We start from the raw sequence: 56,694 nt of genomic DNA on the forward strand, positions 1-56,694 counted from the left end.
ATGCTTGCCCTTCGCGTCAACCGCGCAAACAGCGAGTGGGCCAGCTACTGGGCTACCACTTACCTTTATGCGGCTTGATGGGCACATCAGTTTGAATCGCACCCTAGCGGGACTATGGGGCAAGAAGACGGTAAAAAATGGGCCGCTGCGGCGCATTCGCAGCCGACGATTCCAAAGTCCGACAGGCTGCTAGTCTGCCGCGAGCCAGCGCTCCCCAGTCAAGCGCCGGTGCTCGCGCAGTGCGAAGCGGTCTGTCATGCCCGCGATGAAGTCGGCCACGGCGCGCGCCCGCGCGACCGCGTCGCCTTGCAGGGCGCGCTGCGCAAAACCGGGTTTCATCTCTGCGGTGCGCTCCAAATAGGCCGCAAAAAGCCCCTCCACCACGCGCTGCGCCCGCCCCGTGGTTTCGACGACTTGCGGGTGGCGGTACAGGTTCTGGAACAAAAAGCGCTTGAGCGCCGCGGACTGCGCGCGCATGGAGGCGCTGAAGCGCACCAGCGGCGCGGCCTGGGCGCGCACCTCCTGCACGCTCGCCACGCCCGCATTGTCCAAAGCGGCCCGCGTCGCGTCGATCACGTCGTACACCTGCGCGCTCAGCATGCGGCGTGTGGCCTCGTAGAGCAGGCGCCGCTGGCGTTCGGGCGCTTGCAGCTGCGGGTGCTCGGCCAGCGCCTGGGCCATGAACTTCGCGAACAGCGGCACCTCGGCCACCTGCGCGAGCGTGATCAGGCCCGAGCGCACACCGTCGTCGATGTCATGCGCGTTGTAGGCAATCTCGTCGGCAAGGTTGCACAGCTGCGCCTCGAGGCTGGGCTGCTCGCGGCGCAAAAAGCGCGCCCCCACGCCGCCGGGCTCCTGCGCTTCGAGCTGGCGTGCGTGTTCCAGCGAACAATGCTTGAGGATGCCCTCGCGCGTCTCGAACATGAGGTTGAGCCCGTCATAGTCGGGGTAGCGCTCTTCGAGATGATCGACCACGCGCAGGCTTTGCAGGTTGTGCTCGAAGCCGCCCCACGCCTGCATGCAACGGTGCAGCGCGTCCTGCCCTGCGTGCCCGAAAGGCGTGTGGCCCAGGTCGTGCGCGAGTGAGATCGCCTCCACCAGGTCTTCATGCAGCCGCAGCGAGCGTGCGATCGAACGCCCGAGCTGCGCCACCTCGAGCGAGTGCGTGAGCCGCGTACGAAACAGGTCGCCCTCGTGGTTCAAAAACACCTGCGTCTTGTAAACCAGGCGCCGAAACGCCGTCGAATGCACGATGCGGTCGCGGTCGCGTTGGTACGCGTTGCGCGTGGGTGCGGCGGGCTGCGGGTAGCGCCGCCCGCGCGAATGCGCCGGGTCGCAGGCGTAGGGGGCAAGCTCTGAATTTTGAATCAAATCGGCCTCTAGCCCTTGTGTAGCAAGCGCAAGCAGCTATCGATAGAGGAGTTATGGTGCCAGCGTCGCTCAGGCACAACCGGCATCGATCACGGCGCGCACCTGCGCATCGGGCACGGCGCGAAGCACCGCGCGCCCGGGGCCGTCGATCAGCACGAAGCGAATCGCCCCGCCTTCGGCCTTTTTGTCCACGCGCATGAGCTCGAGGTAGCGCCCGGCGTTGTCCTTGCTGTCGAGCACCGGCGCACGCACTGGCAGCCCAGCGCGCTCGATCAGGCGCACGAGGCGCTCCGTGAAAGCCGCATCCACCAGACCCAGCGCGCGCGACAGCTCGGCCGCGAGCACCATGCCCGCGCCCACGGCCTCGCCATGCAGCCATTGGCCATAGCCCAGGCCCGCCTCGATCGCGTGGCCGAAGGTGTGGCCGAAGTTGAGGATCGCGCGCAAGCCCGATTCACGCTCGTCCTGCCCCACCACCCAGGCTTTGATCTCGCAGCTGCGCCGCACCGCATGCGCGAGGGCGCCGCGCTCGCGTGCGCGCAGCGCGTCCATGCCCGTCTCGAGCCAATCCATGAAAGCCATGTCGGCGATGGGCCCGTATTTGATGACTTCGGCCAGCCCTGCGCTGAACTCGCGCGCGGGCAGCGTGTCCAGCGTATCGAGGTCGCACACCACGAGGCGCGGCTGGTAGAACGCGCCGATCATGTTCTTGCCCAGCGGATGGTTGATGCCGGTCTTGCCGCCCACCGACGAATCGACCTGCGCGAGCAAGGTCGTCGGCACCTGCACGAAAGGCACGCCGCGCATGTAGCACGCGGCCGCAAACCCCGTCATGTCGCCCACCACGCCGCCTCCGAGCGCAAAAAGCACCGTCTTGCGGTCGCAGCCGTGCTGCAGCAGCGCGTCGAAAATCAGGTTCAGCGTCTGCCAGTCCTTGTATGGCTCGCCGTCAGGCAGGGCGAGCAGGTACACCGTGGGATAGATGCCCTGCAAGGCGGCGCGCAGGCGCTCGGCGTACAGGGGCGCGACGGTGGTGTTGGTCACGATCAGCGCCGCTGAAGCCGCAGGCAAACCCGCATAGCGCGCTGCATCGCCGAGCAAACCGCTGCCAATGAAAATCGGATAGCTGCGCTCGCCCAAGGCTATGCGCACCTCTTGCGTGGGCGGGCGCACACCAGAGGTGGCCGCTGCGCGCAAAATGGGGGGAAATTCGGGAAGAGCGCCGGACGGCGCCAAGAGGTTCTCTGCTTGCATACCGGCAAGTGTAGAGCAGCTGCGCACACCGCCGCGTGGCCTGCGGCCCCCTTTCCGACGCAGGATCAGGATAGGGTTCCGTTGGGTGCAGCCCCAACCCCATCGCCAGCAGGCGCAACCGACGGCGGCGCCGCCAACTCCAGTTGCATGACGATCATGTTGACCAAGGTGGCCACCGAAGGCCGCCCCGTCTCGATCACGAAATGTGCCGTCTCACGGTACAGCGGATCGCGCTGCGCGTACAGCTCGCGCAAACGCGCAAGCGGGTCCGCCACCTGCAGCAGCGGCCGCGACTTGTCATGCCGCAGGCGCCGGAAAATTTCTTCAGGCGCCGAACGCAAATACACCACGGTGCAGCGCTCGCGCAGCACCGCCCGGTTCGCCGCGCGCAGCACCGCCCCGCCCCCCGTGGAAAGCACGCAAGGCTCGGAGGACGCTGGAGAGCGCGTCAATTCATCGAGCACCTGCTGCTCCAAGTCCCGAAAGCGCTCCTCACCCTCGCGCTCGAAAAACTCCCGGATCGAGCAACCCAGGCGCCACTCGAGCACCTGGTCGGAGTCGACGAACCCCACCTTCAAGCGCCGCGCGAGCTGCCTGCCCACGGTGGACTTGCCGGAACCGGGGAGGCCGATAAGGGTGATATGGTAGATAGAAGAAACTGGTGCAAAGAATTTCAAGGGACTATGAATTGTTGATTAGTAACGATATTGTTGGGCGTGGTCACCTGAACCGTAAGCGTATCCCCCGTCTTGCAAACATAAGAAACCGGGACAGTAGAGGGCGCTAAAGAATTTGGAATCGTGAACAAAGCATTGGCATTTACAGCACAGCCTAAACTACCGGCGCCAGTTGGTGTCCCTGTAACTGCTACGGAGCTACCCGTAGGCATACTGTTGCCATTGTCATCTCCAATCGTTAAATTTAGCGTTCCCCCACCTATAGAGCCGGAGATTTTCGCGTGACTTGTAGCAAAAACAATAGGCATTTGAGCGCGAACATCAGCCCCCCCAAAAACACCATCTCCCTTCATCGGAGTAGGTGTTGTAGCAGTTCCGCAGGTACTTGGAGACCCTGCACGTGGTACAGAAAACTCACCTGGATCATAAACTCCATTATGATTTGAATCCAGATAAGCCGTCCCCAGATCAGTGAAAGACTCACCACAATCATAGACGTTATTGAAGTTTGCATCGACGAAGTCTTCTTCACCTGCAGCGTACGCCAAAATATACACCCGACCATTTTGGGAGCGGGGATTTTGTGCACGAATTTTTACGGAACATTGGGAATCCCCAGAAATTGCACCTGTAATACAGGTCGGAGGAATCATCACTCCGCCGGAGGTCACGAAATTCACTGCTGTGCCATCAGGTACAGGATTCCCCTGGCGATCCGCTAGAGACATGGTCACGCTGGATTCTTCTCCATCAATATTTGCCCCTTCAATCGAAAACTTCTCGAGCGATAAACTTACGCGAGCCTGTGCCGGGCGTCCAGAGGCAATCGTCAATACAGCAGAATCTGATTGCACTGCGGAATTGCTGACCAACATCGCATTCACAAGTACATTCGTAGGCACAGTACCAGAAAACACCGGTATAGATACTATCCCACTCCCATCCGTGGTGCCAGGCGATGGATTTATATTTCCCGGTTTCCCTAATGTTGCTTTAGGAGTACCGCCATTCAATGTTTTAAGACTCAAAATGACATTTTGATTGGGCTGTGGATCACCTCTCGCATTGACAAGTTTGAATCGCACGATAGATTGGGTTTGGGAACCTGAATTCGCCAAGTAAATACGCGTGGGTGTCGCATCGAGAAAACTCATATTGGTGGCAGGCGCACTGGCTATATTTAGCGTGTTCGTTATTGCACCAGCACCCTGCGCGCTAGCCGAAATAGTTACTGTCTGACCACTACAGCCTAATGTGCTTTGCGTAGCTCCAGCGGGGTCTGTAGCCGAATAGCTGACGGTGGCGACACCGTTGCTATCAGTAGTGATAGCTGCCGGTAGCATCTGCCCGCAGGATGCGGTAAAGCTAACTTGAATCGGCGAACTGGAAGGGGTGCCATTCACATTCGCCTGCACCGAAACCGTTTGAGTACCGTAGGCAGGCAAGGGAGATCCGCCGACATTAAAATTGCTCAATGTCACATTAGCTGACACCAACTGGTAACCGGTATAAACCGTAATAACCTTATCTGAAGTCGGTGTTGCTGAGCCGTCCGGATATTTTTGAAGATTGCCAACTTTATAACTGTAAGTCACGGTCAGTGCACCAGCACCGCTCGCCGACAATGACGCTCGCGCAATTTTGATCTTGGCCAAGCCTGATGCATCGGTCAGACCAGAGGGGCCCTCTGGGAAGCTAACTTGAGTTGCATCTCCACTTACATCTATCACTTGTCCAGATATGGGATTTCCATGAGGATCAACCAGCATCACGTATAAAAATGTATAACCTGAAGCCGCGATACTAGTAGTATCTAAATTGGCAGAATCTTTCAATAAAGAGGTTTTAATTACAGGATAATTATTGCCCGCTTGCGAACTTCCGCTCCCAAAATTCGATGTGCCAGGGCTCCCCCCGCCCCCTCCGCAGGCCGTCAACGCCGCAACCATGGATAATATAATAACGCCATAATATCTCATCTTTTAAGCTCCTACGAAAAAATATACTTTCCCCAATTATCGACTGGGACCGCGATCGGTGATAACTTTTGGCGTGATAAAAACCAACATTTCCTGCTTGGTGGATTGCTTCGTTTTATTTTTGAACAAATTTCCCATCACAGGAATATCCCCCAAGAGCGGCACTTTGTTCACTTGATCGCTTTCATCCAGCGAGAAGATGCCGCCGATCACCACCGTCCCCCCATTTTCTACGAGCACCTGCGTTTTTACATGTTTGGTATCGATGGCCACGCCTTGTGTCGTCGTTTCGCCACGGCTGTCCTTATTGACGTCCAGATCGAGAATGATATTCCCCTCAGGTGTAATTTGCGGCGTAACTTCCAGTTTGAGAACCGCTTTCTTGAATGCAATCGACGTTGCCCCATTGGGGGCCGTTACAGAATACGGATACTCCGTGCCCTGTTCGATGAGTGCCTTCGTCTGATCTGCAGTGATGAGCCGCGGACTGGAAACGATGCGCCCTGTGCCATCCGACTCCATGGCAGAAAGTTCCAGTGTTAAAAAACGGTTGGCCGCGGAGTTAAAAATTGAAAGAGCAAAGCTGGCCGCCCCATTGACGTTGGGCAGGCTGGCCGGCAAGTTTACAAAACTTCCCGTCGTGTTAACGGTGCCCCCAGCACCCGCAGATGCCACAGCATTACCATAATTAGTGCCGAAGACGACCCGGTTGTCGCCACTGAGCTTGTAGCCGCCATCGCCGCCATTTTGTGCGCGTAGGTCTGCCCCGCCAAGTCGAACGCCCAGCGAACGACCGAATGAATCCCGCGCCTCCACAATGCGCGCCTCGATCAACACCTGGCGCACGGGCACGTCGAGCGACAACAGCAATTGCCGCACGTCCTCCAGCTTGCTCGGAGTGTCGGTGACAAAAATTTGGTTGGTACGCGGCTCTGCGATCACGTTCCCACGCTCGGTCAGAAAACGCGTGTTATTCCCTGTGCCACCGGTATTGGTGTTGGTCAGTTGATTGACGATGTCGTTGGCCTTGGCATAATTCAACTGAAAGGACTGCGTTCTAAGAGGCTCCAGTTTCTGAATGGCCTGCGCCGCTTCAAAATCCTTCTTGGTACGCGCATCAATCTCATCCTTTGGCGCAATCCAAAGCACCGTTCCGGACTTGCGCATCCCGAGGCCTTTGGCGTCCATGATGATTTGCAGCGCCTGATCCCATGGAACATCCTTGAGACGCAGGGTCAGCGAGCCCGTCACCGTGTCCGAGGTCACGATATTGAAGTTTGTAAAATCTGCAATCACCTGCAGGAGTGAACGCACCTCGATATTCTGGAAGTTCAGCGACAGCCTTTCGCCGCTATATCCTGGGCCGGGGGTGAGTTTTGACAGGTCTTTCTTTTGCTGCCTGATTTCCACGACAAACTGATTGTCCGCCTGGTAGGCACTGTGCTCCCAATCGCCCGCGACATCGATCGTCATGCGCACGCGATCACCCTGCTGCACGGTGGTTACCAACTGCACGGGGGTGCCGAAGTCCGTGACATCCAGGCGCCGGCGCAGCCCTTCAGGCAGCGATGTTTTCAGAAAATCTATGGCCAGCCCTTTTCCTTGCTTGCGCAAGTCAACGCCCACCTGGTTATTGGCAAGCCCGATGATGACGCGCCCGGCGCCATCCGCTGCGCGACGAAAGTCCACGTCTTTGAGGGGGAGCACATCGCTGTTCAGGTTTTCGGCAAATACCGGGGGCTGCTGCGGCGCTACGGTGCTGGTGGAAACAGGGGTCAGCGAAATGTAGAGAGACTTCCCTTTGATTTCCGTTTGATAGGGCGTAGCCTGCTTGAGATTCAAAACCACGCGCGTCCGGTCGCCGGCCTGCACCACATTGACCGATTTCAGGTTGCCCTGGTTCACGTCCACCGTGGAGCGGCCCAGCCCATTCGACACCCCGGGGAAATCAAGGGCTATGCGCGCTGGCGACTGGATGACGAAGCCACTGGGGACGCCAGAGAGCGGCTCGGACAGGTCTATACGCACGACCTCCGCGCCGCCCTGCACATTTCCGGTGACGGCGGTGATGGCATTTTGCGCCATGGCGAGCGCAGTCAACGTGGTAGCAAGCAGCGCCACGAATACATTGCGCCATTGCTTCATAAGCCAGAATCTTGTGACTTTCATTTTTTACCCTCTTGCAATTCGAGCGTAGCGATGCGTTCCGTCCATTCACCAGTTACATCTTGGACAATTTCGCGAATTTTTATGGCCGTTTCCGATATTCCTACAACTTTGCCATAATTCGGCCCGAGATAATTACCGAGATATACCTGGTAGAGCAGATTATCAACCTTTAACAACGCCACTGGCTTCCCGTTTTTATTCATGCTTCCCACCATTACCATGGCATCGAGTGGAAATGCTTCCAGCGGCTCTTTTCTGCGTGCCAATTCCGGCGCAATCAGCGCCGCATTGGAGGCATTCTGCGCCGAATCCTTTTTCAGCGCCATGGTCAATCTGCTGAGATTGAAAGGATCCAGTTCTGCTGCAGCAGAGTATTTTTGTGGCTGAAATTTTTTGGGCTCCTCTATGGGTGCCACATGGGGCTTGGTCGAAGCGCGCAATTCTGCCATCCATTGGCGCAGCTCGTCTTCGCTAGACGCCCCACACCCCGACAAAACAGCCAGGGATCCCATCACAATTGCATGGCGGGCAATTTTCATTTTTTTCCTCCCGCTTTCTTTTGCGCCTGCACTTCCTCTGGATCCAGATAGCGGAAAGTACGTGCCGTAGCATCCATAGCCAAAATGTTTGCGTCTTTCCCCACAGGGGCTACTGAAATGTCATTCAAAGTAACAATACGCGAGAGTTGCGCAATATCCGCAGCAAATTCCCCCATATCATGGTATTTCCCCGTAATTCGAATTGCGATGGGTAACTCTGCATAATAATCCCGCACCACGACCTGACCTGGGCGAAACAAATCAAACTGCAGACTCCTCCCCAAACCTGCCTGATTGATGTCGGACAACAATGCTGCCATTTCCGCCTTGCTGGGAAGCTGTTTTTCCAGCTGCACAACATATTGCTGAATCTGTTCACGCTGCTTCTTCAGCGCATCCAGATTGATCGCTTTCGCCAGTTTTTTCTGATAATCTTCGCGCAGTGCAACCTCTTTACTGCGCTCTGCCTCCAATTCTGACTGATAATCCGTCAGCATCAGATACCAGGCCACCACGACCACTGCGATTGCTATAAAGGCACACAGCAGCACCTTGGGCAGCATAGGCCATGCAGCGGGGTCTTTGGTATCGAGATTGCTGAATTGTCGCTGTAAATTTTGCTGCAGAGCGGCAAAATCGATCTGAGGGTATTGTTTTTTTGCCATGGCTCACTTTCCTACGGAAGCACCGGCTGGCGCACTCGCTGGATTCGTGGCGTTCTTCACGTCGCTCGCACGCAGCAATTGAAAGCGCAGATTGAAAGCGGCAACACGCCGTTGATCTCTTGGGCTCAAGGACACATTGTTGCTCACAATTTCTATCAACTCTGGCTTGGTAAACCATGGGGTATTGTTGCTCAAATTGCGCAACAATTCAGAGACTCTTTCGTTCGACTGCGCCACGCCCTGCATGGAAATCGTCTGCCCCGTTTGCTTGAGACTTGTCAAGTAAACACCCTCCGGCAATTGCTTCGTGAGTTCGTTAAGCAAGTGCACTGGCAGATTCCGATCTGCCTGCAAATCTTCCACTGCCTTCTGGCGCGCCCGCAGGGCTGCAATTTCATCTTCCAGCGTGGCAATTTCCTTGATTTGGCCTTCCAGCACCTTGATTTCGCTTTGCAGAAAGCCGTTTCTCCCTTGTTGATCTGCAATTCTGTTTTGCAGCCACATATAAATGATGCCGGCCACGACCAAGCCTGCCAGAAACGAGGCAAACATCGTCGCCTGGAAAAGCTCACGCCGGTGTTTGCGTGCCGCTTCTCGGTGCGGGAGCAAATTGATCAAAATCACAGAAGGAACCTCCTCATCGCCAATCCGCACGCCGTCAAATAGGAAGGCGCTTCACGTGCCATTTTTTTCAAGCGCACAGAATTACCAAGCTCCATGCCCTCGAAAGGATTGACAACGCTGCAGGAGAAGCCTGTTTGCCGACTCACTGCATCCGTCAAACCAGGCAAGGGTGCGGACCCTCCTGCCAGCAAGATGTGATCCACACGGTTATAGGGCGTGCTGGTAAAAAAGAATTGCAAGGCCCGGCCGAGTTCTTGCGCCATGCTGTCGACAAAGGGGCGCAACACCAAGGACGCGTAGTCCTCCGGCAGCTCGCCATTGCGTTTTTTGCCCTCCGCCTCTTCCAGTGAAAAACCATACTGGCGCACGATCAGTTGCGTCAGTTGCGCGCCGCCAAAGGCCTGGTCACGCTCGTATAGCACCTCCTCATTGCGCAGCACCTGCATGCTGGTGGTCTGCGCCCCGATCTCGAACAAGGCCACCAAGGCATCTGCGCCTTTCCCGGGCATAGCTTCCATCAAGCGCCCGGCCGCCCGCCGGGCCGCGAACGATTCGATGTCCATGACCACGGCCTTGAGGCCTGCGGCCTCGGCCAGGCCCTGGCGATCCTGCACTTTTTCCCGGCGCGAAGCTGCCAGCAGAACATCGACTTCGCCAGGCATGTTCTTGTTGGGGCCGATCATGCAAAAGTCGAGGCTCACCTCGTCGAGCGAAAAAGGGATGTATTGGTTGGCCTCGGACTCCACCTGGACCTCGAGCTCCTGCTCCGACATTCCACCGGGCAAGGTGATTCTTTTGGTGATGACCGCCGACGGCGGCAGCGCCAGGGCGGCGTTTTTGGCTCGGGTACCGCTTTTTTTGACCAGGCGCCGCAGAGCCTCGGCAACTTCGTCGAATTTTTCGATGTTGCCTTCGGTGACCCAGCCAGGCTCCAGGGGTTCTATGGCGCAAGCCTCCAGCACCAAGCGGCCCGTTTGGTCGCGATCGAGTTCCACGAGCTTGACGCTGGAGGAACTGATGTCGATACCAAGCAGCGGCGCCGGCTCTCGACTGAATAAAGATCCCAAAGAGATCAAGATGGTCCTCCCTGTAACAACGCGCCGCACTGACGCAACAAAACATCACATTGGCTACGGATGCTATCAGCAAGATAGTTTGCCAACAAAGTTTTTACAGCCCTTGACTGCTGCGTAGCGTTGCCAAAAGCAGACGCTTTTGCGGGGAAGATGGCAAGGGATGCCACCTCTATCCGGCGCAACGCGCGCCGTGGCAGGCGGCCTTTTCGTGTGACCGTCAAGCATTGTTACGGCCTCGGGCGCCCAATTTTTATAATCGCGCGTTTTGCTTCTGCATCCCCCCATGCCAGCACCCTCTTCGCCCAAGGCCCCTTCTGATCCGCCCTCGTCGACTCCGAGGAGGCGTCCAAGCTGGCTGCGTTGGCTTGCGCGCATCGTGCTATGGCTCGGCGGCTTGGCTGTAGCGGGCGCCCTGGCCTTGGGCTGCGTTATCGCCGTGGCACTGGCCATGGCCTACCCCAATCTTCCCGACGTTTCCGACCTGGCCGACTACCGCCCCAAGCTGCCGCTGCGCGTCTATTCGTCCGAAGGTGCGCTGCTGGGTGAGTTTGGCGAAGAGCGCCGCACCCTCACACCCATCGATGAAATCCCAAAGGTGATGAAGGACGCCGTGCTGGCGATCGAAGACACGCGGTTTTTCGAGCACGGCGGCGTCGATTACAAGGGCATGCTGCGCGCCGCGCTGGCGAACCTGGGGCACGTGAAAAGCCAGGGCGCTTCGACCATCACCATGCAAGTGGCGCGCAATGTGTACCTGTCTTCAGAAAAAACTTTCACACGGAAAATTTACGAAATATTACTCACGTTCAAGCTCGAGCATTCGCTGACCAAAAACCAGATCCTCGAGATTTACATGAACCAGATTTACCTCGGCAACCGCGCCTATGGTTTTGCTGCGGCATCCGAGGCGTACTTCGGCAAACCGCTCAAGTCCATCACGATTGCCGAGGCGGCCATGCTCGCGGGCCTGCCCAAGGCGCCCTCGGCCTACAACCCGATCAGCAACCCCAAGCGTGCCCGGGTGCGCCAGCTCTACATCATCGACCGCATGGAAGAGAACGGCTTCATTACGCCTCAGGAAGCGGCTGCGGCGCGGGCAGAGAAGCTCCAGCTACGCACGGCAACGGACAATGCGCGCGTGCATGCCGAATACGTGGCCGAAATGGTGCGCCAGCTGGTCTTCGCCCAGTATGGCAACGAAGCCTACACACGCGGGCTGAATGTCTATACGACCGTGAATGCCGGCGACCAGAATGCCGCCTACCAGGCCCTGCGCCGCGGCATCATGGACTATGAACGGCGCCAGCACTACCGCGGGCCGGAGCAGTTCGTGGACCTCCCCGGCGATGTCCAGGCGATCGAGGATGCCGTCGACGATGCGCTGGCCAATCACCCAGACAACGGCGACGTGCTGGCGGCTGTGGTGCTCGAAGCCAGCCCGCGCAAAATCGTGGCATTACGCGCCAATGGCGACCGCGTGGAGATCACCGGCGAAGGGCTCAAGCCCGCCGAATCCGGCCTCAGCGACAAGGCGCCGCCAAATATCAAAATCCGCCGCGGCGCCGTGATCCGTATCATCAAAACGCCCAAAAACACCTGGGACATCACGCAACTGCCCGAAGTCGAGGGCGCTTTCGTCGCCATAGAACCGCTCAATGGTGCCATCAAGGCACTGGTGGGCGGTTTCGATTTTCAAAAGAACAAGTTCAACCACGTCACGCAGGCCTGGCGCCAGCCGGGCTCGAGCTTCAAACCCTTTATTTATTCAGCCGCGCTCGAAAAGGGCTTCACGCCCGCCACGGTGGTGAACGATGCGCCACTGTTCTTCGACGCCGGCGCCACGGGCGCCCAGCCCTGGGAGCCCAAGAACTACGACGGCAAATACGAAGGCCCCATGCCCTTGCGCACGGCCCTGGCCAAGTCCAAGAACATGGTGTCCATCCGCGTGCTGCAGGCCGTGGGGCCCAAAACGGCGCAGGAATGGATCACCCATTTCGGCTTCGAAGCCGACAAGCACCCCGCCTACCTGACAATGGCGCTGGGCGCGGGCTCGGTCACGCCCATGCAGATGGCTTCAGCGTATTCAGTGTTCGCCAACGGCGGCTACCGCATCAACCCGTGGCTGATTGCGCGCGTGACCGACCACAAAGGCCGCGTGCTGTCCGAGACCACGCCGCCCGCGCTGGCCGAGGACGCGCGCGCCATCCCGGCGCGCAATGCCTTCATCATGGATTCCTTGCTGCAAGAGGTGACGCGCTCGGGCACGGCCGCGCGCGCGCAGGCCACGCTCAAGCGGCCCGACCTTTATGGCAAGACCGGCACCACCAACGACGCGGTAGATGCCTGGTTCGCCGGCTTCCAGCCGACTTTGACCGCGATCACCTGGATAGGGTACGACACGCCGCGCAACCTGGGCAGCCGCGAAACCGGCGGCGGCCTGAGTCTGCCCATCTGGATTCGCTTCATGGAGCACGCGCTGCGCGGCGTTCCCGTATCAGAGCCGCAGGTGCCGCCGGGCGTGGTGAACGTGGGCGGCGAATGGTTCTATGAAGAATACGCACGCAATGCCGGCGTCGCCAGCCTGGGGCTCGGCGATGCACCAGGGCCGGCCTCGGCGGCTGCGCCCGGAGCGGCCCCGGCACCTTCGAGCGAAGAACGCAGCCGCATCCTCGACCTGTTCCGCAACTGAATGCACCTACCCGCCATGCCCCAACCCGGGCGGGCGCGGCCGTTTGCAGGGATTCAGGCGCCAAACGTGAGCGGCGTGCCCGCCTGGCGCGAGGCCTCGCGACTCAGGCAGGCGAAGAATTCGCCCGCGCCCTTGGTATCCTGCCAGTTCGTGCCGTCGAAACGGTAGTGATAGCCGCCCGACTGCGACGCCATCCAGACCTCGTGCAGCGGCTTTTGCAGGTTGATCACGATCTGGCTGCGGTTGGGGAAGGCGATCGTCACCATGCCGCCGCTGCGCTGGCTGTCCAGGTCGGCATCGCTGGTTTCGTTGATGCGGTCGCAGCTGCGTTCGACGGCCAGCAGCAGGCGTTCGGCGTGGTCCATGAATTCGAGGTCGGTCATTACAATGCGTCCAATGCGGAATGTGCGAAAAATTCTACCCAGCCTTTGGGCATTGACAGCCTTGGCGACCTTGATGGGCTGCGGCCAGCGCGGGCCTTTGTACCTGCCCCAGGAGCCCGCCGCGCGCGAACGTGCGACGCTGCCGCAGGTGCTCACGCCCGAGAGCCTCGCGAACAAGCCGGCGGCGCCAGCAGCGGCACAGGCCCCCGCATCCATACCGGCCTCTGCGCCCGCCTCCCCCAGCAAGCCTGCCAACGTCCCGGCCAGCGCCCCGGACTCCGGCGCACGCTGATCCCGCACCGGCGCTGCGCGCAAAGCGCGTCACGCCGCTCCTTGGGCCGTTTTTTTCTGCAGCCGCGCAAGCACCGGCGGCGACACGAATTTTTCCACCTCGCCGCCCAGCGTCGCGATCTCGCGCACCAGCGTGCTGCTGATGAAAAGATACTGGTCGCCCGGCGTGAGGAACACCGTCTCCACGTCGGGCATGAGCGCGCGGTTCATGCCCGCGAGCTGGAATTCGTAGTCGAAGTCGGTCACGGCGCGCAGGCCGCGGATCATGGCCTTGCCGCCGCGCGCGACGACGAAGTCGCGCATCAGGCCCGTGAAACTCTCCACGCTCACCTGCGGATACGGCCGGAACACCTCGCGCACCATGTCCAGGCGCTCTTCGAGGCTGAACAAGGTCTTTTTGTGGTGCCCCGCAGCCACGGCGACGATGACGCGGTCGAACAACTGTATGGATCGGCGCACCAGGTCTTCGTGTCCCAGGGTGATGGGGTCGAAGGTTCCGGGATAGACGGCGAGCACGCTCGGGGATGCCATGGCGGGAGTCTCCTGTCGGTGGATGCGGCGAAAGCCGCGAAAAACGGCAAGCGCCGATTATGTCGCGTGCCTACCGCCTGCTGGGAATTTCAAACCAAAATTGCCGCTAACGCTGATGTATCAAGCACTAGAAGCTATTTATTAAGGAGCGTCTTGCACCAGCTCCACGGGCCGCAGCAGGTGCGCGTGCACGGCGCCGGCGCGCAGCGTGCGGTGCGCGGCAAAGCCCAGCGGCGCGAGCGCGGCGGCGTCCCACAGGTGCGGCGCTTCGAGATAAACGAAGCCCTGGGGCGCCACGGCGCGGCGCGCGGCCTGCAAGGCGGGGGTGAACAGGTCGCTCGCAAACGGCGGGTCGAGGAAGATCAGCTGCAGGCTTGCAGGCGCGCTCTGGCGCAGCGCCGCGATGCCGTCGCCACGCTGCACCGTCACTTGCTGCGTGGGCGGCACCTGCAGGCGCTGCAGCACGGCGCGCAGACGCGCGACGAGCACAGGGTCGCTTTCCACCAGTTCCACGTTCGCGCCGCGCGAGGCCGCTTCGAGCCCGAGCGCGCCCGTGCCCGCGAAGGCGTCGAGGCAGCGCCAGCCCGTCAAATTCGAACCCAGCCAGTTGAACAAGGTCTCGCGCACGCGGTCGGGCGTGGGGCGCAGGCCCGGCTGCTGCGCCACGGGCAGGCGTGTGCGCTTCCATTGCCCGCCGATGATGCGCACCTCGCCACGGCCCGTGGGCGTGCGCATGGGTGCGCCCGAGGCTCTGGCTGCAGGCGCAGGCGCTTGCGCGCCGCTGCGACGCTTCACGGCTGGCCGCCCACGATCACGGTGACCATGCGCTCGGGTTGCAGCTTGCGCTGCAGCGCGGCGCGCACGTCGGCCACCGTGAGGGCCTGGACTTTTTTCGTCCATTGCTCGAGATAGTCGAGCGGCAGATCGTTCCAGGCGATGTTGGCGACGTTCGCGAGCAGCTTGCTGTTGCTGTCTATGCGCAGCGCAAAGCCGCCGATGAGGTTGTCCTTGGCGGCGCGCAATTCGGCCTCGGTCGGGCCTTGGGCGACGTAACGACGCAGCACGTCCTGCGCCACCTGCACGGCCTGCGCGGCCTGGTCGGGGCGCGTCTGCAGGCCCACGACGAAGGCGCCCGCGTGCAGGCCGGGGTTGAACTGGCTATAGACGCTGTAGCTGAGCCCGCGCTTTTCGCGCACTTCTTCGGTCAGGCGCGAAACCAGGCCGCCGCCGCCGAGGATGTGGTTGCCCACGAGCAGCGCGAGAAAGTCCGGGTCGCGCCGCGCGATGCCCGGCTGCCCGATCAGCACATGCGCCTGCGCCGAGGCGAAGGGGATTTTGATTTCCTTCGCGGCGGCCAGCGGCGTGACCTCAGGCACGGGCGGCAGGGGCGCGCAGCCTTGCGGCGGCGTCGGTAAACGCGACAGCAGCGTCGCCACGAGCGCATCGGCCTGCGCGCGCGTCACGGCGCCGACCAGGCTCACACGCGCGCGGCAGGGCGCGAGGTAGCGCGCGTGGAACGCCACCATGTCGGCCACGCCGATGCGCGCGAGGCTCTCCTCGGTGGCATGGTAGCCGTAGGGGTGGCTGCCATAGACTGCGGTGGCGAAGGCTTCTTCGGCCAGGGTGCCGGGGCGCGTGTGCGCCTCCTTGATGCTCGCGCTCCAGCGTGCGCGCTCGCGCTGCCACACGTCCTCGGGCCAGCTCGGCGTGCCAATCTGCCGCGCAGCCAGACGCACGGCGCGCTCGAGCAGCGCAGGCTCGGTGAGCGAGCGCAAGCTGTAGTGCAGCGCGTCGTCCCCGGCCGCAGCGCCGAAGTTCGCACCCAGATCGGCCCAGGCCGCGCCGAGCGCGTTTTCGTCGAGCGGCGCCTCGTCCTGGCCGTTCACCTTGCCGGCTTGCACGCCCTTGGACGCCATCAGCGCCACGGCCTCGGCCAGCCCCGCCTGCGGCGCCGGGTCGCGGCGCTTGCCGGCGTCGAAGTCGACGCGCACATCCAGCATGGGCAGCGAGGGGCTTTGCACCAGCCAGACCTGCGCGCCGCTGGGCTGCGTCCAGTGCTCTATGGGCAGCAACGCCCACGCGGGATTGATGCCAAAAACGGCCATAGCGCCCGTGAATAAAGCGCGAGCAGCTACTCTTTTAATACTTTGCATGGAGGACTCCGTTGTGTCGGGTAGGCCAGCGAACTCAGCGGATCGGCCCGCCCATCGCGGGCGCCTGCGCCTTGCGCCGTGCGTTCGGGTCGATGGGCTGCGGCACCAGCGTTCCCACGGTGAGCTGGTCGTCGCCAAAGTAGCGCGCCGCCACCTGCTGCAATTGCTGCGGCGTGACGCTGCGCAGCAGCGCGAGCAGCCGGTCTTCGGTGTCCAGCGGCAGGCCCAGCACCCAGTTGCTGCCCAGGTCCATCGCACGCGCCATGAGCGAATCGCGCTCGTAAATCGTCGAAGCCGTCCACTGCGTGAGCACGCGCGCGAGCTCCTGCGCGCTCACGCCCTCGCGCGCGATGCGTGCCACTTCGGCGCGCAGGGCCTGCTCGACCTCCTGCGCGCTGCGCCCTTGCGCGGGCACGCCCATGAGCAAAAACAGGCTGGGCCCGCGCCCCGACACCATGGCCGCGCTGTCGGCGCTGTCGGCCACGCGCTGCGCGCCCTGCGTGAGCGCACGCTCCAGGCGCGCGCCGTCGTAGCCGCTGAGCACCGCCGACAAAGCCATGAGCGCGAGCGCGTCGCGGTCTTCCTCGGTGAGCGCATCCACGTGCCGCAGCGTGGGCACGTGGAACGCGAGCGCGACGAAAGCCTGCTCGGCCGGCGCCTTCACGTCTGTGCGCCGCAGCCCGGCCTGCACGGGTTCGGCGCGCGGCTTGCGCGGCGGCACGGCGCGCGCAGGGATGCGGCCGTAGTATTTTTCAGCGAGCGCGCGCACCTGCGCCACATCGACATCCCCCACCACGACCACGGCCGCATTCGCGGGCACGTACCACTGGCGGTGGAACGCGCGCACGTCGCCCGGCGTCATCGCGTCGAGGTCGGTCATCCAGCCGACCACCGGGCGGCGGTAGGGCGAAACCATGAAGCTCGTGGCAAACAATTGCTCGGACAGCACGGCGCGCGGCTGGTCTTCGGTGCGCATGCGGCGCTCTTCCTTGACGACTTCGATCTCCTTGCGGAATTCGGCGTCAGGCCAGGCGTTGTGGGCAAAGCGGTCGGCCTCCAGGCGCATCACCTCGGCCAGGCGATTGGCCGGAATCTGCTGGTAGTAGCCCGTGAAGTCGCGGTCGGTGAAAGCGTTTTCCTGCCCGCCCAGCGCCGCGACGCGGCGCGAGAACTCGCCGGGCGGCACGTTTTTGGAGCCCTTGAACATCATGTGTTCGAGCACATGCGCCACGCCCGAGGTGCCATCGACCTCGTCCATCGCGCCCGCGCGCACCCAGACCATGTGCACCGCCGTGGGCGCACGTCGGTCGGGCAGTACGATGAGCTGCATGCCGTTGGCAAGCGTGAACTGCTGCGCCTGCGCCGCGCCCGCCACGGCGGGAACGGGCGGCAGCATGGCGGCGGGCGCGATGGGCGGCGGCGCGGCGCCAGAATCGTCTGCCCAGGCCGCGCCCGGCCCTAGCAAAACCAAGGCCCCGGCGCAGAAAACACCGCGCAGCAGTGCGGTCACAGAGAAATAGAGTGTCAGAATGCGTTTCATGGTTTGGCTCAGCGGGGTATGCCCCAGAGCGAAAGATTCTACGTAGCGCCCAATGTTCAGTTTTTTCAAGAAAAAATCCCCCCCCTCGCCCGCGGACGCTGCCGCACCCAGTGCCGCACCCAGTGCCGCACCTAATGCTGCGCCCGCGCCCGCCCCGGCGGCGCAAGCCCCGGCCCGGCCTGCGGAGTCCGCCCCTGCTGCGAGCGCGGCGCCCGCATCGGCCTCTGGCGCCGGCGCTTTCGGCTGGCTGCGCAATCCCTTTGCGGGCAAGAGCGCCGCGCCGCCCGCGCCCGCATCGGCCCCGACCTCCGTGCCAGAGCCGGCTCCAGCGCCCGCGGACACGCAAGCGCCCGCACCAGTCTCTGCACCAGTCTCTGCACCAGTCTCTGCACCAGTCTCTGCACCAGTCTCTGCACCAGTCTCTGCACCAGTCTCTGCACCAGTCTCTGCACCAGTCTCTGCACCAGTCTCTGCACCCGCGCCAGCCAGCGCAGCGGCCCCGGCAGCGTCCGCACCGATTGCTGCCGAGCCTGCCGCCCCCACGCAAGCCGCCGCCGCGCCCGCCGAACGCAAAGGCTGGCTCGACCGCCTCAAGGCCGGGCTGCGCAAGACCGGGTCGAGCATCGCGAGCGTGTTCACGGGCACGCAGATCGACGACGCGCTCTACGACGAACTCGAAGAAGCCCTGCTGCTCGCCGACACCGGCGTGCAGGCCACGCAGCGCCTGCTCACCGAGCTGCGCCGGCGCGTCAAGGAAAGCAAAGCCACCGAGCCCGCCGCCGTCAAGGCGCTGCTCGCCGACGCGCTGACCGAGCTGCTGCGCCCGCTGCAAAAGCCGCTGGTGATCGGCGAACATCAGCCCACGGTGATCATGGTCGTGGGCGTGAACGGCGCGGGCAAGACGACCTCCATCGGCAAGCTCACCTGGCACCTCGCGCACGAAGGCGCGCATGTGCTGCTGGCGGCGGCCGACACCTTTCGCGCCGCCGCGCGCGAGCAGCTCGGCGTCTGGGCCGACCGCAACACGGTCGAGATCGTGAGCCAGGAAGGCGGCGACCCGGCCGCCGTGAGCTTCGACGCCGTGCAGGCCGGCAAGGCGCGCGGCAAGGACGTGGTGCTCGTGGACACCGCAGGCCGCCTGCCCACGCAGCTGCACCTGATGGAAGAACTCAAAAAAATCCGCCGCGTCATCACCAAGGCCGAGCCCAGCGCGCCGCACGAGGTGCTGCTCGTGATCGACGGCAACACCGGCCAGAACGCGCTCGCCCAGGTGCGCGCCTTCGACGACGCGCTGCAGCTCACGGGCCTGATCGTCACCAAGCTCGACGGCACGGCCAAGGGCGGCGTACTCGCCGCGATCGCGCAGGAACGCCCCGTGCCCGTGTATTTCATCGGCGTGGGCGAAAAGCTCGAAGACCTCGAAACCTTCGACGCACGCGAGTTTGCGCAGGCTTTGCTGGGGTGAGTAGGCCGTTTCGCAAGGTCTTTCTGGCCGCCCAAGGCACCTAGCAGCCTGTCGGGCTTTGGAATCGTCGGCTGCGAATGCGCCGCAACGGCCCATTTTTCACCGTCTTCTTGCCCCATAGCACCACTATGGGGCTGCGAATCCGGCAAAAACTGGCCTCGCTGGGGCGCATTCTCGCTATCGACGCCCAAAGTCCGACAGGCTGCTAGTGTAGTGTTCGACGCTATCTGCGACATAAAACCGCGTCTTTTCGGCCCGGGCCGCGTTGCAAATCCTCGCGATACCACCCGGTATCGCTGCGGTTTGCGCCTTGCCCAGACCAAAAATCCATCGGTTTTATTTGTCGCATCAAGCATCAAACACTACACTAGGGCGTATTGCCGTTGGGTCTATCGATCAGCCCCCACGAGCCGCACCGTGTGCTCGTCGGCTTCACCACCATAGAAAGCGTCCAAAGCGCTGCGAAACACATCGATTTGCGGCGCCGCCAGCAAGAACAGCGTCATGCATGACCGAAACTTGAGGTCGTCGGGCGCGCCGAAGATCTCGTGCGCCGTCTTCTTGCCCGCATGCGCGAGCACGGGATGCGCGAGATACGCCTGGGCCTCGGCCAAGTTTTGGAGCCCGTAAAACTTTGCCGTGGCGCTGCGCCCAAGCGCTGCGAGCTGTGGAAAGATGAACCACATCCAATGGCTTTGCTTGTGGCCGGCCTGCAGTTCGGCCATCACAGGGGCCATGACGGGCGCCTGCGCCGTCAGGAATCGTTCCAGGTTCAGGGCGGGTTCGTTCATACCTTCTCCTTCTCAGACCCCCGGCGGGAGCTTGGCGGCCATCATCTTGCGTCGGTCCATCCGGCGCCCATCCACGATGAAGGTGCCGTCACCCACCGCGTGCAGCATGCGCTGCTCCTTGCGTTCAGTGTCGAAATACGCCGCGAGCCCCTGCAGCACGACGATGTCGTGCTTTTCGATGATGTCCATGACCTTGCACTCGATGTTGGCCAGGCACTCCTGGATCAAAGGCGCCGCGACATGCCGGGCCGGCGCCCGCGTCAGCGCAAAGCGGGAAAACTTGTCGGTGTCCGCGCCCGAGCAGGTGCCTATGCCGACCACCTTGTCAAGCATGTCCAGGGTGGGAATGGCGAGCACGCATTCCCGGTTTTTTTGCAGCGCATGAAAAGAATGGTTCCATGCACCCGTGGTGATGGCAAAGACCGGGCTGAAGTCCATCACCATGGTCCAGGAAATGGTCATGACGTTGTCCTTGCCCGCGTCGTGCGTGCTTACGAGCACCACGGGCCCTGGCTCTATCAGGGTAAAGGCCTTGCTCAAACTGAATGGCTGCATGGGAACACCTCCGCGTCGCATCCTGGCAGTGCAGCAATTTTCACCCCCGCGCTACGGCGGCGGAAAACTTGAGTTCAGACAAAGCCCAAACCCCCATCGCCTGCTGTATCGCAGCAAAATGGGCGATGCGCAGCAGCCGCGCGGGCATCGAAAGGCAAGAACACGGGAACTTCGGCCTTAGCACTCTATCCAAGCGAGTGCTAACATCCTTTGTCAGCACACGAAAGAGAGGATTCCTGATATGACCACTGCATCTGCAAGCACTACGGCACTGGCCCCCGCCAATCCCTGGGCGCTGGTGCCGCCGTTGGGGAATCTGGACGCTTACATCACCGCGGTCAACCGTCTGCCCATGCTCACCTACGATGAAGAGCAGCGCTACGCCCGCGAGTTCAAGGAACACGGCGACATCGAGGCCGCGGGGCGGCTCGTGCTCTCGCACCTGCGCCTGGTGGTGTCGATCGCGCGCCAGTACCTCGGCTATGGCCTGCCGCACGGCGACCTGATCCAGGAAGGCAACGTGGGCCTGATGAAGGCCGTGAAGCGCTTCGACCCCGACCAGGGCGTGCGCCTCGTGAGCTACGCCATGCACTGGATCAAGGCCGAAATCCACGAATACATCCTGCGCAACTGGCGCATGGTCAAGATGGCGACGACCAAGGCGCAACGCAAGCTGTTCTTCAATCTGCGCTCGCTCAAACAAGGCTTCAAGGCCGACGCAGCCGATGCCGACACCTACCGCGAAACGCTGTCCGAGCACGAAATCGACACCGTGGCCCAGCACCTCAAGGTCAAGCGCGAAGAAGTGATCGAAATGGAAGCGCGCATGGCCGGCGGCGACGTGCTGCTCGACCCGGCCCCGAGCGAGGACGGCGAGCAGGCGTTCGGCCCCATTGCCTACCTGGCCGACGCAGCGCACGAGCCCACGGCGATGCTCGAATCGCGCCAGCGCGAAATGCTGGCCACCGACGGCATCGCCACCGCGCTGCAAACGCTGGACCCACGCAGCCGCCACATCGTCGAAGAGCGCTGGCTCAAGGTCAACGACGACGGCTCGGGCGGCAAGACCCTGCATGATCTGGCCGCCATTTACGGCGTGAGCGCCGAGCGCATCCGCCAGATCGAGGCCGCCGCGATGAAGAAAATGAAAAAGGCGCTGGCGCAGTACGCTTGATGGTGCAGCTTCCATTGCGGGCTGCAAACTGATGCAAAAAGCGCCGCTACTCGCGGCGCTTTTTGTTGTAGCGACGCAAGCTTGAGACTTGCCGTATGGTGGAATACAGGTCTTGCCAAATTTTGGCAAAAAACCCACACTTGCGCCATGAGCACGATGAACATTTCTCTCCCTGACACCCTGAAGTCCTTCGTGGATGAGCAGGTCAGCCAGCGCGGCTACGGCACGAGCAGTGAGTACGTGCGCGAGTTGATCCGCAAGGACCAGGATCGCCTGCAACTGCGTCGACTGCTATTGGCCGGCGCGGCCTCAAAACCGGCGGCACCCGCCGATGCCAGCTACTTCGATGGCCTGCGGGATCGGGTACGCAAGACCGCCAAAACCAACTCCAAGGCGTGAAGCGCAAACCTGTCGTCCCGCGTGAGCAGGCCAACCGGGATGTTGATGAGGCCGTTGCCTACTATCTGACCGAAGCCAATGAGGCCGTGGCGCTTGGCTTCATCGATGCGCTGGAGAAGGCCTACGGCCACATTGCCCGGCATCCGGCAACGGGCTCTCCCCGCTACGCACACGAACTCAACTTACCCGGCCTGCGCGCCTGGCCGCTGACGCGCTACCCGTACCTCGTGTTCTACGTCGAGCATCCGGACCGCATCGACGTCTGGCGCGTGCTGCATGGCCAGCGTGACATCTCGGCGTGGATGCAGGAGCCCGACACGGTGTGATGGTCGGGGCGCCTGGGTATATCTGGGAACCTCTAAAAACCCGAGGGAAAAGCCAGCAGCCCATTTGAGAATGGGCCTTTCCGGATTTAGTTACCTGCCTGGGCTGTGATGAGCATGGTATCGACGGTGAAGCTGCCATCAGCCTCTATGGCAAAGTGCTCAGTCACCTCAGCCCCGGCACGTTGTTGCAAGGACCGAATGGCCGCAACGTGGGCAGCGGCTGTCTTCATCCGCTCGATCCACGAGGAGAACTCCAACCTCAGTCGGAACGTCGTCGCTGTGCAAACAACAAAGCCTGCCGACCCCAGCATGTTTTGCCATTCCACCTGCGAAAAATTTCTCACGTGCGAGGGGTCACGCAACAGTTCCAATGTCTGCAACCAAGTATCGAGCAACGGGACACCCGGTGAGATGACGTCCATGAAGACTGCCAATCCGCCTGGTTTCGATACTCTGTGCATTTGGGTAAGGCCGGCTGGCACATTGCTCCAGTGATGTGCGCTGTAGCGGCTGGCGACCACATCGAAGGATTCCGAAGAACAAGACATGAAATAGCCTCTAGTGTAGTGTTCGACGCTATATGCGACATAAAACCGCGTCTTTTCGGCCCGGGCCGCGTTGCAAATCCTCGCGATACCACCCGGTATCGCTGCGGTTTGCGCCTTGCCCAGACCAAAAATCCATCGGCTTTATTTATCGCATCAAACATCAAACACTACACTAGCCATTGATAATCAACCGCTAGAAGCTATCATTTACGAAGCGATCGGCAATCCCGCAGCAGGCCTCAAAAAGCGTCATTGGGCAGCGCCATCACGCTCTCTCCGCCTTCAACGATGGCGTCGCGCAGACCCGGCACGCGCACGAGGATGTGCTCGGCGTAAAAGCGTGCCGTGGCGATCTTGGCCTGCATGAAGGGCACGTCCTGACCCTGAGCGAGCAGTTCCTGCGCAATCAACAAACTGCGCGCGAGCTGCCAGCCGGCGACGAGGTTGCCGCTCGCGAGCAGGTAGGGCACGCTGCCCGCATGAACGGCGTTGGGCGAAGCCTTGCTGCCGCCGACGACGAAATCCACCACGTCCAGATACGCCTCGCGCGCGGCCTGCAGGCGCCGCGCCATTGCGAGCGCAGCCGGTGTGGCGCTGGCTTGCAGCGCGGCCTCGGTCTGCGCGATCTGCGCGGCAATGGCGCGCGCGGTCTGGCCGCCGTCGCGTGCGGTCTTGCGGCCCACAAGGTCGTTGGCCTGGATCGCCGTCGTGCCTTCGTAGATGGTAAGGATTTTGGAGTCGCGGTAATACTGCGCCGCGCCCGTTTCCTCGATGAAGCCCATACCGCCATGCACCTGCACCCCCAGCGAGCTGACCTCCTGGCTCATCTCGGTGCTGTAGCCCTTGACCAGCGGCACGAGGAATTCGTAGAAGGCTGCGTTTTGCTTGCGCACCTCGGCGTCGGGGTGGTGGTGTGCGGCGTCGTAGGCCGCGGCGGCTACGGTCGCCATCGCGCGGCAGCCTTCGGTGAGCGCGCGCATGGTCATGAGCATGCGGCGCACGTCGGGGTGGTGCACGATAGTGGCGCTCGCAGGCACGCTGCCATCGACGGGGCGGCTTTGCACGCGCTCTTGCGCGTAGCGCGCCGCCTTCTGGTAGGCACGCTCGGCAATCGCCACGCCTTGTACGCCCACGGCGTAGCGGGCCGCGTTCATCATGATGAACATATATTCGAGACCACGGTTTTCCTGCCCCACGAGGTAGCCGATGGCGCCGGGGCCGCCTTGCTCGGCCACGCTGCCGGCGAGGCCGTCGCCATACTGCAGCACCGCCGTGGGGCTGGCCTTGATGCCGAGCTTGTGCTCGATCGACACGCACTGCACGTCGTTGCGCGCGCCCAGGCTGCCGTCTTTGTTCACGAGGAACTTCGGCACCACGAACAGGCTGATGCCCTTGACGCCCTCGGGCGCGCCCTGCACGCGCGCGAGCACCAGGTGCACGATGTTCTCGGCCATGTCGTGCTCACCGTAGGTGATGAAAATCTTGGTGCCAAAAATCTTGTAGCTGCCATCGGGCTGCGGCTCGGCACGCGTGCGCACCAGCGCGAGGTCGGAGCCCGCCTGCGGCTCGGTGAGGTTCATGGTGCCCGTCCACTCGCCGCTCACGAGCTTGTGCAGGTACGTGGCCTTGAGCCCGTCGTCCGCCGCAGTGAGCAGCGCCTCGATCGCGCCGTCAGTGAGCAGAGGGCACAGCGCAAAGCTCATGTTCGCGCTGTTGATCATCTCCACGCAGGCTGCGCCTATGGTCTTGGGCAAGCCCTGGCCGCCGTGGGCCGGCGGATGCTGCAGCCCTTGCCAGCCGCCTTCGGCGTACTGTTGGTACGCCTCCTTGAATCCCGGCGTGGTGATGACGCGCCCGGCCTCCCAGCGCGAAGGGTTGCGGTCGCCCTCGACGTTGAGCGGTGCGAGCACGTCCCCGCTGAAGCGCGCGCACTCCTCGAGCACGGCGCGCGCAGTATCCAAGCCGGCTTCTTCGAGGCCGGGGATTTGCGCGATCTGCTCGATGTTCGCCAAGTGCTCGATGGCGAACAGTATGTCTTTGACGGGGGCGTTGTAGCTCATGGGGGCTCCGGGAATGAGAGAGAAAACGACAAGAGGGCACCGCGAACGATGCCCTCCTTTTTTGTGTGTCAGGCATACCGACGCGAGGCCGGCAGAGGCGCGAAGCTTACAGCGTTAAAGCGCCTTGACCAGTTCCGGCACGGCCTGGAACAGATCGGCCTCGAGGCCGTAGTCGGCCACGCTGAAGATCGGCGCTTCGGGGTCCTTGTTGATGGCCACGATGACCTTGGAGTCCTTCATGCCGGCCAAGTGCTGGATGGCGCCCGAAATACCACAGGCGACATAGAGCTGCGGCGCGACGATCTTGCCGGTCTGGCCCACCTGCAGGTCGTTGGCGGCATAGCCGGCATCGACGGCGGCGCGGCTCGCGCCGATGGCGGCGCCGAGCTTGTCGGCCAGCGGCGGGATCACTTCGTCGAATTTTTCTTTACTGCCCAGGGCCCGGCCGCCCGAGACCACGATCTTGGCCGCGGTGAGTTCGGGGCGTTCGCTCTTGACGATTTCGCTGCCCTGGAAGCTGCTCTTGCCCGAGTCGGCCACCGCAGCCACGGTTTCGACCGCGGCGCTGCCGCCCGTGGCGGGCGCAGCATCGAAGCCTGTGGTGCGCACGGTGATAACCTTCACGGCGTCGGCGCTTTGCACCGTGGCGATGGCGTTGCCGGCATAAATGGGGCGTTCGAAGGTGTCGGGTGACACGACCTTGATGATGTCGCTGATCTGCGCCGCGTCGAGCTTGGCCGCGACGCGCGGGGCGACGTTCTTGCCGCCGGCCGTGGCCGGAAACAGGATGTGTGTGTAGTTGCCCGCAATGGCGACCACCTGGGCCGCCACGTTTTCGGCCAGGCCATGCGCGAGGCTTGCGCCGTCGGCGTGGATCACCTTGGCCACGCCGGCGATCTGCGCGGCGGCGGCAGCAGCGCCAGCGGCGTTGTGGCCGGCGACGAGCACGTGCACGTCAGCGCCGCAGGCCTTGCCTGCGGTGACGGTGTTCAGGGTGGACGCCTTGATGCTGGCGTTGTCGTGGTCGGCGACGATGAGAACGGTCATTTGCTTGAACTCCTTAGATCACTTTGGCTTCGTTCTTGAGCTTGTCCACCAGCGTGGCGACGTCGGGCACCTTGATGCCGGCGCCGCGCTTGGGCGGCTCGCTGACCTTGAGGGTCTTGAGGCGCGGCGTGACATCGACGCCCAGGTCTGCGGGCTTGAAGGTGTCGAGCTGCTTTTTCTTGGCCTTCATGATGTTGGGCAGGGTGACGTAGCGCGGCTCGTTGAGGCGCAGGTCGGTGGTGATGACCGCGGGCAGCGCGAGTTCGAGCACTTCGAGGCCGCCGTCGATTTCGCGCGTCACGCGCAGCTTGTCGCCCGTCACTTCGACCTTGCTCGCAAAGGTGGCCTGCGGCAGGTCGGCCAGCGCGGCGAGCATCTGGCCCGTCTGGTTGGCGTCATCGTCGATGGCCTGCTTGCCGACGATGATGAGGCCCGGTTGCTCTTTGTCCGCGATGGCCTTGAGCAGCTTGGCGACGGCCAGAGGTTGCAGTTCGGCATCGGTTTCGACCAGGATGCCGCGATCGGCGCCTATGGCCATGGCCGTGCGCAGGGTTTCCTGGCAGGCCGCGACGCCGCAAGAGACGGCGATGACCTCGGTCACCACGCCCTTTTCCTTCAGGCGTACGGCTTCTTCTACGGCGATTTCGTCAAACGGGTTCATGCTCATCTTGACGTTGGCAATGTCCACACCGGTACCGTCCGACTTGACCCGGACTTTGACGTTGTAGTCCACCACGCGTTTGACAGGAACTAAGACCTTCATTACTGCGACTCCTTGATGGGGTTGGATGAATTCGAATGCTTGTTAGGTTGAGCCGTCGATTCTAATGGCGCGCGCAAAACATGCCCCAAAACCCTGGAGCCTGAGTGCGTCAAGCACGCCCGCCGCCATGCGCTGAAAAAATAGAACGGTCGTGCGTTTTTGTGCGGGCGATTATAGGCGAGCGCCCTCGCTGCGGGACTGCGCCAGATCACACGGTGGGCTCTGCGGCAGCGCCAGCGGGCCGCTGGGCAGCAAGATCACCCGCGCCAGGCGCCTCTGCATCGGCCGCCTGCCAATGCACCACGCGCTGCGGGTAGGGAATGTCTATGCCGTGCGCGCGCAGAGCGCGCAAAACGGCCAGATTGATTTCGGAGCGCAGGTTGAGCACGCCGTTTTCGGGGTCCACGATCCAAAAGCCTATGGTGAATTCGAGCCCGTCGGCGCCAAAGGCCGATAAGGCCACGCTGGGCGCAGGGTCGCGCAGCACGCGCGGGCTCACGAGCGCGGCTTCGGCAAGCAGGCGCATGACCAGGTCCACATCGCTGTCGTAGCCCACGCTGACCACCGTGGAATGCCACACGCGCGGGTCGGCGAGCGAGAGGTTTTCCACGCGCTGGGTGATGAGCATTTCATTGGGCACGATGGATTCGCGCCCCACGGCCGAGCGGATCAGTGTGTAGCGGCCCGCGATGTCGGTGATGCGCCCTTCGAAACTGTCGATGCGCACGTTGTCGCCTATGCGCACGCTGCGCTCGGCCAGGATGACGAAGCCGCTCACGTAGTTGGCGGCGAGCTTTTGCAAGCCGAAACCTATGCCCACGCCGAGCGCGCCGCCGAACACCGACAAGGCCGTGAGGTCTATGCCCACGGCCGAGAGCGCCAGCACCAGGCCCAGAAACAGCAGCAGCGCGCGCAAGGCATTGCTCAGCGCCTTGCGCACCGAGAGCACGCTGCCGGTGGCCGAGCGCAGCAGGCGCGCCTCGATGGCCGAAGATATCCACAGCGTGACGAGCAGCACGGCGCCCGTCGTGAGCACGCCTTCGAGCAAGGTGCGCACCGACATGCGCGCACCGCCCACCTTCCAGCTGATGTCGTCGAGCTCCTGCAGCACGCGCGGCAGCAGGCCCGTGACCCACAGCACCATGACTAACCACGCAAGCCACGAAATGGTGCGCTCCATGGGTCGCACCCAGGGCGAGCTGGGGAACGCCACCTGCAGCACCTTGACGCCCACGCGGATCACCACGAGTGCGATCAGCACGGGGATCACGAGCTTGAAAGCCGCGAGCGAAATCCACTCGAGCAGCAGCGCGCGCGCCACGTAGCCCAGGCCCAGCAGCACGAGGGGAAACAGGGCGCCATCGACCACTTTGCGCCCAAGCAGAATCGAAGGTCGGCCATCGTTCGTATAGCCAAAGGCCCGACGCAGCGCCGCCACGGCCAGCCACGCGAGGCCCACGCACAAGGCCAGCGCGGCGAGTTCGATGAGCACCGTGGGGTGAAAAAAAGAGCGCAGCAGATGCTCGATCTGCGCGAGCGCGGGGGGCGGTGGTGTCTTGACCATTCAGCCTCGTACTATCAATCCTGGGTCAGCCAGGGCTCAGGGTTTCCAACTTGGCTTGCGCTTTTCGGCAAAGGCGCGCGCGCCCTCCTGGGCGGCCTCGTCCATCATGTTCGCGGCCATGGTCTGGCCCGCGAGCTGGTAGGCCGCCGCGAGTCCGAGTTCACGCTGCTGATACACCAGCGCCTTGCCCATGGCCACGGCCACGCGCGGTTTTTCGAGGATGGCGCGCACGAGCGTTTCGACGGCGTCGTCGAGCGCCTCGGCCGGCACCACGCGGTTCACCAGCCCTTGCGCCTGCGCCGTGTGCGCGTCGATGAACTCGCCCGTGAGCAGCATTTCCATGGCCTGCTTGAGCGGCACGTTGCGCACCAGCGGCACGCTGGGCGTGGCGCAAAACAGGCCGTAGTGGATGCCGCTCGTGGCAAAGCGCGCGTCTGCGGCCGCCACGGCCAGGTCGGCCTGCGCCACGAGCTGGCAGCCCGCCGCCGTGGCCATGCCGTGCACGCGCGCGATCACGGGCACGGGCAACTGCTGCAGGCTCAGCATCACACGGCTGCACTGCGCAAACAAGCGCTGGTACCAGGCCAGATCAGGATGCACAGCCATGTCCTTGAGGTTGTGCCCCGCGCAAAACGCCTTGCCCGCACCGGCCAATACGAGCACGCGCACGCTTTCGTCGCCCTGCAGGGCGTCCAGCGTCTGCTGCAGCGCCGCGAGCATCTCGTCGCCGAGCGCGTTGAAGCGCGCCGGGTCGTTGAGCGTCAGCGTGACCACGCCGCGCGCATCGCGTTGCACGGCGAGCGGGCTGGCGGCGGAGGTCGAAAGCGGGTCATTCATGGGCGGCGCTCCCTCAAACATCCGCGAGCACGCGCAGGTGGGCTTCAACGCTGCGCGCGAGCGCGCTCAAAGCGTAGCCGCCCTCGAGGCACGAGACGATGCGCCCGTTGCTGAAGCGCCGCGCCACGTCCTTGATGCGCATGGTGATCCAGGCGTAGTCCTGCTCGGTCATGCCGAGCTGCCCCATGTCATCCTCGCGGTGCGCGTCGAATCCGGCGCTCACAAAGATCAGCTCGGGCTTGAACTCCTCGAGCCGCGGCATCCAGGTGATGTCGACGATCTCGCGGATTTCCATGCCGCGCGTGTAAGCCGGCACGGGCACGTTGAGCATGTTCGGGCCCGCCGGATGCTCGCCGCTGTAGGGGTAGAACGGGTGCTGGAAAATGCCCACCATGAGCGCGCGCGGATCGCCCGCGAGGATGTCCTCGGTACCGTTGCCATGGTGCACGTCGAAGTCCACCACGGCCACGCGCTGCAGGTTGTAGCGCTGCAGCGCGTACTTGGCGGCGATGGCCACGTTGTTGAAAAAGCAAAACCCCATGGCCTTGTCGCGCGTGGCGTGGTGGCCGGGCGGGCGCACGGCGCAAAAGGCGTTTTCGATCTCGCCGGCCATGACCGCGTCGGTGGCCGCGATGGCCGCGCCTGCCGAGCGCAGCGCCGCGGGCCAGGTGTAGGCGTTGATGGATGTGTCGGGGTCTATCTGCGAGTAGGGCGGGCCGCCGGCCTCGAGGTCTTCGCGCAGCCAGTCGTGCAGGCCGCGCAGCGCCGCAATGTGCAGCCGCGGGTGCGCCAGCTCGATGTCGGCCAGCGCCGCGGGCGGGGCCTCGTAGCGCTCGAGCGCCACGTCCAGCCCGGTGACGAGCAGCCGGTCTTCGATCGCGTCGAGCCGCTCAGGACATTCGGGGTGGCCGGGCCCCATTTCGTGTTTTTTACAGTCGGGATGGGTGAAGTAACCTGTCTTGCTCACAATGCGGCCCTGTCTCTCGATTTTTCCGAACTTTTCATGGATGCACAACGCACAATCCACTCGCTGCTGGATCAGCTTAACACGGTCATCGTCGGCAAGCCGGCGCAGGTGCAGGACTGTGTGGCCTGCCTGCTCGCTGGCGGCCACCTGCTGATCGAGGACGTGCCGGGCGTGGGCAAGACCACGCTGGCGCAGGCGCTCGCGCGCAGCTTCGGCCTGCAGTTCGCGCGCGTGCAGTTCACGGCCGACCTGCTGCCCAGCGATTTGCTGGGCGTGTCCGTGTATGAACGCGCGCAAGAAGACTTCGTCTTCCACCGCGGGCCGGTGTTTGCACAGGTGCTGCTGGCCGACGAAATCAACCGCGCGAGCCCGCGCACGCAAAGCGCCCTGCTCGAAGCCATGGAAGAAAAGCAGGTTTCCATCGACGGCGAAACGCACGCCCTGCCGCAGCCGTTTTTCGTGATCGCCACGCAAAACCCCAACGACCAGTTGGGCACTTACGCGCTGCCCGAGTCACAGCTCGACCGCTTTCTGATGCGCATCTCGCTCGGCTACCCCGACCGCGCCGCCGAGCGCGCACTGCTCGCGGGCGGCGACCGGCGCGCGCTGCTCGAGGGCCTGCTGCCGCTGCTGTCGGGCGAAGACCTGCGCGCGCTGCAAGACGCCGTGCTCGCGGTGCACACCGCGCAGGCGCTGCTGGACTACGTGCTGGACCTGATCGCCGCAACGCGCTCGGGGCGCTGGTTCGTGCAGGGGCTGTCGCCGCGCGCGGGCATCGCGCTCGTGCGCGCGGCCAAGGCGCAGGCGTTGATCCAGGGGCGCGACTACGTCGCCCCCGACGACGTGCAGGCCGTGTTGCCGCAGACCATCGCGCACCGCCTCGTTCCCGTGCTGCCCGCGGGCAGCACGAGCGAAGCGGGGCGCGGCGCCGTCGAACAGGTGCACGCCATGCTCGAGGCCGTGCCATTGCGCTGAGCTTGCACGCATCACACGTCCGCCCTGCGCGCCCCATGCCCGCATCCTCCGCATCCTCCGCACCTGCCGACACCAGTGCCGCACCTGCCGGCCCCGGCCCGCTGCTGCGCCCGCGCGCCTGGCTGCGCGCGCGCTTTGCGCACTGGTGGCAGGCGCGGCTGCCGCTTGCCGACCAGCTCACGCTCACGCAGCGCAACGTGTACATCCTGCCCACGGGGGCGGGCTGGATGCTCGCGCTCACGCTGCTCGTGCTGCTCGTGGCGGCGATCAACTTCCAGCTCAACCTCGGCTATTTGCTGACGTTTTTGATAGCGGGCAGCGCCGTCGCGGGCATGCACGTGTGCCATGCCACGCTGCGCGGCCTGCAGCTACACCTGCTGCCGCCCGCGCCGCAATTCCTGGGCGCGAGCGTGCCCTTGCACGTGCAGCTCACGAACCCGCGCCGCAGCCCGCGCTACGCCATCGCGCTGGCGCTGCGCAACGACGCCGCGCCCGCCTGGGTCTGGTGCGACGTGCCCGCGCAAGGCAGCACACAGGTGCAACTGGCCTGGCGCCCCACGCAACGCGGCTACCAGCGCGTGCCACCCATCGTGCTGCAAACGCGCTTTCCGCTCGGCACCTTCCGCGCCTGGAGCTACTGGCGGCCCGCGGCGCAGGTGCTGGTCTATCCGCAGCCAGAATCCCCTGCCCCGCCGCTGCCGCTGGGCGCGTCAGCCGCAGACCCGCACGGCGCCCGCACCGTAGCCAAAGGCAGCGGGCAGGACGAATGGGACGGCGTGCGCGCCTACCGGCGCGGCGACACGCGCAAGCAGATCGTCTGGAAAAAAGCTGCGCAGGCGCTGGCCGCGGGCTCGGACGCGCTCATCAGCCGCGACGCCGTCGCCACGCCGCGCCAGACGCTCTGGCTGACGCCCGCGCAAGCCGGCCTGCCCACACTGGAGGCGCGCCTGTCCCGCCTCACGGCCTGGGTGCTCGCAGCCGAGCGCCTGGGCCTGCGCTACGGCCTGCGCCTGCCGGGCGTGGAGATCGCCCCCGACCTGGGGCCGGCCCACCAGCGGCGCTGCCTGGAGGCGCTGGCGCTCGCGTGAACATCATTGGAACCGACCCCTATTTCCTTTGCCCCCAATCCATTTTTGATAGCTGCTTGCGCTTGATACTCCTTGTCAAAATGCCTTTTTGGCTTAGAAAACCCCCAATAATTGGAATCTGACCCCAATTACCTCCAATCCTTTTTTGATAGCTGCTCGCGCTTGATGCACCTTGTCAAAATGCCTTTTTGACTTAGAAACCCCCAATAATTGGAATCTGACCCCAATTACCTCTGCGCCATGACCTCGGTGTTCTCCGCCCTCTCCCGCCTGCCCCGTGAAGCGCGCGATACGCTGTTTCTGCTCGGCGTGGTGGGCTGGATCATCGTGCCGCTGATCCCCCACGTTCCGCCGTGGGCCAGCGCTTTTGCGGCGGCGCTGCTGCTGTGGCGCGCGGGGCTCGCGTGGCGGGGACGGCCGCTGCCGGGGCGCTGGGTGCTGGGCGGGCTGCTCGCGCTGGCCGTGGCGGGCACGGGGCTTACGTTCAAAACGCTCGCGGGGCGCGATGCGGGGGTGACGCTGATCGTGCTGCTGCTCGCGCTCAAGACGCTGGAGCTGCGCGCGCGGCGCGATGCCATGGTGGTGTTCTTCCTCGGCTTTTTCACGCTGCTGAGCAATTTTTTGTTCTCCCAGTCGCTCCCCACCGCGGCGGCCATGCTGCTCGCGCTGCTGGGGCTGCTCACGGCGCTGGTGCAGGCGCACATGCCCGTGGGCCGGCCGCCGCTCATGCTTGCCATGCGCACGGCGCTGCGTCTGATGCTGCTGGGCGCGCCGGTGATGGCGGCGCTGTTTTTGCTGTTTCCGCGCATCGCGCCGCTGTGGGGCCTGCCCAAGGACACGCTCGGGCGCAGCGGCCTTGCGGGTGACATGCAGGTGGGGCGCATCGCCGCGCTCGCGCTCGACGACGGCATCGCGCTGCGCGTGCGCTTCGACCTGGCAGGGGGCAAGCACCCGCCGCAAAGCGCGCTGTATTTTCGCGGGCCGGTGCTGTCGAGCTTCGACGGGCGTACCTGGCGGCCGCTCGACGACATGGCGCAGGGCGGGCCGTGGCGGCGCCTGGCCAGCCCTGCGGCGCTGCAGGTCAGCGGCGCGCCGCTGCGCTACGAAGTCACGCTCGAACCCAACCAGCAAAACTGGCTGCTGCTGATCGACGCCGCGCCCGCGCCACCCGCCTTGCCCGAAGGCTTTCAGGCCGCCCTGTCGCCCGAGCTGCTGTGGCGCACGAACCGCCCCGTGATGAGCGTGTTGCGCTATCGCGCCGAGAGCTATCTGCAGTTCCGCCATGGCCCGCTGCAGCGCAACGCCACGCTGCACGCCTACACCGAGCTGCCGGCGGGCTTCAACCCGCGCACGCTCGCGCTCGCGGCGCAGCTGCGCACGCAGACGCCGGTGGCGCCCGGCGCCGACCCGGCCCCTGCGCTGGTGCAGGCGGCGCTCGCGCGCCTGCGCACGGGCGGCTACCGCTACACGCTGGAGCCGGGGGTGTTTGGCACACACAGCGCCGACGAGTTCTGGTTCGACCGCAAGCAGGGCTTTTGCGAGCACATCGCCTCGGCCTTCGTGGTGCTGCTGCGCGCCATGGGCCTGCCCGCGCGCATCGTCACCGGCTACCAGGGCGGCGAGGTGAACCCCGTCGATGGCTACTGGACGGTGCGCCACAGCGACGCGCACGCCTGGACGGAGGTCTGGCTCGCGGGCCAGGGCTGGGTGCGCGTCGATCCCACGGCCGCCGTCGCGCCGGGGCGCGTGGGCAGCTTTGCGCGCCTGCAGGCCCCGGCCGGCGCCTTCGCCACGGCCGTGAACACCGTCATCAGCCCCGGCATGGTGCAGCAGTTGCGCGCCGTCTGGGAGGCGATGAACAACGGCTGGAACCAATGGGTGCTCAACTACACGCAGGGCCGCCAGCTCGACTTGCTGCGCGCGCTGGGCTTCGACGCGCCCGCGTGGCCCGACCTGATTCGCCTGCTCGGCGCGCTCTTGGCCGCAGCCGCGCTGGGCGGCGCCGCCTGGACGCTGTGGGAGCGGCGCCAGCACGACCCCTGGCTGCGCCTGCTCGCACGCACGCGCCGGCGCCTCGCACGCGCGGGCCTGCCGCTGCCCGCGCACCTGCCGCCGCGCGCCATGGCCCGCGCGGTGCAAGCACACTTCGGCCCCGCTGCCGCGCCGCTCGCGCAGTGGCTGCAGCAGCTGGAGCAGCTGCGCTACGCTGCGCCGGCGCCAGGCGCGGCGCAACAGCCAGCACAAACCCTGCGCACGCTCGCCCGCACATGGCGCCGACTGCCCTGGCCGCACCCGCAGCCGCGCCACGAGCGCCGCCAGCGCCACGAGCGCCGCGACAATGGCGGCTGAACGATTCCCGCCACCATGCCAAAGATCCCCTGGATTGCACTTCTTTCGATAGCTGCTTGCGCTGTATCCATCAGCGCAAACGCCCAAAAACACCTGAACATTGCCGCCGACGATCTGCGCGCGGTGCAAGCTACGCCGCAGCCTGCTCCGGCGGCAGCACCCACTTCTGCACCCGCTTCTTCCCCCGCCTCTGCGCCCGCTGCCTCCCCCGCTTCCACACCAGCAGTTTCCACCGCTCCCGCCCCCTTCGCCCCGGCTTCAGCCCCCGGCAACTACGCCGCCCGCCCCGACGCCCTCGCCTTTGCCGACGACCTGACCGCGCGCCGCGGACTCGACGCCGCCTGGGTGCGCGCGGCGCTCGCGCAGGCGCGTTACCTGCCGCAACTGCCCAAACTCGTGCTGCCGCCCCCGCCGGGCAGCGCGGTGAAGAACTGGCAGGTTTACCGCAGCCGCTTCGTCGAGCCCGTGCGCATCCGCGCCGGCGTGCGCTTTTGGCGCCGCAACGCCGCCACGCTCGCGCGCGCCGAACGCGAATACGGCGTGCCTGCGCAGGTCATCGTCGGCATCCTCGGCGTCGAAACCCTCTACGGGCAGCAAATGGGCACACTGCGCGTGCTCGACACGCTGAGCACGCTGGCCTTCGACTTCCCCGCCGAGCACCCGCGCGCGGCCCAGCGCCAGGCGTACTTTCGTGGCGAGCTCGAACAGTTCCTGAGCCTGTGCAGCCACACGGGCCTAGGAGCCTGTCGGGCTTTGGGCGTCGATAGCGAGAAGGTGCCCCAGCGAGGCCAGTTTTTGCCGGATTCGCCGCCCCATAGCAGGACTATGGGGCAAGAAGACGGTAAAAAATGGGCCGCTGCGGCGCATTCGCAGCCGACGATTCCAAAGTCCGACAGGCTCCCAGACCCCACCGAGCCGCGCGGCAGCTACGCGGGTGCCATGGGCATGCCGCAGTTCATGCCCTCGAGCTGGGTGCGCTGGGCCATTGATTACGACGGCGACGGCCGCGTGGACCTGAGCCACAGCGCCGCCGACGCCATAGGCTCGGTGGCCAACTACCTGGCGGGCCACGGCTGGACCCCCGGCATGCCCGCGTACTACGCGCTGCAGTTCGACCCGGCACACCTGCAGCTCGACGCCCTGCTCGCGCCCGACATCCTGCCCAGCTTCAGCGCCGCGCAGATGCAGACGCAGGGCGTGCTGCTCGACGCCGCAGGCCAGGCGCACGAGGGCATGCTGGCGCTGATCGAGCTCAAAAACGGCGCTGCCGCGCCGAGCTATGTCGCCGGCACGGGCAACTTCTACACCCTTACGCGCTACAACTGGTCCAGCTACTACGCCATGGCCGTGCTCGCGCTCGGGCAGTCCGTGGCGCAGGCCTATGACCGCTGACGCTCTCATAAAAGAAGCTATCAGCGCTTGATGGGTAAGCGCTAGAGCCATTTTTTGTTCTAAACCCGGAACCCCAGCCGAGCGTCGCGCGCACGCTGAGGGCGGCAAGCAGCTGCGCATCCCTAGGGACTAACCCGCATACGCTCGCACCCCAGCGGTGGCACTATTTGTCCGAACAAGCAGACAAGGTGACCGGGCGCAGGCTGCTGTCACACGCATCCCCCACACCTTGCCCGGGCTTGCCTTGCGCCGCGCGCCGGCGCATGGGCCACGTCCACGGGCTGCGCCACACCCCACGGACAACCACAGAAAAACGCCCCCCCATGCTCGAAAACGTACTCTCCGGCTACCGCGTCATAGACCTCACCCAAAACGTCGCGGGCCCTTTTTGCACGCAAATCCTCGGCGACCTGGGCGCCGAAGTCATCAAGATCGAACGCCCCGGCGCGGGCGACGACACGCGCGCCTGGCCGCCGCTCTTTCCCTCGGGCGACTCGGCCACCTATGCGGCGCTCAACCGCAACAAGAAAAGCGTCTGCATAGACCTCGACCAGCAAGCCGGTCAGGCGCTCGTGCGCCAGCTCCTGGGCACGGCCGACGTGTTCGTGCACTCGCTCAAGCCCGGCAGCGCCGAGGCGCGCGGCCTGGGCGAGCAGACGCTGCGCGCGGCCCAGCCCGGGCTGATCTACTGCGCCATCAGCGCCTTCGGCCAGGTGGGCCCGCTGCGCTCGCTGCCTGGCTACGACCCGGTGATGCAGGCCTTCACCGGCATCATGAGCGTGACCGGCAACGAAGGCGACGACCCGGTGCGCGTGGGCCCCTCGGTGATCGACCTGGGCACCGGCATGTGGGCCGCCATGGGCACGCTCGCGGCCTTCTTGCAGCGCAGCCGCACCGGCCAGGGCGCCTGCGTCACCGCGAGCCTGCTCGAAACGGCCATGTCCTGGATGTCGCTGCTCTCCGCGATGTTCCTCGCCTCGGGCGCTTTGCCCAAAAAGATGGGCTCGGCCATGACTTCGATGGCGCCGTACGAGCTGTTCAAGTCCGCCGACGGCATGGTGTTCATCGCCGCGGGCAACGACCGCCTGTTCGCCAACGCCTGCGCCGCGCTCGAATGCCCCGAGCTCGCCACCGACCCGCGCTTTGCCACCAACGCCCAGCGCACCACGAACCGCAAGGCTTTGCACGATGCGCTCGAGCAGCGCACGCAGCTGCTGCCCACCCAAGAAATCGTCGCGCGCCTGCGCCGGCACGGCGCACCCTGCAGCGAGATGCACAACATCGCCCAGATGATCCAGCACGAACAGGTGCAGGCCACGCAAATGCTCAAAGACCTGCCCTTGCCCAAGGTGCCCGAGCACCGCGCCATGGCCTTGCCGCTGGCACTCGACCACCAGCGCAGCCAGCAATGGGCGCCCCCGCCAGCGCTGGGCGCGCACACGCTCGAGGTGCTGCAGGGCCTGGGCTGCAGCGACGCGCAGATCGCGGCGCTGCGCGCGCAGGGGGTGATTGCGTGACATTGCCTGCCGCGGCACACCAGCAGCCGCGCCGCGCGCCCTCTTCTCTCTCTTGGCCCCACGCTTTTTGATCCATTTCCTGAGAGCCATTTCATGAATTTCGACTACACCGACACCCAAAACGAAATGCGCGCCGCCGTGCGCGCGCTATGTCAGGAGTTTGGCGACGAATACTGGCGCCGGCTCGACGAGCAGCACGCTTATCCCGAGGAATTCGTACAGGCCATGACCAAGGCGGGCTGGCTCGCGGCGCTGATCCCTGAGGAATACGGCGGCTCCAACCTCGGCATCCTCGACGCGAGCCTGATCCTGCAGGAGGTCAACCGCTGCGGCGGCAACGGTGCCGTGTGCCACGCGCAGATGTATACGATGGGTTCGGTGCTGCGCCACGGCAGCCCCGAGCAAAAGCGCAAATACCTGCCGCGCATCGCCGACGGCAGCCTGCGCCTGCAGGCTTTCGGTGTGACCGAGCCCGACGCAGGCTCGAACACCATGCGCATCAAGACCTTTGCGCGCAAGGTGCCGGGCGGCTATGTGATCAACGGGCAAAAAATCTGGACTTCGCGCTTCATGCAGTCCGACCTGTACCTGCTCATCACGCGCACCACGCCGTATGAAGAAGCCAAGCGCAAGACCGACGGCCTCACGCTGTTCCTCGTGGACATCCAAAAGGCCGGCCCCGCGCTGCAGGCCAAGCCGATCCGCACCATGCTCAACCACCACACCAACCAGGTGTTCATCGACAACCTCGAAGTGTCGGATGACGACCGCATCGGCGAGGAAGGCAAGGGCTTTTACTACCTGCTCGACTCGCTCAACGCCGAGCGCATCATCGCCACGGGCGAAATCCTCGGCAACGGCCAGTGGCTGGTCGAACGCGCTTCGCGCTATGCAGGAGAGCGCGTGGTGTTCGACCGCCCCATAGGCATGAACCAGGGCGTGCAATTCCCGATCGCGCGCGCGCACATGAACCTCGAAGCCGCCGAACTCATGCGCAACAAGGCCGCGGCCCTGTTCGACCAGAATCGCCCCTGCGGCCCCGAGAGCAACATGGCCAAGTACCTCGCGAGCGAAGCCGCCTGGGAGGCTGCCGAGGCCGCGATGACCACCTACGGCGGCTTCGGCGTGGCCTGCGAATACGACATCGAGCGCAAGTGGAAAGAGACACGGCTGTTTCGCACCGCGCCAATCTCCAACAACCTCGTGCTCGCGCAAGTGGCGCAGCACCAGCTGGGCATGCCGCGCTCGTACTGATCGAGGCCAGCCCTAGGAGCCTGTCGGACTTTGGAATCGTCGGCTGCGAATGCGCCGCAGCGGCCCATTTTTTACCGTCTTCTTGCCCCATAGCACCACTATGGGGCGGCGAATCCGGCAAAAACTGGCCTCGCCGGGGCGCATTCTCGCTATCGACGCCCAAAGTCCGACAGGCTCCTAGGAGCAATAGTTCGGCATCGAAACCGATCCGGCATCCGCCGCCACCCTGAGGAGCCATCCATGACTCACACGCTGCCGCGCCGTCTCGACGCTTCGCTCGACGACAAATACACCCTCACCGAGGGCTGGGCCTACATGACCGGCACGCAGGCGCTGGTGCGCCTCGCGCTCGACCAGCGCCGACGCGACGTGGCCGCCGGCCACCACACCGCGGGCTTCATCTCGGGCTACCAGGGTTCGCCGCTTGCGGCGATCGACGGCGCGCTGCGCAAGACGAGCAAGCTGCTGCAAGAGAACCACATCGTCTTTCGCCCCGGCGTGAACGAGGAACTCGGCGCCACCTCGGTGTGGGGCTCGCAGTATGTGAACATGTTCCCCGGCGCGAAATACGACGGCGTGTTCGGCCTCTGGTACGGCAAGGGGCCGGGGCTGGATCGCGCGATGGACGCACTGCGCCACGCCAACTGGGCCGGCACGAGCCGCCTGGGCGGCTCGCTCGCGCTGGTCGGCGACGACCACGGCGCCAAGTCCTCCACCGTGGCCTGCTATTCCGACATCGCGCTCGAATCGCTGGGCATGCCCGTGCTCTACCCGAGCAACGTGCAGGAGATCCTCGACTATGGCCTGCACGGCATCGCCATGAGCCGCTACAGCGGCGCCTGGGCCAGCCTCAAGCTCGTCACCGACGTGGTCGAGAGCGCGAGCGTGCTGCAGCTCTCGCCAGAGCATCCGCACATCACCCTGCCAGACGCGGACGCGACGTTTGATACCGAGCGCTGGATCCAGCCCGCGAGCCTGGCGACCATCCTGCCGGCCGAAGAAACGCTCTACCACCGGCGCCTCTACGCTGCCCTCGCCTACGCGCGCGCCAATGGCATCAACCGCATCACGCACGATGCGCGCGAGGCGTGGCTGGGCATCGTCTGCGCGGGCAAAACCTACCACGAGGTGCGCAAGGCCCTCGCCAACCTGGGCCTGGACGCAGAACGCGCGCTGGCAGCGGGCGTGCGCGTGCTCAAGCTCGGCATGGTCTGGCCCGTCGATCCGGAAATCGTGCGCCAGTTCGCGCGCGGGCTGCGCACCGTGCTCGTGGTCGAAGAAAAGCGCCCGCTCGTCGAAGACCAGGTGCGCTCCATCCTCTACGGCGCACCCGACGCGCCGCGCGTGCTCGGCAAGGTGCGCACGGGGCATTTGTTCGACGCCAGCCCGGCCTGGCTTTTCCCCAACGCAGGCGAAATCAACGCCCTCATGGTCACGCGCGTGCTCAGCCAGGTGCTCGCCGAACGCGACCCGAGCTTCGCGAACTGGCAGGCGCCGCCCAACACGGTTGCGCTGCAAAGCACGCCCGCGGTGCGCCGCACGCCGAGCTTTTGCTCGGGTTGCCCGCACAACCGCTCGACCAAGCTACCGCCCGGCAGCCGCACGCTCGGCGGCATAGGCTGCCATGGCATGCAGCTGATCCTCGATCCGGCCAATTGCAAGACCATCTCGCAAATGGGCGGCGAGGGCGCGCAGTGGGTGGGCCAGCAGCCCTTCACGCAAGAGCGCCACGTGTTCGCCAACCTCGGCGACGGCACCTACGCGCATTCGGGCTCGCTCGCCATCCGCCACGCGGTGGCCGCGGGTGTGCCCATCACCTACAAACTGCTCGCCAACGGCTTCGTCTCCATGACCGGCGGGCAGCCCATCAGCGGTGGCCAAACCGTGCCGCAAATGGTCGAAGCCCTGCGCGCCGACGGCGTGCAGCGCATCGCGGTAGTCACGGACGACCTGCAAAAGTATGCGGGCGTGCAGTTCCCCGCCGGTGTGCCGCTGCTGCCGCGCAACGAAATGGAGCGCGTGCAGGCCGAGATGCGCGAGTTTCCGGGCGTCTCGGCCATCATCTACGAGCAACCCTGCGCCACCGAGCGCCGGCGCCTGCGCAAGCAAGGCCAATGGGAAGATCCGCCCAAGCGCAGCTTCATCCACAGCGCCGTGTGCGAAGGCTGCGGCGACTGCGGCAAGGTTTCCACGTGCCTCTCCATCGAGCCGCTGGACACCGAATTCGGGCGCAAGCGGCGCATCAACCAATCGACCTGCAACAAAGACTTCAGCTGCGTCGAAGGCTTTTGCCCGAGCTTCGTCACCGTACACGGCGGGCGCCTGCGCAAACCCGAGAAAAGCGCCACAGCGCCGCAGCGCTTCGACGTGCCCGAGCCCGAGCACGCGCCACTCACGGCACCGGTGCACGTGCTCGTGGGCGGCATTGGCGGCACCGGCGTCGTGACCATAGGCCAGGTGTTGGCGATGGCGGCTTATGTCGATGGCACGCCCTGCCTCTCGCTCGACGTGATGGGCCTCGCGCAAAAATACGGCGCGGTCTATTCGCACCTGCACTTCGCGCCGAGCGCCGAGCAGCTCACGGCGCCGCGCATAGGCCCCGGCGAGGCCGACACGCTGATCGGCTGCGACCTGATCGTCGCCTCGGGCGACGAGCCCGTGTCCATGCTCGCGCCCGGGCGCAGCCACGCCGTGCTCTGCAGCGAAGTCACCGCCACGGCCGAATTTGCGCGCAACCCCGACTGGGACGCCAGCCCCGAGCAGCTCATAGAGCGCGTGCGCCGCGTCACCGGCGACGCGACCACGCTGGTCGAAGGCCAGCGCCTGGCCGTAGCGCTGCTCGGCGACGCGATCGCCTGCAACATGCTGATGGTGGGCGTTGCCTGGCAGCGTGGGCTGCTGCCGCTGTCGCTCGCCGCCATCGAGCGCGCGATCGAGCTCAACGGGGTGTCGGTCGCCATGAATCGCGAGGCCTTCCACTGGGGCCGCTGCATCGCGCACGACCCGGCCCGCGTCGAGCGCATGGTCTCGGGCGCGCAGGTGATCCAGTTCCGGCCGCGCCACGCGCAACCGAATCTCGAAGAAACCATCGCGCGCCACGTGGCCTATTTGACCGAATACCAAAACGCCGCCTACGCCAAGCGCTATCAAAACTTCATCGCTGAAGTGCAGCGCGCCGACACACAAGCTGCGCATAAACAAGCGCTGAGCCTGGCCGTGGCGCAAAGCTACTTCAAGCTGCTCGCCACCAAGGACGAATGGGAGGTGGCACGCCTCTACACGCTGCCGAGCTTTCGCGCAGAAATCGAGCAGACCTTCGAGGGCGACTACGAACTGCACTTTCACATCGGCGGCGGCCCCTTCGCCAAGACCGACCCCCAAACGGGTAAAGCCGTCAAGCGCGAAGTGGGCCCGTGGCTCCTGCGCGCGTTCACCGTGATGGCGCGCCTGCGCGGCCTGCGCGGCACACTGTTCGACCCCTTCCGCCACGGCGCCGAGCGCAAGCTCGAACAAGCGCTGCTCGCCCAGTATGAGCAAGACCTGCGCACGCTGCTGCCCAGGCTGAATGCAGACAACTACACGCAGGTGGTGGCTTTCGCCGCGCTGCCGCAAAAAATTCGCGGCTTTGGCCATGTCAAACTGGCGAACGCCCAGGCTACTGCAAGCGAGCGCGAACGGCTGCTGCAGGCGCTGGCCATTCAGGCCACTCCCGCCGCGGTGACGCAAAGTCTGACGCGGGCTGCATAACTCTCCGCCTCTCACTCCGCCGCGGGCAGGGGCATGGCCTGCTCGATCAGGCTGGCGTGCAGGGCGGCGCCCAGGGGCAGGATTTCGTCGTTGAAGTCGTAGCGACTGCTGTGCAAGGTGCCGCCACTGGCGGCACCTCCTTGCCCCAGGCGCAGATAGGCCCCGGGCTTGAGCTGCAGCATGAAGGCAAAGTCCTCCGCCCCCATGCTGGGCTCGAGATCACGCACCACGTGGTCGCCCCCCACGAGCGATTCGGCCACCTGGGCGGCGAAAAGGGCTTCGCTTTCGGTGTTGATGGTGGCTGGATAGATGCGCTCGTACTGCACCGTGGCAGTGGCGCCCAAGCCCAGCGCCACGGCGCTGCACATTTCCTTGAGGCGCTTTTCCACCATTTCCTGCACCTCGGGCTTGAAGGTGCGCACCGTGCCCACGAGGCGCGCCTTGTCAGGCAGCACGCTGAAGGCCCCCAGATCGCCCGCCTGCATGGCGCACAGACTGAGCACCGCGCTGTCCATGGCCCGCACGTTGCGCGCGACGATGCTTTGCGCCGCGGTGATGATGTGCGCCGCCGCCAGCACCACGTCCACCGCCTGGTAGGGGTGCGCGCCATGCCCGCCGCGCCCGGTGATGTCTATGGTGATGCGGTCTGCCGCGGCCATCATGGGGCCAGGGCTCAGGCCCACCGTACCTGCCGGCAAAGCCGGCCAGTTGTGCATGGCAAAGATCGACTGCACCGGAAAGCGCTCGAACAAGCCATCCTCTATCATCGCGCGCGCACCGGCGTAGCCCTCTTCGCCAGGCTGAAACACCAGCACCGCAGTACCGTCGAAATTGCGCGTCTGCGCGAGGTAGCGTGCTGCGCCTATCAGCATCGCCGTGTGGCCATCGTGGCCGCAGCCGTGCATCAGGCCCGACTTGCACGACTTCCAGCCAAACTCGTTGTGCTCGACCATGGGCAGAGCGTCCATGTCGGCGCGCAGCCCCACCATGCTGCCGCTGGAGTGGCCACGCCCGCGCACCACCGCCACCACACCGGTGCGGCCTATGCCGTCGTGGATTTCATCGACGCCGCACAGCTTGAGCGCCTCTTTGACGCGCGCGCTGGTATAGACCTCCTGAAACCCCAGTTCAGGGTGCGCATGCAGGTCGCGGCGCAGCGCCGTCAGTTCGGGGTGGTACTGCGCAATCTGCGCAAATGCACGTCCGCCGATGCGCAAACGAGGGGCTGACATTTCGATCTCCTGATTCGTTACCGCCGAGTAGGCAAGCAAAGTGCAGTCCACCAAAACAAAAGCAAAACGCCAGCCCAGAGGCCGGCGTTTTGCTGGGGATCAAGCGAAGAAGCCGCGCAAGGCAGCCTCTGCTGGATTAGAACGAGTGGCTGATACCAAACTCGTAGGCGTTGACGGACTCGCCGGCATTGATCGTGACGCCAGACAGGCCGCTGATGCCGGTGCCGCGCTTGGCAATACCGTCGTTCGAGACGTGCGAGTAGGTGCCGTACAGCGCGGTGCGCTTGGACAGGTTATAGACATAACCCAGCGAGTACTGCTTGGAGTCATTGTCGGCGACGAGGTTGTCGCTCTTGTCACGCAGGTCGTTGTACGAGAAGCGCACCACGCCAGGGCCCACGGGAGCAGTCAAACCAACCAGCCACATTTGGTACTTCTTCTCAGTCAGAACGCCTGCCGACTTGGCCTTTTCCTGGTTCCACATCACGAAGGGCTTGATCACGCCGAAGTCGTAGCTGGCGCCGATGCCATAAGCCTCTGCGTCCTGCAGGAGAGCGGAGCTTGCCAGGGCAGGATCCTTGTCGGACAAAGCATTCTTCTTGATCTTCATGTAGTCGGCGCCGATGTTCAGCGGGCCGTTGGCATAACCGCCACGCACACCATAGCCATCGCCGTTGTTGGTCATGTTGGTGTTATACAGAGAAGCGCTGCCGGCCTTCTCACCGAAGATGTATTGCACTTGGCCGTAGAAGCCGCCGAGGTTCGAGGGCAGGAAGTAGCTGATCGTGTTGCTCTTGCGATCGTCGATGCCGGTGATCTGGTTCTTCATCAGGCTGCCGGCGCCAGTGGCGTCGAACGGATCGAACGCCAGCAGGTTGTTGTAGTGCGAAGTATTGTCGCGGCCAAGGCGCACTTCACCCCAGTTGTCGCCCATCAGGCTGATGGTCGAGCGGCGCTTGAATTGCAGACCACCGCCGTAGGCACCGTTCTTGTTGCCGTCGCCGGTGTCAGCGTTGATGCCGGCTTCAAGCCAGAAGCCAGCCTTGAGGCCACCGCCGAGGTCTTCCACACCACGAACGCCCAGACGGCTGGTCTTGAGGCCACCGTTGGTCAGGCCGGTCACCGAGTTGGTGCCAGAGCTGTGACCCACACCTACGTCCATCACGCCAAACAGGGTGACGGACGACGATTGCGCCATGGCAGCGCCGGAAGCTGCCAGGACAGCCAAAGCAATCAGAGACTTTTTCATTGCGAATACTCCTTTGGGTTAAACATGTGGCGCCGGCTTGGATGCCAAAATGGTGCATCGACTACACCCCTATCCAACCGGGCAACGACCTCCTTGATCGGGAAGCTGTTGTGATTGCACCAGATGCAGGCGCATTGCGCAAAAGAAAATCGCAGTCTAGGGTCAACCCGTTGCTGCATCGCAACAGTTCCGCCATTTTTGAGGCGATCGTTCTGATGTCATATTGCAAAAATACGACCTAAGCGATTGATCTATCTCTATAAAACATCCTCCCTCGACCAGCGTTCGCAGTGCGCCCCCTACAATGCGCCCGGATTGCTCTGATGCCCCTGAAAAGGGCAACAGCATTTTCTGTGCCACCAAATTTCCCTCTCGCCTCCCTATCCAGTCCCGCTCCATGGATTCCTTGCTCACCGCCGCCGACACGGCATTGCGCACCTTGTTCGCCAACCCAAAGGCTGCAGAAGAATCGCCCGCGGCATTGGCTGCACCTGCCAGCGAACAGACGGACGCAGCGCTCTCGCCCGAAGAAAAGCGCCTCGCGGGTGCGCTGATGCGCGTGAACCACGTGGGTGAGGTCTGCGCGCAGGCGCTCTACACGGCGCAGGCGGCCGTCACGCATGACGCTGCCTTGCGCCAGCACCTGCTTCAGGCGGCGCGCGAAGAGCTCGACCACCTCGCGTGGACGCGCGAGCGCATCGATGCTCTGGGCGCGCGCCCCAGCCTGCTCAACCCGCTGTGGTTTGCGGGCGCGTTCGCGATCGGCCTGGTGGCGGCCAAGGTCAGCGACCGTGTGAGCCTGGGTTTCGTGGTCGAGACGGAAAACCAAGTGTCTGCGCACCTGCAAAGCCATTTGCAGCGCCTGCCAGCGCAGGATGCGGCCTCGCGCGCCGTGGTGGCGCGTATGAAGGACGACGAGGAGCGCCACGCCGCGAACGCGCGCGCCGCCGGCGCAGTCGAGCTGCCGCCGCCCGCGCGCGCGCTCATGAGGCTCGCCGCCAAGCTCATGACGACGACGGCGCACTTCGTTTGATGGGCGGCGCCAGCAGCGGCGCTCAAATCTGGACGCTCAGACTTCCACGATCTCGAAGCCGGTGCTGATCTGCGCGGTCTTGCCCAGCATGATGCTGGCCGAGCAGTATTTGTCGTGGCTCATGGCGATGGCGCGCTCCACGGCGGCGGGCGGGATGCCCTTGCCCGTCACGGTGAAGTGCATGTGGATGCGCGTGAACACCTTGGGGTCGGTGTCGGCGCGCTCGGCCGTGAGTTTGACGCTGCAGCCGCGCACGTCGTGGCGCCCGCGCTTGAGGATCAGCACCACGTCGTAGGCCGTGCAGCCGCCCGTGCCCGCGAGCACGGTTTCCATGGGGCGCGGCGCGAGGTTTTGGCCGCCGTTCGTGGGGTTGGCGGCGTCGGGCGCGCCGTCCATGGCGAGTACGTGGCCGCTGCCGGTTTCTGCCACGAAGCCCATGGCCGAGCGCGTGCCGGCCGCGCCGGTCCAGGTGACTGTGCATTCCATCTCAAGATTCCTCCGCTTGGTGTGTGCCGCTTTTGCGACATATTTCGTTCATGAAGTGAATTTTTGCTGCATCGCAGCAAACGCTGTGCTACAGTTACGCCATGCGTTGGTTCTTTGGTAGCAACGCCTCGATTGTCTCCTCCATCTCCTCAAAGGATGGATTCAGCCCCGGGCCGCAATGCCTGGGGCTTTTTTTTGCCTCTTTGACGGCTGTCTTGCGCCTTTTTCGGCCACCGCCACGGCCTAGGAGCCTGTCGGACTTTGGAATCGTCGGCTGCGAATGCGCCGCAGCGGCCCATTTTTTACCGTCTTCTTGCCCCATAGCACCACTATGGGGCGGCGAATCCGGCAAAAACTGGTCTCGCTGGGGCGCATTCTCGCTTTCGACGCCCAAAGTCCGACAGGCTCCTATGATGGCGGCCCCGCGTGCGCGGGCATCCGGCTGACCTTCACCATCGACCCATGAGTTCGCACCTGACCCCCTTCGACTACCTGAAAAAAATCCTCACCGCACGCGTCTATGACGTGGCCGTGGAGTCGCCGCTGGAGCCCGCGCGCAACCTGAGCCGGCGCCTGCACAACAAGGTGCTGCTCAAGCGCGAGGACCAGCAGCCCGTGTTCAGCTTCAAACTGCGCGGCGCGTACAACAAGATGGCGCAACTGAGCCCCGAGCAGCTGCAGCGCGGCGTGATCTGTGCCTCGGCGGGAAACCACGCGCAGGGCGTGGCCATGAGCGCACAAAGGCTGGGCACGCGCGCGGTGATCGTCATGCCCACGACCACGCCGCAGCTCAAAATCGACGCCGTCAAAACGCTCGGCGGCGAGGTGGTGCTGTGGGGCGACAGCTATTCCGACGCCTACGCGCACGCGGTGGCGCTCGAACGCGAACAGGGCCTGACTTTCGTGCACCCGTTCGACGACCCGGACGTGATCGCAGGCCAGGGCACGATTGCGATGGAAATCCTGCGCCAGCTGCAAAGCCTGGGCAGCAACCGGCTCGACGCGGTGTTCGTCGCGATCGGCGGCGGCGGGCTCGTGAGCGGCGTGGCGAACTACATCAAGGCCGTGCGCCCCGAGATCAAGGTGATCGGCGTGCAGATGAACGACTCCGACGCCATGCTGCGCTCGGTGCAGGCGCAAGAGCGCGTCACGCTGGCCGACGTGGGCCTGTTTTCGGACGGCACGGCCGTGAAGCTCGTGGGCGAGGAGACGTTTCGCATCACGCGCGGGCTGGTCGATGGCTTCGTAAGCGTGGACACCGACGCGGTGTGCGCGGCGATCAAGGACGTCTTCGTGGACACGCGCAGCATCGTCGAGCCCGCAGGAGCGCTCGCCGTGGCGGCGATCAAGCAGTACGTGGCGCAGCACAAGACGCGCGGCGAGACCTACGCGGCCATTTTGTGCGGCGCGAACATGAACTTCGACCGCCTGCGCTTCGTGGCCGAGCGCGCCGAGGTCGGCGAGGAGCGCGAGGCGCTGCTGGCCGTGACGATTCCCGAAGAGCGCGGCAGCTTTCGGCGCTTTTGCGAGCTCATCGGCAGCCTGCCCGGCGGGCCACGCAACGTGACCGAGTTCAACTACCGCATCAGCGACGCCGCGCTCGCGCATGTGTTCGTGGGCCTGACCACGCACGGCAGGGGCGAATCGAAAAAAATCGCCCAGCACTTCGAGCGCCACAATTTTCGCGCGCTGGACCTCACGCACGACGAGCTTGCGAAAGAGCATTTGCGCCACCTCGTGGGCGGGCCTTCGGCGCTCGCGCAGGACGAGCGCCTGCTGCGCTTCGTCTTCCCCGAGCGGCCCGGCGCGCTGCTCAAGTTTTTGAGCCTGATGCAGCCGAGCTGGAACATCAGCCTGTTCCACTACCGCAACCAGGGCGCAGACTATGGCCGCATCCTCGTGGGCCTGCAGGTGCCGCCCGAGGACGATGCGCTCTTTGCAGAGTTTCTGGCCACGCTGGGCTACCCCTGGGTAGAAGAGACGAACAACCCGGCGTACCAGCTTTTCTTGCGCTGAGTTTTAGGTCAAATCGGCCTTTAGCCAATAGTGGACAAGCGCTAGTGTAGTGTTTGATGCTTGATGCGACAAATAAAACCGATGGATTTTTGGTCTGGGCAAGGCGCAAACCGCAGCGATACCGGGTGGTATCGCGAGGATTTGCAACGCGGCCCGGGCCGAAAAGACGCGGTTTTATGTCGCAGATAGCGTCGAACACTACACTAGCAGCTATCGATTCAGGAGCTCCGCGATGTGCCAAGCCCTGCGCCACTACCTGCTCGCGCTGCAGTTTTTCACGCGCATCCCCGTCACGGACCGGCTCGCGCGCTGGGTGGGTTACAGCCCGGCCCTGCTGCGCGCGAGCGCCGCGCATTTTCCGGGCGTGGGCTGGATCGTCGCGGGCGTGGCGGTGCTCGTGTATGCGGCCTTGCACCTGACGCTGGCGCCCAAGCCCTGGGCGAGCGCGGTGGCCGCGGTGTTTTGCACCATTGCCACGGTGCTGCTCACAGGCGGCTTTCATGAAGACGGCCTGTGCGACGTGGCCGACGGGCTGGGCGGAAGTCTGGAGCGCGAGCGTGCGCTCGAAATCATGAAGGATTCGCGCATCGGCGCGTTTGGCGCCATGGCTCTGGTGCTCGCGCTGCTGGCCAAGATCAGCCTGCTCGCGCTGCTGGGCGCGCAAGGCCCCGCGCCTGCACTCGCGGCACTCGCGGGTGCGCACGTGCTGTCGCGCTTGTGGCCGCTGCTCGTGGTGCGCACGCTGGTGCATGTGGGCGACAGCGCACGCTCCAAAAGCAAGCCCTTGGCCGACCAGATCAGCTCCAGCGCGCTGGCAGCGGCTTTTTTGTGGTGTTTGATGCCGTTGGCGCTCGTCTGGTGGGCGCAGTCAGCTTTGTTTTTGCTAGCGGCTTGCACGCTCAGCGCGCTTGCGGCCGCGTGGCTCGCGTGGCGCTTTGCACGACGTCTGCAAGGCTACACGGGCGACTGCCTCGGCGCCGTGCAGCAGGTCAGCGAAATCGGGTTTTATCTTGGCGCGGCGCTGGCGTTGTAATAGTGCAGCACTTGGTAGCGCGTGCCCACGGTCTTTCGCGGCGCGTCGGGCGCCATCACGGGGTGCGACTCGACCAGCGCATAACGCGAGACATGCCAGCGCACCGGACTTGCGAGCGGCGCAGGCACTGGCCCGTCGTAACGCCGCGCCAGCGTGATATGCGGACGGAACGCGCGCTGCTCCACGGGCAGGCCCTGGCACTGCAGCGCCGCGCTCAGCGCCGCATGCAAGGCCTTGAGTGCAGGCGGGAGCTCGTCGGGCAGCGCCACGAGCATGCCGCGCGGCCAGCGCTCGCAGCGGCGCAAAGCCAGATCGAAGGGCGCAAAGGGCACGCGCAAGCCTTCGACCAGCGCCGGCAGCCGCTGCCGCGGCACCGCGCCCAAAAAGTGCAAGGTCAAGTGAATCTGCTGCGGGGGCACCATGCGGCCATGTGCGGCCTCTGGCGCCAAGCCGAAGCGCTGCGCCAGGGCAGCGGCCCAGCCGGGCGTAGGCCAGAGCGCGAGGAACAGGCGTGCGGTGGCAGGAGCGGCTGCGGGTGCAGTCGTGGACTGCGCAGCCGGAGCGGGCAAGGAGCGTGCGGGCTTGGACATGGAGCGGTGCTTTACCGTGTATCTTCCGATCATGCCCTGGAACGCCGAGCACTACCCCGTCGCGATGCGGCACTTGAGCACGCCTGCGCGCCGCAAGACCATAGGAGCCTGTCGGACTTTGGGCGTCGATAGCGAGAATGCGCCCCAGCGAGGCCAGTTTTTGCCGGATTCGCAGCCCCATAGTGGTGCTATGGGGCAAGAAGACGGTAAAAAATGGGCCGCTGCGGCGCATTCGCAGCCGACGATTCCAAAGTCCGACAGGCTCCTAAAAATTGCCAACGCCCTGCTCGCTGAAGAGATGGACGAAGGCCGCGCGATCCGCATCGCGATCGCCAAAGCCAAGGAATGGGCGGCGCACCATGGTTTGCCGGTGCACGACGACGCATGGGATGGCCCGCGCGATGCCTGAAAACAGGCCCGAAAACGCGACGGACGGCGCGCAGCTCTGGCTCGTGCGGCATGCGCTACCGCTCGTGGCGCCGGGCGTCTGCTATGGGCGCCTCGATGTGGCGGCCGATCCTGCGCACACACAAGCATGCGCGCAGCGCCTCGCGCAGGCGCTGCCGCAGCGCGCGCACGTGGCCTACTCAACGCTACAACGATGTGAGCTACTCGCGCAGTATCTGCAAGCGCTGCGACCAGATTTGGCCTATGAACCCGAGGCGCGCCTGTGCGAGCTCGACTTCGGCCAGTGGGAGGGCCACGCCTGGAGCGACATCGGCGCGGCGGCGCTGGACCGCTGGGTGCAGGACTTTGCCACGCACCACCCCGGCGGCGGCGAATCCTTGGCCGAGATGCTGGCGCGCGTCGCGCACACGCTGCAGCAGGCGCGCGAACGGGCACGCACGACGGGGCAATCGCAGCTGTGGATCACGCATGCAGGCGTGGCGCGCTGCGTGGCCTGGCTGCAAGCGCAAGGCTATGCGCACGACCACACCTTGGACAACATGCGCCTGCCCCATGCCCATGAGTGGCCGCAGCGGGCACTGGCGTGGGGCGAATGGCAGCGCATCGACCTGCTATGAGCCCAGAAACGGCACGCAGAACGCGCAGAGCACGCCTCAAGGCTTGCGCGGCAATTCGAGCGTGAACGCGGCGGGGCCCTCAGGTGGGCCCAGGCGCGCCTCGCGCTGGCCGAGCGGGAGCAGCACCAGGCCATCTTCGACTTGCGCGCCCACGCGGTACGGTTTGGGCGGTTTGCCATCGACCGCGATCAGCGCTGCACCACCGCCGCTTTGCTGCCCCGCGAGCACGCCCACGAGCTTGAAGCGGCTTGCGAGCGATGGTTGCGGCACAGCAGCAGCCACCGGCGCGGCACCGGCGCCGAACAGGCGCGCGATTGCCTGCACGTCGGGCGCGGCAGCAGCCGTGGCCACGGCGGGCAGTGCGGCATCCTGGGGGCGGCCCGCAAGGCGCAGGCCCCAATAGGCCACGCTTGCTGCCGCGAACGCCCACAGCACGAGCGTGGCCAGGCGCACGCCCCACGCTCCCCCGCCAGAGGACACCGGGGCGCCGCGCGCCGCAAAGGATGGAAAGCTCAACATGCGGGGATTATCATGCACGCGCTTGCTGCGCTTGCCGCAACCTCCTTTGGCCTTTTCGCTATGCGTTCGCTCACCAGAGTTCCTGCCGTGCCTTTTCCTACCCTCCGCCCCCGCCCTACCGCCACCCGCCGCTCGCGTCTGCAGCGCGGCTTCACCCTGATCGAGCTCATGGTGGTGCTGGTCATCATCGGCGTGCTGGCCGCGCTGATCGTGCCCAACGTGCTCAGCCGCACCGATGACGCGCGTGCCACCGCGGCGCGCACCGACATCGCCAACCTCGTGCAGGCGCTCAAGCTCTACCGCCTCGACAACCAGCGCTACCCCACGGCCGAGCAAGGGCTGCAGGCGCTGGTCAGCAAGCCCGCCACGGGCCCGGTGCCGGGCAACTGGCGCCCCTACATCGACAAGCTGCCCAACGACCCCTGGGGCCGGCCCTACCAGTACCTGAACCCGGGCATCAAGGGCGAGATCGACGTCATGTCCTTCGGTGCGGACGGCCAGAGCGGCGGCGAAGGCAAGGACGCCGACATCGGTAGCTGGCAGTAAATACTATCGTTTAGATAGCTATTAGCCATTGTCCATCCTTTCTTTGCGGCATTTTTCCTTGAAATCCCCAAGCGGCTTCACGCTGCTCGAATTGCTCGTCGTGATCGCGATCATGGCGCTCGCGACGGCGGGCGTGAGCCTGTCCTTGCGCGACAGCGGCCAGGCACAGCTCGAGCGCGAGGCCGAGCGGCTCGCGGCGCTGCTCGAAGCCGGGCGGGCGCAGTCGCGCGCAAGCGGCGTGCCCGTGCGCTGGCGCGTGCTCGCACAGGGTGGCTTTCGCTTCGAGGGCCTGCCGCGGGGCAGCAGCCTGCCGCAGCAATGGCTGGACGCGCGCACCACGGTGCTGGGCGCAGACAGCCTGCTGCTGGGCCCCGAGCCGCTGATCGCGCCGCAACAGGTCGTGCTCGCGCGCGCCGACCGCGTCGGCCCCGCGCTGCGCGTGACCACGGACGGGCTGCACCCGTTCCACGTCGAGCCGCTGCCATGAGCCCCGAAACGCGAGCACGCCCACGCCGCAGCAGCACAGGCTTGCGTCGCCCCCAACCACGCCAGCACCCCAGCGCCCACTCCCGCCCGCAGCGCAGCGCCGGCTTCACGCTGGTCGAAGTGCTGGTGGCGCTGGCCATCGTGGCCACGGCGCTGCTCGCGGGGGTGCAGGCGACGAACGCGCTCACGCGCCATGCGCAGCGCGAGGCCGACGTGCTGCTGGCGCAGCTGTGCGCCGAGAACGAGCTCGCCAAGGTGCGCCTGGCGCGCCAGATGCCCGACGTGGGCGACGGCACCCAGGCTTGCGCGCAGGCCGGACGGCAGCTCGCGGTGGCGGTGCACGTGCGCCCCACGCCAAACCCGAGCTTTCGGCGCGTGGAGGCGCAGGTGTTCGACGAGGGCGAGCGCCCCATCCTGCGCCTTGCGACCATCGTCGGGCGCTATTGAACGAGCCACACCGCGCCGCCATGAACGCCTTGCGCTGCATCGCATTTCGCCCCTTCCCACGCCCATCGGCACGCAAAGCCCAGGCGCGCGGCGTGCTGCCGATCCATTTGCGCGCCCTGCGCACCGCAGGCGGCTTCACCCTGATCGAGCTGCTCGTGGCGCTGGTGATCATGGCGCTGATGGCGCTCATGAGCTGGCGTGGCATCGACGGCATGCTGCGCACGCAGGAGCAGACGCGCACGCGCGCCGACGCGCTGCTGGTGCTGCAGACGGCGCTGGGCCAGTGGGGCGCAGACCTCGACGCCATGCTCGCGCTGCCCCACACCGTGCCCATAGACTGGGACGGCCAGGTGCTGCGCATCACGCGGCGCAGCAGTGCGCCCAGCGACGAGGGCGCGCTCGTGGTCGCCTGGACGCGCCGCGGCACACCCAGCGGCGCGCAGTGGCTGCGCTGGCAGTCGCCCCCGCTGCGCACGCGCGCCGCGTGGCAGCAGGCCTGGCAGCAGGCCGCTCAATGGGCGCGCAACCCCAGCAGCGCCGACCAGCAGCGCGAGGTGGCGCTGCTGCCCATAGACGGCTGGCAGATTTTTTACTTCCGCGGCAATGCCTGGTCGAACCCGCTCTCGAGCAGCGACGCCGCGCAGCCCACCAGCGCAAGCCCAGGCGCTGCCGGATTGCCACTGCTGGGCACGCCCGGCACCACGGCTACTTCGACCATGCCCGACGGCGTGCGCCTGCTGCTCACGCCAAGCGCGGGGCAGGCGCTCACGGGCCAGATCACGCGCGACTGGGCCAGCCCGCTGCTCGGAGGCGGTAAATCATGAGCGCGCACGCAAGCCAAGTGCCGCGGCCCATGCGGCCCCAACCGCCCATGCGCGCCAAGCGCCCCGCGCCGCCGCGGGCCAGGCAGCGCGGCGCGGCGCTGCTCGCGGCCATGCTCACGGTGACGCTGGTGGCCACGCTCGCGGCGACGGCGCTGTGGCAGCAGTGGCGCGCGGTGGAAGTCGAAACCGCCGAGCGCGCGCGTGTGCAGGCCGCGTGGATCATGCTTGGCGCGCTCGACTGGTCGCGTCTGATCCTGCGCCAGGACGCGCTCGCGGGCGGCGCCGACCACCTGGGCGAGCCCTGGGCCATGCCGCTGCAGGAGGCGCGCCTGTCTTCGTTTCTGGCCGGTGAAGGCAACGCCGCCCCGCCCGAGGACGCAAGCACCGACCTCAGCGATGCCTTTTTGTCGGGCCAGATCCTCGACCTGCAAGGACGCCTGAACCTCACCAACCTCGTGCTCGGCGGCAAAGTGCAGGATGCGGCGCTGCACCAGTTCGAACGCCTGTTCGCCAACCTGGGCCTGCCTGCGGCCGAGCTCGACCTGCTGGTGCAGGCCTTGATGCAGACGCAGGCGCCGGCCAGCGCCGGGAGCGACGCGCCGCTGCTGCCGCCCAGCGTGGCGCAACTGGGCTGGCTGGGCCTGTCGCCCGCCACGGTGGCCGCGCTCTCGCCCTACGTGGTGCTGCTGCCGCAGCAGACGCCTGTGAACCTCAACACCGCGCCCGCCGAGGTGCTGCAAGCCGCCATCGAGGGCGCCGACCGCGCCGACGCGCAAAGGCTGGTGCAGGCACGCGCCGGACGCCATTTCAGCAACCTCAATGAAGTGCGCGACCTGCTCGGCCAGAAGGCCGTGGTCAGCGACAGTCTGCACGGCGTGGCCTCGGCCTTTTTCGAGGCGCGCGGGCAGTTGCGCCTGGGCGAGATCGTCGTGGGCCAGCGCTCGCTGCTGTACCGCCAGGGCGTCAACGTGCGCACGCTCTGGAGCGAGCGCGGCGCCTTCCCGCTGGTCGCAGGCAGCGCCGGCGCTCCCGACACAGTGACCCCCTAAAATGGCCCGCCCTCCTACCGCCCCATGAGCACGCTGATCGTTTCCCTGCCCGCCCCGCCGACCCTGCCTGGGCCCGGCCTCGCGTATGCCTACACCCTCACGGCCGACGGCCACACGGCGCTGCAGCATGGCGCGGCCGCGGCGGCGCTGCTGCCCGCGCCGGCGCGCGCCGGCGGCGAGGTGGTGGCCGTGGTTCCGGTGCAGGCGCTGTCGTGGCAGCGCGTGCAGCTGCCTGCGGGTGTGGCGCCTGCCGGTCTTTCCAGCGCGCTGCCCGCGGGCATGGGCACGGCCGCGGCGCGCCTGCGCAAGGTGCTTGAAGGACTGCTCGAAGACCGGCTGCTCGACGAGCCTGCGCAACTGCACTTTGCCGTGGCGCCCGACGCCGCGGCGGCAGCGCGCGCGGGCGCGCCGCTGTGGGTCGCCGTGTGTGAGCGCACCTGGCTGCGCGCGCACCTGCAGGCGCTCGAAGCCGCAGGCCGCGCCGTGGCGCGCGTGGTGCCCGAATTCGCCCCCGGCGCCACGGCCAGCGGCGCCGCCGAGGTGCATGTGCTGGGCACGCCCGAAGACCCCTGGCTCGTCATTTGCGGCCACGGCGCCGAGCAATCCGTGCTCGCGCTGCCACTCTCGCCCGAAACCTGGCACCAGTGGGCGATGCCCGCGCTCGGCGGCGCGCCGGGCGGCGCTGTAGCCGTGGACGGCGGCGCGCCCGTGCTTGCCGAACCCGCCGTGGCCGCGCTCGCCGAAAAGCTGCTCGGTGCTCCTGTCACACTGCACACGGCGAGCGCACGCGCGCTTGCCGCGGCGCGCGGGCGCTGGGATTTGGCGCAGTTCGACCTCGCGAGCACCGCGCACACGCGCCTTGTGCGCAAGCTCGGCGGCGCGGCGAATGCCTTTTGGCACGCGCCGCAGTGGCGCGCCGCGCGCTGGGGCGCGGGCGTGCTCGCGGCGGCGCAGCTGCTGGGGCTCAACGCCTGGGCCTGGCAAGAGCGCCACGCGCTCGCAGCCAAGGAAGCCGCCGTGCGCGCCGCGCTCACCGCGAGCTTCCCGCAGGTCAAAGTGGTCGTCGATGCGCCCGCGCAAATGGAGCGCGAACTCGAATTGCTGCGCCAGCGCGCGGGCGCCGTGTCGGCACGCGACTTCGAACCCATGCTCGCCGCGGTGGCCGCAGCGCTGCCGCCGGGCCAGTTGCCCACGGCCATCGAATACAGCCTTGGCGAGCTGCACCTGCGCGGCCTCGCGCCCGGCGCCGACGAGCAAACCGCCCTGCGCACGCGCCTTGCCGCCGCGGGCTACGACAGCCGCCTCGAAGACGGCGCCTTGATCGTGCGCGCAGCGAAAACTCCGTGACCCCACCCATGCCCACTTCCTTTCCCTGGCAGGCACTGCAAAACCGTTGGCAA

Annotated in this window: 54 protein-coding genes (1 of these 54 only partly in view); 25 read left to right on the forward strand and 29 right to left on the reverse strand. The window is 65.2% G+C overall.

Going from position 1 to position 56,694, the window contains the following annotated elements:
• Positions 1-189: 189 nt before the first annotated feature.
• The 9 genes from PYV55_RS00360 to PYV55_RS00400 form a co-directional block, all read right to left on the reverse strand.
• Positions 190-1,368: a deoxyguanosinetriphosphate triphosphohydrolase gene (locus PYV55_RS00360; protein ID WP_275848335.1), complete on the reverse strand. Its 1,179-nt coding sequence runs from the start codon at positions 1,366-1,368 to the stop codon at positions 190-192.
• 72 nt (positions 1,369-1,440) lie between these two features.
• Complete coding sequence (aroB, locus tag PYV55_RS00365) at positions 1,441-2,625, reverse strand: 3-dehydroquinate synthase (RefSeq protein ID WP_275848193.1); 1,185 nt, start codon at positions 2,623-2,625, stop codon at positions 1,441-1,443.
• A 65-nt stretch (positions 2,626-2,690) separates the two neighbouring features.
• A complete protein-coding gene (locus PYV55_RS00370) occupies positions 2,691-3,257 on the reverse strand; it encodes a shikimate kinase (protein WP_275848337.1) in 567 nt (188 codons plus the stop codon).
• 41 nt (positions 3,258-3,298) lie between these two features.
• Positions 3,299-5,281 (reverse strand): hypothetical protein, encoded by a 1,983-nt coding sequence (locus PYV55_RS00375; RefSeq protein WP_275848195.1) that lies wholly within the window; start codon positions 5,279-5,281, stop codon positions 3,299-3,301.
• Positions 5,282-5,317: 36 nt separating this feature from the next.
• Entirely contained in the window at positions 5,318-7,426 is a 2,109-nt protein-coding gene (pilQ, locus tag PYV55_RS00380) for a type IV pilus secretin PilQ (RefSeq protein ID WP_275848338.1), read from the reverse strand.
• 20 nt (positions 7,427-7,446) lie between these two features.
• Entirely contained in the window at positions 7,447-7,989 is a 543-nt protein-coding gene (locus tag PYV55_RS00385; RefSeq protein ID WP_275848196.1) for a pilus assembly protein PilP, read from the reverse strand.
• A complete protein-coding gene (locus tag PYV55_RS00390; protein WP_275848199.1) occupies positions 7,986-8,654 on the reverse strand; it encodes a type IV pilus inner membrane component PilO in 669 nt (222 codons plus the stop codon). Before PYV55_RS00390 ends, PYV55_RS00385 begins: the two co-directional genes overlap by 4 nt.
• A gap of 3 nt (positions 8,655-8,657) precedes the next feature.
• On the reverse strand, positions 8,658-9,278 hold the full coding sequence (locus PYV55_RS00395) for a PilN domain-containing protein (protein WP_275848202.1): 621 nt from the start codon (positions 9,276-9,278) through the stop codon (positions 8,658-8,660).
• Entirely contained in the window at positions 9,275-10,354 is a 1,080-nt protein-coding gene (locus PYV55_RS00400) for a pilus assembly protein PilM (RefSeq protein WP_275848204.1), read from the reverse strand. The genes PYV55_RS00395 and PYV55_RS00400 overlap by 4 nt, the downstream gene beginning before the upstream one ends.
• Before the next feature lie 283 nt (positions 10,355-10,637).
• On the opposite strand from PYV55_RS00400, the gene PYV55_RS00405 reads away from it, so the two are divergent.
• Positions 10,638-13,043, forward strand: coding sequence for a penicillin-binding protein 1A (locus PYV55_RS00405; protein ID WP_275848206.1), 2,406 nt, complete (start codon positions 10,638-10,640; stop codon positions 13,041-13,043).
• 53 nt (positions 13,044-13,096) lie between these two features.
• Here PYV55_RS00405 and cyaY read toward each other — a convergent pair whose 3' ends face one another.
• Positions 13,097-13,426, reverse strand: coding sequence for an iron donor protein CyaY (cyaY, locus tag PYV55_RS00410; protein ID WP_275848208.1), 330 nt, complete (start codon positions 13,424-13,426; stop codon positions 13,097-13,099).
• Positions 13,427-13,439: 13 nt separating this feature from the next.
• On the opposite strand from cyaY, the gene lptM reads away from it, so the two are divergent.
• Positions 13,440-13,718 carry an LPS translocon maturation chaperone LptM gene (gene lptM, locus PYV55_RS00415; RefSeq protein WP_275848210.1) on the forward strand — a complete coding sequence of 93 codons (279 nt, stop codon included), beginning with the start codon at positions 13,440-13,442 and terminating at the stop codon, positions 13,716-13,718.
• 29 nt (positions 13,719-13,747) lie between these two features.
• Here the strand turns inward: lptM and coaD are convergent, their stop codons facing one another.
• From coaD to PYV55_RS00435, 4 genes are all read right to left on the reverse strand, one after another.
• Positions 13,748-14,248, reverse strand: a complete 501-nt coding sequence (coaD, locus tag PYV55_RS00420) for a pantetheine-phosphate adenylyltransferase (protein WP_275848212.1) — start codon at positions 14,246-14,248, stop codon at positions 13,748-13,750.
• 141 nt (positions 14,249-14,389) lie between these two features.
• Positions 14,390-15,043 carry a 16S rRNA (guanine(966)-N(2))-methyltransferase RsmD gene (rsmD, locus tag PYV55_RS00425; RefSeq protein ID WP_407066744.1) on the reverse strand — a complete coding sequence of 218 codons (654 nt, stop codon included), beginning with the start codon at positions 15,041-15,043 and terminating at the stop codon, positions 14,390-14,392.
• On the reverse strand, positions 15,040-16,401 hold the full coding sequence (locus tag PYV55_RS00430; protein WP_275848214.1) for a M16 family metallopeptidase: 1,362 nt from the start codon (positions 16,399-16,401) through the stop codon (positions 15,040-15,042). Before PYV55_RS00430 ends, rsmD begins: the two co-directional genes overlap by 4 nt.
• A gap of 34 nt (positions 16,402-16,435) precedes the next feature.
• The gene (locus PYV55_RS00435; RefSeq protein ID WP_275848216.1) at positions 16,436-17,941 is read right to left on the reverse strand and encodes a M16 family metallopeptidase; all 1,506 of its coding nucleotides are present in this window, start codon (positions 17,939-17,941) and stop codon (positions 16,436-16,438) included.
• A 52-nt stretch (positions 17,942-17,993) separates the two neighbouring features.
• On the opposite strand from PYV55_RS00435, the gene ftsY reads away from it, so the two are divergent.
• The gene (ftsY, locus tag PYV55_RS00440; RefSeq protein ID WP_275848218.1) at positions 17,994-19,406 is read left to right on the forward strand and encodes a signal recognition particle-docking protein FtsY; all 1,413 of its coding nucleotides are present in this window, start codon (positions 17,994-17,996) and stop codon (positions 19,404-19,406) included.
• Between the two features lie 389 nt (positions 19,407-19,795).
• Here the strand turns inward: ftsY and PYV55_RS00445 are convergent, their stop codons facing one another.
• Together PYV55_RS00445 and PYV55_RS00450 are read right to left on the reverse strand one after the other, a co-directional pair.
• Complete coding sequence (locus PYV55_RS00445; RefSeq protein ID WP_275848220.1) at positions 19,796-20,197, reverse strand: DUF1810 domain-containing protein; 402 nt, start codon at positions 20,195-20,197, stop codon at positions 19,796-19,798.
• 12 nt (positions 20,198-20,209) lie between these two features.
• Entirely contained in the window at positions 20,210-20,752 is a 543-nt protein-coding gene (locus tag PYV55_RS00450; protein ID WP_275848222.1) for a flavin reductase family protein, read from the reverse strand.
• A gap of 241 nt (positions 20,753-20,993) precedes the next feature.
• Between PYV55_RS00450 and rpoH the strand changes: the two genes are divergently transcribed.
• The 3 genes from rpoH to PYV55_RS00465 all read left to right on the forward strand — a co-directional run bounded on the left by rpoH (position 20,994) and on the right by PYV55_RS00465 (position 22,651).
• Complete coding sequence (rpoH, locus tag PYV55_RS00455) at positions 20,994-21,926, forward strand: RNA polymerase sigma factor RpoH (RefSeq protein WP_275848223.1); 933 nt, start codon at positions 20,994-20,996, stop codon at positions 21,924-21,926.
• Positions 21,927-22,073: 147 nt separating this feature from the next.
• On the forward strand, positions 22,074-22,325 hold the full coding sequence (locus PYV55_RS00460) for a type II toxin-antitoxin system ParD family antitoxin (RefSeq protein ID WP_275848226.1): 252 nt from the start codon (positions 22,074-22,076) through the stop codon (positions 22,323-22,325).
• Positions 22,322-22,651 carry a type II toxin-antitoxin system RelE/ParE family toxin gene (locus PYV55_RS00465; protein WP_275848228.1) on the forward strand — a complete coding sequence of 110 codons (330 nt, stop codon included), beginning with the start codon at positions 22,322-22,324 and terminating at the stop codon, positions 22,649-22,651. The genes PYV55_RS00460 and PYV55_RS00465 overlap by 4 nt, the downstream gene beginning before the upstream one ends.
• A gap of 86 nt (positions 22,652-22,737) precedes the next feature.
• Here PYV55_RS00465 and PYV55_RS00470 read toward each other — a convergent pair whose 3' ends face one another.
• From PYV55_RS00470 to PYV55_RS00500, 7 genes are all read right to left on the reverse strand, one after another.
• A complete protein-coding gene (locus tag PYV55_RS00470; protein WP_345803579.1) occupies positions 22,738-23,199 on the reverse strand; it encodes a class I SAM-dependent methyltransferase in 462 nt (153 codons plus the stop codon).
• Between the two features lie 239 nt (positions 23,200-23,438).
• Positions 23,439-25,259, reverse strand: coding sequence for an acyl-CoA dehydrogenase family protein (locus tag PYV55_RS00475; RefSeq protein ID WP_275848230.1), 1,821 nt, complete (start codon positions 25,257-25,259; stop codon positions 23,439-23,441).
• A 114-nt stretch (positions 25,260-25,373) separates the two neighbouring features.
• Positions 25,374-26,306, reverse strand: a complete 933-nt coding sequence (locus PYV55_RS00480; RefSeq protein ID WP_275848231.1) for an electron transfer flavoprotein subunit alpha/FixB family protein — start codon at positions 26,304-26,306, stop codon at positions 25,374-25,376.
• A 13-nt stretch (positions 26,307-26,319) separates the two neighbouring features.
• Complete coding sequence (locus PYV55_RS00485) at positions 26,320-27,069, reverse strand: electron transfer flavoprotein subunit beta/FixA family protein (protein WP_275848233.1); 750 nt, start codon at positions 27,067-27,069, stop codon at positions 26,320-26,322.
• 208 nt (positions 27,070-27,277) lie between these two features.
• A complete protein-coding gene (locus PYV55_RS00490; protein ID WP_275848235.1) occupies positions 27,278-28,633 on the reverse strand; it encodes a mechanosensitive ion channel family protein in 1,356 nt (451 codons plus the stop codon).
• A gap of 36 nt (positions 28,634-28,669) precedes the next feature.
• Complete coding sequence (locus PYV55_RS00495; RefSeq protein ID WP_275848237.1) at positions 28,670-29,470, reverse strand: enoyl-CoA hydratase; 801 nt, start codon at positions 29,468-29,470, stop codon at positions 28,670-28,672.
• A 13-nt stretch (positions 29,471-29,483) separates the two neighbouring features.
• Positions 29,484-30,389, reverse strand: a complete 906-nt coding sequence (locus PYV55_RS00500) for a histone deacetylase family protein (protein ID WP_275848344.1) — start codon at positions 30,387-30,389, stop codon at positions 29,484-29,486.
• Between the two features lie 84 nt (positions 30,390-30,473).
• On the opposite strand from PYV55_RS00500, the gene PYV55_RS00505 reads away from it, so the two are divergent.
• From PYV55_RS00505 to PYV55_RS00535, 7 genes are all read left to right on the forward strand, one after another.
• Complete coding sequence (locus tag PYV55_RS00505; protein WP_275848239.1) at positions 30,474-31,412, forward strand: AAA family ATPase; 939 nt, start codon at positions 30,474-30,476, stop codon at positions 31,410-31,412.
• Between the two features lie 35 nt (positions 31,413-31,447).
• On the forward strand, positions 31,448-32,500 hold the full coding sequence (locus PYV55_RS00510) for a DUF58 domain-containing protein (RefSeq protein WP_275848241.1): 1,053 nt from the start codon (positions 31,448-31,450) through the stop codon (positions 32,498-32,500).
• Positions 32,501-32,740: 240 nt separating this feature from the next.
• Entirely contained in the window at positions 32,741-34,849 is a 2,109-nt protein-coding gene (locus PYV55_RS00515; RefSeq protein ID WP_275848243.1) for a transglutaminase TgpA family protein, read from the forward strand.
• Positions 34,850-34,864: 15 nt separating this feature from the next.
• Positions 34,865-36,241: a lytic murein transglycosylase gene (locus tag PYV55_RS00520; RefSeq protein ID WP_275848245.1), complete on the forward strand. Its 1,377-nt coding sequence runs from the start codon at positions 34,865-34,867 to the stop codon at positions 36,239-36,241.
• 323 nt (positions 36,242-36,564) lie between these two features.
• Complete coding sequence (locus tag PYV55_RS00525; protein ID WP_275848247.1) at positions 36,565-37,758, forward strand: CaiB/BaiF CoA transferase family protein; 1,194 nt, start codon at positions 36,565-36,567, stop codon at positions 37,756-37,758.
• 93 nt (positions 37,759-37,851) lie between these two features.
• Positions 37,852-39,012 (forward strand): acyl-CoA dehydrogenase family protein, encoded by a 1,161-nt coding sequence (locus tag PYV55_RS00530; RefSeq protein ID WP_275848249.1) that lies wholly within the window; start codon positions 37,852-37,854, stop codon positions 39,010-39,012.
• 240 nt (positions 39,013-39,252) lie between these two features.
• Positions 39,253-42,759, forward strand: a complete 3,507-nt coding sequence (locus tag PYV55_RS00535; protein ID WP_275848251.1) for an indolepyruvate ferredoxin oxidoreductase family protein — start codon at positions 39,253-39,255, stop codon at positions 42,757-42,759.
• 11 nt (positions 42,760-42,770) lie between these two features.
• Here the strand turns inward: PYV55_RS00535 and PYV55_RS00540 are convergent, their stop codons facing one another.
• Both PYV55_RS00540 and PYV55_RS00545 read right to left on the reverse strand, forming a co-directional pair.
• Entirely contained in the window at positions 42,771-43,991 is a 1,221-nt protein-coding gene (locus PYV55_RS00540; RefSeq protein WP_275848253.1) for a M20 aminoacylase family protein, read from the reverse strand.
• A 136-nt stretch (positions 43,992-44,127) separates the two neighbouring features.
• Complete coding sequence (locus PYV55_RS00545; RefSeq protein WP_275848255.1) at positions 44,128-45,240, reverse strand: porin; 1,113 nt, start codon at positions 45,238-45,240, stop codon at positions 44,128-44,130.
• Positions 45,241-45,637: 397 nt separating this feature from the next.
• Between PYV55_RS00545 and coq7 the strand changes: the two genes are divergently transcribed.
• The gene (gene coq7, locus PYV55_RS00550) at positions 45,638-46,273 is read left to right on the forward strand and encodes a 2-polyprenyl-3-methyl-6-methoxy-1,4-benzoquinone monooxygenase (protein ID WP_144728948.1); all 636 of its coding nucleotides are present in this window, start codon (positions 45,638-45,640) and stop codon (positions 46,271-46,273) included.
• Positions 46,274-46,309: 36 nt separating this feature from the next.
• On the opposite strand, the gene PYV55_RS00555 is transcribed toward coq7, so the two are convergent.
• Both PYV55_RS00555 and PYV55_RS00560 read right to left on the reverse strand, forming a co-directional pair.
• Positions 46,310-46,759, reverse strand: a complete 450-nt coding sequence (locus PYV55_RS00555; RefSeq protein ID WP_144728946.1) for an OsmC family protein — start codon at positions 46,757-46,759, stop codon at positions 46,310-46,312.
• Between the two features lie 94 nt (positions 46,760-46,853).
• Entirely contained in the window at positions 46,854-47,153 is a 300-nt protein-coding gene (locus PYV55_RS00560; protein ID WP_275848259.1) for a hypothetical protein, read from the reverse strand.
• A gap of 68 nt (positions 47,154-47,221) precedes the next feature.
• Here PYV55_RS00560 and ilvA point away from each other — a divergent pair, with 68 nt between their 5' ends.
• Both ilvA and PYV55_RS00570 read left to right on the forward strand, forming a co-directional pair.
• Positions 47,222-48,775 (forward strand): threonine ammonia-lyase, biosynthetic, encoded by a 1,554-nt coding sequence (ilvA, locus tag PYV55_RS00565; RefSeq protein ID WP_275848261.1) that lies wholly within the window; start codon positions 47,222-47,224, stop codon positions 48,773-48,775.
• A 232-nt stretch (positions 48,776-49,007) separates the two neighbouring features.
• Positions 49,008-49,808 (forward strand): adenosylcobinamide-GDP ribazoletransferase, encoded by an 801-nt coding sequence (locus PYV55_RS00570; RefSeq protein WP_275848263.1) that lies wholly within the window; start codon positions 49,008-49,010, stop codon positions 49,806-49,808.
• Here the strand turns inward: PYV55_RS00570 and thpR are convergent.
• Positions 49,781-50,398 (reverse strand): RNA 2',3'-cyclic phosphodiesterase, encoded by a 618-nt coding sequence (thpR, locus tag PYV55_RS00575; RefSeq protein ID WP_275848265.1) that lies wholly within the window; start codon positions 50,396-50,398, stop codon positions 49,781-49,783. The two genes, PYV55_RS00570 and thpR, sit on opposite strands and share 28 nt — an antisense overlap.
• Before the next feature lie 31 nt (positions 50,399-50,429).
• On the opposite strand from thpR, the gene PYV55_RS00580 reads away from it, so the two are divergent.
• A complete protein-coding gene (locus PYV55_RS00580; RefSeq protein WP_275848267.1) occupies positions 50,430-50,807 on the forward strand; it encodes a DUF2188 domain-containing protein in 378 nt (125 codons plus the stop codon).
• Positions 50,800-51,423 (forward strand): histidine phosphatase family protein, encoded by a 624-nt coding sequence (locus PYV55_RS00585; protein ID WP_275848269.1) that lies wholly within the window; start codon positions 50,800-50,802, stop codon positions 51,421-51,423. Before PYV55_RS00580 ends, PYV55_RS00585 begins: the two co-directional genes overlap by 8 nt.
• Before the next feature lie 36 nt (positions 51,424-51,459).
• Here PYV55_RS00585 and PYV55_RS00590 read toward each other — a convergent pair whose 3' ends face one another.
• The gene (locus tag PYV55_RS00590; protein WP_275848271.1) at positions 51,460-51,942 is read right to left on the reverse strand and encodes a type II secretion system protein N; all 483 of its coding nucleotides are present in this window, start codon (positions 51,940-51,942) and stop codon (positions 51,460-51,462) included.
• A 168-nt stretch (positions 51,943-52,110) separates the two neighbouring features.
• Between PYV55_RS00590 and gspG the strand changes: the two genes are divergently transcribed.
• The 7 genes in view from gspG to gspM are tightly spaced (at most 58 nt apart) and all read left to right on the forward strand, a layout consistent with a single transcriptional unit that may run on beyond the window.
• Positions 52,111-52,488, forward strand: a complete 378-nt coding sequence (gspG, locus tag PYV55_RS00595) for a type II secretion system major pseudopilin GspG (RefSeq protein ID WP_275848346.1) — start codon at positions 52,111-52,113, stop codon at positions 52,486-52,488.
• Positions 52,489-52,546: 58 nt separating this feature from the next.
• Positions 52,547-52,975 carry a prepilin-type N-terminal cleavage/methylation domain-containing protein gene (locus PYV55_RS00600; RefSeq protein ID WP_275848273.1) on the forward strand — a complete coding sequence of 143 codons (429 nt, stop codon included), beginning with the start codon at positions 52,547-52,549 and terminating at the stop codon, positions 52,973-52,975.
• A 41-nt stretch (positions 52,976-53,016) separates the two neighbouring features.
• The gene (gspI, locus tag PYV55_RS00605; protein ID WP_275848275.1) at positions 53,017-53,421 is read left to right on the forward strand and encodes a type II secretion system minor pseudopilin GspI; all 405 of its coding nucleotides are present in this window, start codon (positions 53,017-53,019) and stop codon (positions 53,419-53,421) included.
• Positions 53,422-53,441: 20 nt separating this feature from the next.
• Positions 53,442-54,245: a PulJ/GspJ family protein gene (locus PYV55_RS00610; protein WP_275848277.1), complete on the forward strand. Its 804-nt coding sequence runs from the start codon at positions 53,442-53,444 to the stop codon at positions 54,243-54,245.
• A gap of 47 nt (positions 54,246-54,292) precedes the next feature.
• Positions 54,293-55,294 (forward strand): type II secretion system minor pseudopilin GspK, encoded by a 1,002-nt coding sequence (gspK, locus tag PYV55_RS00615; RefSeq protein WP_275848279.1) that lies wholly within the window; start codon positions 54,293-54,295, stop codon positions 55,292-55,294.
• A 24-nt stretch (positions 55,295-55,318) separates the two neighbouring features.
• A complete protein-coding gene (gene gspL / locus PYV55_RS00620; RefSeq protein WP_275848280.1) occupies positions 55,319-56,641 on the forward strand; it encodes a type II secretion system protein GspL in 1,323 nt (440 codons plus the stop codon).
• 8 nt (positions 56,642-56,649) lie between these two features.
• Positions 56,650-56,694, forward strand: the beginning of a protein-coding gene (gspM, locus tag PYV55_RS00625) for a type II secretion system protein GspM (protein ID WP_275848282.1). The gene runs 486 nt beyond the window's last position; the window shows 45 of its 531 coding nt (coding positions 1-45); its start codon is at positions 56,650-56,652; its stop codon lies off the right edge, out of view.

The organism is Extensimonas soli (genome assembly GCF_029211265.1).
GTDB lineage: Bacteria > Pseudomonadota > Gammaproteobacteria > Burkholderiales > Burkholderiaceae_C > Extensimonas > Extensimonas soli.

Coding starts and splice junctions, on each gene's coding strand:
- PYV55_RS00585 (WP_275848269.1), top strand. CDS start 50,800: ATGCCTGAAAACAGGCCCGAAAACGCGACGGACGGCGCGCAGCTCTGG.
- ilvA (WP_275848261.1), top strand. CDS start 47,222: ATGAGTTCGCACCTGACCCCCTTCGACTACCTGAAAAAAATCCTCACC.
- PYV55_RS00480 (WP_275848231.1), bottom strand. CDS start 26,306: ATGACCGTTCTCATCGTCGCCGACCACGACAACGCCAGCATCAAGGCG.
- cyaY (WP_275848208.1), bottom strand. CDS start 13,426: ATGACCGACCTCGAATTCATGGACCACGCCGAACGCCTGCTGCTGGCC.
- PYV55_RS00540 (WP_275848253.1), bottom strand. CDS start 43,991: ATGTCAGCCCCTCGTTTGCGCATCGGCGGACGTGCATTTGCGCAGATT.
- rpoH (WP_275848223.1), top strand. CDS start 20,994: ATGACCACTGCATCTGCAAGCACTACGGCACTGGCCCCCGCCAATCCC.
- PYV55_RS00515 (WP_275848243.1), top strand. CDS start 32,741: ATGACCTCGGTGTTCTCCGCCCTCTCCCGCCTGCCCCGTGAAGCGCGC.
- PYV55_RS00390 (WP_275848199.1), bottom strand. CDS start 8,654: ATGGCAAAAAAACAATACCCTCAGATCGATTTTGCCGCTCTGCAGCAA.
- coq7 (WP_144728948.1), top strand. CDS start 45,638: ATGGATTCCTTGCTCACCGCCGCCGACACGGCATTGCGCACCTTGTTC.
- PYV55_RS00520 (WP_275848245.1), top strand. CDS start 34,865: ATGCCAAAGATCCCCTGGATTGCACTTCTTTCGATAGCTGCTTGCGCT.
- PYV55_RS00475 (WP_275848230.1), bottom strand. CDS start 25,259: ATGAGCTACAACGCCCCCGTCAAAGACATACTGTTCGCCATCGAGCAC.
- PYV55_RS00435 (WP_275848216.1), bottom strand. CDS start 17,941: ATGAAACGCATTCTGACACTCTATTTCTCTGTGACCGCACTGCTGCGC.
- lptM (WP_275848210.1), top strand. CDS start 13,440: ATGCGGAATGTGCGAAAAATTCTACCCAGCCTTTGGGCATTGACAGCC.
- PYV55_RS00460 (WP_275848226.1), top strand. CDS start 22,074: ATGAGCACGATGAACATTTCTCTCCCTGACACCCTGAAGTCCTTCGTG.
- PYV55_RS00570 (WP_275848263.1), top strand. CDS start 49,008: ATGTGCCAAGCCCTGCGCCACTACCTGCTCGCGCTGCAGTTTTTCACG.
- PYV55_RS00445 (WP_275848220.1), bottom strand. CDS start 20,197: ATGAACGAACCCGCCCTGAACCTGGAACGATTCCTGACGGCGCAGGCG.
- pilQ (WP_275848338.1), bottom strand. CDS start 7,426: ATGAAGCAATGGCGCAATGTATTCGTGGCGCTGCTTGCTACCACGTTG.
- ftsY (WP_275848218.1), top strand. CDS start 17,994: ATGTTCAGTTTTTTCAAGAAAAAATCCCCCCCCTCGCCCGCGGACGCT.
- gspK (WP_275848279.1), top strand. CDS start 54,293: ATGCGCGCCAAGCGCCCCGCGCCGCCGCGGGCCAGGCAGCGCGGCGCG.
- PYV55_RS00545 (WP_275848255.1), bottom strand. CDS start 45,240: ATGAAAAAGTCTCTGATTGCTTTGGCTGTCCTGGCAGCTTCCGGCGCT.
- coaD (WP_275848212.1), bottom strand. CDS start 14,248: ATGGCATCCCCGAGCGTGCTCGCCGTCTATCCCGGAACCTTCGACCCC.
- PYV55_RS00555 (WP_144728946.1), bottom strand. CDS start 46,759: ATGGAATGCACAGTCACCTGGACCGGCGCGGCCGGCACGCGCTCGGCC.
- PYV55_RS00535 (WP_275848251.1), top strand. CDS start 39,253: ATGACTCACACGCTGCCGCGCCGTCTCGACGCTTCGCTCGACGACAAA.
- PYV55_RS00590 (WP_275848271.1), bottom strand. CDS start 51,942: ATGTTGAGCTTTCCATCCTTTGCGGCGCGCGGCGCCCCGGTGTCCTCT.
- aroB (WP_275848193.1), bottom strand. CDS start 2,625: ATGCAAGCAGAGAACCTCTTGGCGCCGTCCGGCGCTCTTCCCGAATTT.
- PYV55_RS00470 (WP_345803579.1), bottom strand. CDS start 23,199: ATGTCTTGTTCTTCGGAATCCTTCGATGTGGTCGCCAGCCGCTACAGC.
- PYV55_RS00495 (WP_275848237.1), bottom strand. CDS start 29,470: ATGAATGACCCGCTTTCGACCTCCGCCGCCAGCCCGCTCGCCGTGCAA.
- gspG (WP_275848346.1), top strand. CDS start 52,111: ATGGTGGTGCTGGTCATCATCGGCGTGCTGGCCGCGCTGATCGTGCCC.
- PYV55_RS00490 (WP_275848235.1), bottom strand. CDS start 28,633: ATGGTCAAGACACCACCGCCCCCCGCGCTCGCGCAGATCGAGCATCTG.
- PYV55_RS00505 (WP_275848239.1), top strand. CDS start 30,474: ATGGATGCACAACGCACAATCCACTCGCTGCTGGATCAGCTTAACACG.
- PYV55_RS00580 (WP_275848267.1), top strand. CDS start 50,430: ATGCCCTGGAACGCCGAGCACTACCCCGTCGCGATGCGGCACTTGAGC.
- thpR (WP_275848265.1), bottom strand. CDS start 50,398: ATGTCCAAGCCCGCACGCTCCTTGCCCGCTCCGGCTGCGCAGTCCACG.
- gspL (WP_275848280.1), top strand. CDS start 55,319: ATGAGCACGCTGATCGTTTCCCTGCCCGCCCCGCCGACCCTGCCTGGG.
- PYV55_RS00430 (WP_275848214.1), bottom strand. CDS start 16,401: ATGCAAAGTATTAAAAGAGTAGCTGCTCGCGCTTTATTCACGGGCGCT.
- PYV55_RS00450 (WP_275848222.1), bottom strand. CDS start 20,752: ATGCAGCCATTCAGTTTGAGCAAGGCCTTTACCCTGATAGAGCCAGGG.
- PYV55_RS00510 (WP_275848241.1), top strand. CDS start 31,448: ATGCCCGCATCCTCCGCATCCTCCGCACCTGCCGACACCAGTGCCGCA.
- PYV55_RS00500 (WP_275848344.1), bottom strand. CDS start 30,389: ATGGGGCCCGGCCACCCCGAATGTCCTGAGCGGCTCGACGCGATCGAA.
- PYV55_RS00610 (WP_275848277.1), top strand. CDS start 53,442: ATGAACGCCTTGCGCTGCATCGCATTTCGCCCCTTCCCACGCCCATCG.
- PYV55_RS00485 (WP_275848233.1), bottom strand. CDS start 27,069: ATGAAGGTCTTAGTTCCTGTCAAACGCGTGGTGGACTACAACGTCAAA.
- PYV55_RS00375 (WP_275848195.1), bottom strand. CDS start 5,281: ATGAGATATTATGGCGTTATTATATTATCCATGGTTGCGGCGTTGACG.
- PYV55_RS00385 (WP_275848196.1), bottom strand. CDS start 7,989: ATGAAAATTGCCCGCCATGCAATTGTGATGGGATCCCTGGCTGTTTTG.
- PYV55_RS00530 (WP_275848249.1), top strand. CDS start 37,852: ATGAATTTCGACTACACCGACACCCAAAACGAAATGCGCGCCGCCGTG.
- PYV55_RS00405 (WP_275848206.1), top strand. CDS start 10,638: ATGCCAGCACCCTCTTCGCCCAAGGCCCCTTCTGATCCGCCCTCGTCG.
- PYV55_RS00525 (WP_275848247.1), top strand. CDS start 36,565: ATGCTCGAAAACGTACTCTCCGGCTACCGCGTCATAGACCTCACCCAA.